This window comes from Sphaerisporangium sp. NPDC049002 (genome assembly GCF_040649355.1).
Lineage (GTDB): Bacteria > Actinomycetota > Actinomycetes > Streptosporangiales > Streptosporangiaceae > Sphaerisporangium.
This window is the reverse complement of sequence record NZ_JBEZFH010000002.1, coordinates 57,524-106,566: the sequence shown is the minus strand read 5'-3', so window position 1 is coordinate 106,566 and position 49,043 is coordinate 57,524. Positions and strand designations below refer to the sequence as shown.

Sequence of the window (49,043 nt, the reverse complement as noted above, 5' to 3'; positions counted from 1 at the left end):
GGTCCAGAGCGCTGATCGCGCGTGTCATCCGCCTCGGACACCGAAGTGGAGTGCCTGCCAGGTGACGTTCTCGCCGATTCTCACGCGACCGGCGGGGCGCACGCCTGCACGGCCTCGGCGGGATCCACGTGGGAGACGTGCATGAACCAGCGCGGCTCGTACGCGCCCACCGGCATCAGCGCGAGGTCGATGCCCGGGTAGCGATCACCGATGAGCTTGAAGCGGTCGCCGTAGGCGGTGTCCCCGGCGAAGTAGATCCTCTGGTTCGCCGAGGTGAGCACCCAGCCGCCCCACAGCGACTTGCAGGTGTCGAAGAGCGTCCTGCGGCTCCAGTGGTGGGCGGGCACGAAGTCGAAGGTCACCTCGCCGATCTGGGCGCTCTCCCACCAGTCGAGCTCGGTGACGTTCGTGAAGCCCCTCTTGGTGAACCAGCTCGCCAGGTTGGCCGGGACGAAGACCGGAGTGTGCCTCGGCAGGCGGCGCATCGTCGGCGCGTCAAGATGGTCGTAGTGGTTGTGGCTGATCACGACGGCGTCCACCGGGGGCAGGTCGGTCCAGGCCACGCCGGGCGGCGTCAGCCGCTGCCGTACCCCGGGGATCTTCCGTGACCAGACAGGGTCCGTCAGCACCGTCAGGCCCCCGATGCGCAGCACGTACGTGGCGTGGCCGACCCACGTGACCGCGGCGTCCGTCGCGGCGACGGAGGGCAGACCGGCCCGGAGCACCGGGATCTGGTCGGCGTCTCCGATGTCGGGGCGGAACCCTCCATGCCAGGCGACGCTCATGACCTCGCGGAAGTCGGGCAGCGGGCAGGTCAGTCGGTCCTTGAAGTCGGTGGGAAAGGTCCGCTCACGCGGCGTGACCGGGGAGAACTCAGGGCTGACGGTTTGCGACATGCGACCCCTCCTGTTCGTCGCCGAGTGGGGGGCGGGCTGTTCCTCGGGAACAATCACCACTCTGCACTGATCATCCCCCGTGGGCGAAAAACATGCCTCAGTCGTACGAGGTATCCGTCATGTCCTCCCTGATGTGGATCGGATGGCGTTCATCCGCGTTTACTCCAGGGTGCGCCTCCCCCATCGGGAGGGATGCCTCGGGTAGCCCCCCTCGTCCAGGTCGGCCAGGCGTTCGAAGACGTTCCAGGAGGCGGGATGGCCGCACACGGCCACCGAGACCAGCAGGGCGAGGACGTACAGCGGCAGCAGGGGCAGGCCGACGCAGAAGGCGTACTGGGTGGCGTGCCGGGCCTCGTGCCTGAGCAGGGCGCCGGTCAGGTAGCCCTCCCGCTGGGCCGTCAGGACCACGTTGCCGACCGTGAAGGCGCCGGCGACCGGGAAGGGGATGCGGTATCCGTGGGCGTACAGCAGGCCGTGCTCGCCCCGCCGCACCTCCGCACGCCCGGCCACCGCGATGAGCAGTCCCAGCGGCGTCGAGAGGTTGACGTAGTTGAGCACCTGCCTTGCCCGGTGCCGTCCGCGCATGTCTCTGATTGTGACTCACGGGCCCCGGCGGCCGGTAGGGCGGCCTACCGGCCCGGCGTGCGCAGGCGGCGGTAGCGGCCCTCGTAGTAGATGAGCGGAGGGACGTCCCTCGGGGTTTCCGCCGACACGACGCTCCCGACCACGATCGAGTGGTCGCCCCCGTCGTGGACGACGGTCGTACGGCACTCCAGCGTCGCGATGGCGGCGTCGAACAGCGCGAGCCCCAGCCCGCCCCGGCGATGCGCCCAGCGGTCGAGCTGTCCTTCGAGCGCACGGCCGCGCGTGGCGAAGGCCTGGGAGGCCTCCTCGCCGTCCTCCCCGAGGACCGAGACCCCCCACACCCCGGCGTCGATCACGGCGTCGTGGAACCGGGCGATCTTCTCCACGCAGACCAGCACCAGGAGCGGATCGAGGGAGACCGAGGCGAAGGAGTTGACCGTCATCGCGTGGTCGACGCCGTCGGCGAGGGTGGTGACGACGGCGACACCGGTGGCGAAGCGGCCCGTCACCCTGCGGAAGACCGTCTGATCAACCTGGCTCTCGACAGATCCCTGATACACGCGGCCAGCTTATGCGGACATTCCATCCGAAATGTTCATGCGGCGCCGCTTGCCATACGAACCCTGGTGCATCAGCCACGAACCGGACGACGGGATGAGCAGGACCGCGATCACCAGGGCCAGGGCCCCGCAACCGAGATACCAGTAGCCGGGGACGTTGCCGGCGACGACCAGATCGCCTTCGGGCCTCTTGACCGAGAACAGCAGCGCGGCCAGCATCCACCCCATGCCGGGGACGAAGGCGCCCATCTTGCTGTCCATGAGCCGCCCCGCCCCGTACAGCAGACCGAACAGCACCAGGGAGAGGGCGATCGGAATGGGCGGGACGACGTCGCCCACATCCCACGAATGCTCCAGCCCCGCCACGACGCCGTAGACGACGCCGAGGACGAAGAGCATGCCGTAGGCGGCGCCCGTGATCACGGCGTCGGACCCCCGCCGCGTCGCGGTCTCGCTCTCGACCTGCTCTTCCTCCATGGCTGAAAGGCTAGCCGATGCCCGCGAACAGATCGTCTTCGCGGACGTAGGGCTCGCCGAGACCGCCGGCCTCCTGCGGCAGGCCCCTTCCCGCGGGCCCGCGCTCACCGGCCTTGAGGATGAAGTGCTCGATGCCGAGCGAATCTTGGCCCATGCTGCTGGAGATCACGAACCACGGCGCGCCGAGGTCGATCTGCGAGCGATGGGCCCGCATGGCGTCGAGCTTGGCGGCGGCGTGGGCGCGGGCGTCGATCTCGGTGGTGACCTCCTCGTCGGCTGCCCCGAAGGGCAGGTCGTCGAGGGTCTCCTCGGTGAAGAAGTCGAAGTCGGTGTCGCGCATCGCCTCGGCGACCCGCCGCATCCCCGACTTGGGCATGGTCGTGAAGTAGAACTTGGCGATCTGCCAGGGCTCGCCCTCGCCGAAGGAGGGATCGGAGGCCAGCTCGAAGGCCCGCCAGGCGACGCGGTGCGCCTGGATGTGGTCGGGGTGGCCATAGAAGCCGTTCTCGTCGTAGGTGACCAGCACCTGGGGCCTGACCTCGCGGATGATCTCGACCAGCTCGCCGGCGGCCTCGTCGAGGTCGGCGCGCCAGAAGCACCGGGGGTTGTCGTTGGTGGCGACGCCCATCATGCCGGAGTCGCGCCAGCGGCCGGGGCCGCCGAGGAACCGGTGGTCGTCGACGCCCAGCGCCTTGCAGGCCGCTTCGAGCTCTCCGATGCGATGCTCGCCGAGCCTGTCTTCCTGGTCGGCGGCGAGGTGGGCCAGGTCGGGCACCACGATCTCGCCCTCCTCGCCGAGGGTGCAGGTGACGAGCGTGACCTGGGCGCCCTCCGCGGCGTATTTGGCCATCGTGGCGCCCGTGCCGCTCGTCTCGTCGTCGGGGTGGGCGTGGACGAGCAGCAAACGACGTTCAGTCATGCGGTCGAGGGTATCCCCAGGCTCCGACAGGAAGCATCTCCCTGCGTGTTGGCCTGGCACTATGAACGACATGAGTGAGAGCTTCCCGCGTCTTTACGCCAGGACCCGCCGTTTCACCCTCGGAGTGCCCCGTGGCTTCGTGATCGCTCCCGACGGCGACCGCGTCGTCTTCTTGCGCAGCAGGTCGGGCACCGACGCGGTGACCTGCCTGTGGGAGCTCGACCTGGCCTCGGGCGCGGAGCACCTGCTGGTCGACCCCGCCGACCTCGGCGCGGCCGACGAGGATCTGCCCGCCGAGGAGCGGGCCCGCCGCGAGCGCGCCAGGGAGCAGGCCGGCGGCGTGGTGGCCTTCGGCGCCGACTCCGCGCTCACCTCGGCGGCCTTCGCGCTGTCCGGCGGGCTTTACCTGGCCGACCTGAGGTCGGGCGCCGTGCGGCGGCTCGACACCCCCGGCCCGGTGATCGACCCCCGCCTGTCCCCCGACGGCTCCCGCGTGGCCTACGTCACCGGAGGCGCCCTCCACGTCCAGGAGGTCGCCACGGGCGACGACCGCGCGCCCGCGACCCCTGAGAAGGCCGGCGTGACGTACGGCCTGGCGGAGTTCATCGCCGCCGAGGAGCTCGACCGCATGCGCGGCTACTGGTGGTCCCCCGACGGCACGGCGCTGCTCGCCGAGCGGGCCGACGAGTCGCCGGTCCAGACCTGGCACATCGCCGACCCGGCCAATCCGTCCAGCACGCCGGTGCCGGTGGCCTATCCCTCCGCGGGCACGGCCAACGCCACCGTCGAGCTGTTCGTCCTCGGTCTCGACGGTTCCCGCACGGCGGTCCCGTTCGACGACGAGTACCTGGTGGCGGCCTCCTGGGACCGTCACGGCCTGTCCATCGTCACGATGCCCCGCGACCAGAAGGCCGTCCGCGTCCTCACCGTCGACCCCGCCACCGGCGCGACCGAGCTCGTGCGCGAGGACACCGACCCCGCGTGGGTCGACGTCGTCGGCGGGGTCCCCGCGCGCCTGTCCGACGGCACGCTGGTGTGGGTGGCCGACGCCGACGGCGGCCGGCGCCTGATCATCGGCGACGCACCGGTCACCCCTCCCACCCTGCAGGTCCGCGACGTGCTCGGCGTCTCGGGCGACACCGTGCTGTTCCGCGCGAGCGCCGAGCCCACCGAGATCCACCTGTGGACCTGGTCCGGGTCCGGCGGGGCCATCTCCCCGGTCACCAGCGAGCCGGGCGTCCACAACGGCCGCCTGTCCGGCGACACCCTGCTGGTCATCAGCCAGACCCTCGACAGCCCTGGCACCACGGTTCGGGTCGAGAACGGCCACAAGCGCCTGCACATCGCCTCGCTCGCCGAGCGCCCGAAGCTGGAGCCCCGCGTCTCGCTGGTCCGTACGGGTGAGCGCGAGCTGGCCACCGCCGTGCTGCTGCCGAGCGGGCACGTGCCCGGTTCCAGGCGTCTGCCCGTCCTCATGGACCCCTACGGAGGGCCCCACGCCCAGCGTGTGCTGGCCTCGGGCCGTGGCTTCCTTGAGTCCCAGTGGTTCGCCGACCAGGGCTTCGCGGTGATCGTGGCCGATGGCCGGGGCACCCCGGGCCGGGGCCCGGCCTTCGAGCGCGAGGTGCTGCACGATCTCGCGACCCCCGCGCTCGAAGACCAGGTGGACGCCCTGAAGGGCGCCGCCCAGCTCTACCCCGGCGACCTCGACCTGTCGCGGGTGGCCATCAAGGGCTGGTCGTTCGGCGGCTTCCTTTCGGCACTGGCCGTCCTGCGCAGGCCCGACGTCTTCCACGCGGCCATCGCCGGGGCGCCGGTCACCGACTGGCGGCTCTACGACACCGCCTACACCGAGCGTTACCTCGGCCACCCCGGCGAGCTTCCCGACGTGTACGACCGGTCGTCGCTCATGGCCGACGCCGAGAAGCTGGAGCGGCCCCTGCTGCTCATCCACGGCCTGGCCGACGACAACGTGGTGGCGGCCCACACGCTGCGCCTGTCGTCGTCCCTCGTCGCCGCGGGCCGTCCCCACACCGTGCTGCCGCTGTCGGGCGTGACCCACATGACCCCGCAGGAGGTCGTCGCGGAGAACCTTCTGCTTCTCCAGGTGGAGTTCCTCAAGAAGTCCCTGGGCGCCTGACCCCGGGAAGTCCCTGGACGCCGACCCGGCGCCCGTTCACCGAGCGGGCCCTCTCCTGGCCGACTTCCCGGCGAGAGGGCCCGCCCGGACCCGTTCCGGTGACGGCCGATGACGCGTTCGACGTTTCCGCTGTGAACGTTTCGCACGCTGCCGGGATGGCCGCCCGCACGCCTCTTTCTCGAAGCCGCAGGTAGAACGCCAAAAGTTTCCGTCCTGCCGCGCGAGGACGTCGAGGGTTTGTTGACTAGCCCAATTTAATCGGATTAGCTCCGTGGGCGCCCGTGGCCGCACCTCCGTGCGCCCGACCGGCGGCCCGAGCGGAGCGCGGCGGCCCGATCACCGCGGCCCGCACCGCGGCGGGCAAGATGTACGGCTTCCTGATCTACAATCCAGGCGGCCGGCTACACCCCGCAGAAGTATCTCGCCGGATCCGACGGCTGGAACCCCGTCGGCTGAGCGGAGGACCGTCATGGCGAGGACTCGCACGGTCGCGCTCTCGGTCGTGGCACTACGGCGCGCTAGCGGCTGGTGCCGTGCCAGCTGTCCCACAGGGCGGCGTAGGCGCCTCCCGCGGCGACCAGTTCCTCGTGCGAGCCCAGCTCGCTGATGCGGCCGTCCTCGACGACGGCGACCCGGTCGGCGTCGTGCGCGGTGTACAGCCGGTGCGCGATGGCGATGACGGTCCGCCCGTCGAGCACGGCCGCCAGCGACCGCTCCAGATGCCGGGCGGCGCGCGGGTCGATCAGCGAGGTGGCCTCGTCCAGCACCAGCGTGTGCGGGTCGGCGAGCACCAGGCGGGCGAGCGCCACCTGCTGGGCCTGCGCGGGCGAGACCGCGAGGCCGCCCGAGCCCACGACCGTGCCGAGACCGCCGGGGAGCGCGCCGACCCACTCCCACGCGTCGACGGCCTCCAGCGCCTCCTTGACGGCGGCGTCGTCGGCCTCGGGCCGCGCGATGAGCACGTTGTCACGCAACGTCCCCCGGAACACGTGGTGTTCCTGCGTGACGAGCGCGACGTGGCCGCGCAGCTCGTCCAGGGGCAGGTCGACCAGCGGGACGCCGCCGACCGTCACCGAGCCGGTGCGCGGGCCGTGGATGCCCGCGAGCAGGCGGCCCAGCGTCGACTTACCGGCCCCCGAGGGGCCGACCATCGCGAGCCGCTCCCCTGGGGCGATCTTCAGCGAGACGCCGTGCAGCACGTCGTGGCCCTCCCGGTAGGAGTACCTGACGTCGTCGGCGACCATCGTCTCGCCGGCGGGACGCTCAGCGCCCGCGTTGCGGTCGTCGGGCACGTTGGCCACGCCGAGGAGCCTGGCCATGGACGCGCCGCCGACCTGGAGCTCGTCCACCCACGACAGCAGCCGGTCGAGCGGGTCGATGAGCTGCTGGACGTACAGCGTGGCCGCGGTCACCTGGGCCAGCGACACCCATCCGTTCAGGTAGAACAGGCCGCCGATCAGCAGCGTCGCCACGACGGGGATCACGTAGCCGAACTCCACCGAGGGGAACCACACCGTGCGCAGGCCCAGGGTGTAGCGCTCGGCCGCCCACGACCGCGCGATGTCCCTGTCCGTGCGCTCGTGCCGGCGGCGCTGCAGGCCGAACGCCTCGACGGTCCTCGCGCCCTCCACGGTCTCGGTGAGGCCCTCGGTCATGTCCGCGTACGCGGCGTTCTCGCGCAGGTAGCCGTCCCTGGCCCGCTTGAGGTACCACCGGGTGGCGAACCACAGCAGGGGCACCGCGAGGAGCGTCGGCAGCACCAGCAGCGGCCCCACCAGGGCGAGCGCCCCCAGCACGAACACGCCCGCCACCACGGCGATCAGGGTCTCCGGCACGGCGTGCCGCACCGTGCGCGACAGCGAGTCGACGTCCCGCGAGGTGCGCGTGACCAGGTCGCCCGAGCCCGCGCGCTCGACGGTCGACAGTGGCAGGGAGAGCACGCGGTCGACGAACTCCTCCCGCAGCTCGGCGAGGACCTTCTCACCGAGCTTGGCCGAGACGTAGACGGCGTACCTGATCAGCACGGCCTGCACGACGACGAAGCCGGCGATCGTCAGCGCCACGGCGTCGACGCTGACGCCCGTGCCGTCGCGCACTCCTTCGACCAGCTCGCCGAGCAGGCGCGGCCCGGTGAGGCCCGCGACGGCGGCCAGGCCGTGCAGGCTCAGGGCCGCCGCGAGCCTGCGGGGGTACTTCAGCGTCAGCCGCCTGGCGTACGCCCGCACCTGCGCCTGGTCGGCGACCGGCAGGATGCGCCTCTGGTCGCCGCCCGTCACCGGTGCGCCGTGGGGACGTTCGGCGGCCTCGCCGTCGTCCGCACGGCCCTCGTCCCGCACGCTCGTACGGCCTTCGGCGGCGCGGACCTCGCCTGCCGGGCCCTCCGTCAGTTCGTTCTCACTGGCCTGGCCCACACTCACGATCAGACCTCCCCTCGGGTCACGGTCGCGGTGTAGTCGGGGTCGGTGGCGAGCAGCGAGCGGTGGGAACCCTCCGCGCGCGCCTTGCCGTCCCGCATGAAGATCACGGTGTCCGCCCGGTCGAGCACGAGCGGGCTGGTGGTGCAGACCAGCGTCGTGCGCCCGAGACGGGCCTCGCCGAGCCGCTCGGCGATGCGCGCCTCGGTGTGGGCGTCGACCGCACTGGTCGGCTCTACCAGGACGAGGACCTCGGGGTCGGCGAGCAGCGCGCGTACGAGCCGCAGGCGCTGCTGCTGGCCGCCGGAGAACTCCCTGCCGGACTCGGCCACGTGCGAATCGATGCCGCCGGGGAGCGCCTCGACGACGTCCTCCGCGCAGGCGGTGCGCAGGGCGCGCCGCAGGTCGTCCTCGGAGGCGGAGCCGGTGACGTCGAGCTGGTCGCGCAGGCGCCCGCTGAACAGCCTGGCGCCGTTGTCGGCCACCAGGATGCGGCGCCTGACCTCGGCGAGCGGCAGGTCGGCCAGCGGCACACCGCCGAAGGTGGCCTCGGCCGCCACGTAGCGGCCGAGGCGGTCGGCGACGGCGATGGCGTCCTCGGGCACCGAGCCGGCCAGGGCGGTGAACCGTCCCTCCCGCACGGTCACGCCGGACTCCGCGTCCACCAGGTCGCCCCCAGCCGTCACGGCCGTACCCGTGCTGCCGATCTCGGGATCGAGCGACAGGATGCGGATGACCCTGCGGGCCGCCACGTGGCCCTTGGTGAGCTTGTCGGCCGCCTCGGTCAGCGTGCGCAGCGGGCCGACCAGGAACAGGGCGTACCCGTAGAAGGCGACGAGCTGGCCGACCGTGATCGTTCCGTCCATCGCGTAGTGCGCGCCCCGCCAGGTGACGAAGGCGATCAGCATGCCCGGCAGCAGGAGCTGGGCGCCTTCCAGGGCGGCGTCCATCGACGCCACCCGCACTCCGGCGCCCCGCACCCTCTGGGACTCCTCGCGGTAGCGGTCGGCGAAGACCTGCTCGCCGCCGATGCCGCGCAGCACCCGGAGGCCGGAGACGATGTCGGAGGCCCGGGTGGCGAGATCGCCCTGAAGGTCGCGCTGCTCGTGCTGCCGGCGGTGCAGCGGCCTCAGCAGAGGGCCGACGGCCAGCGCCATCAGCGGCACACCCAGCAGCACCATCAGGCCGAGCGGGGGTGAGGTCGTGATGAGGATCACCGTGACGGCGATGATGGCGACGACCGAGCCGACGCCGCGCAGCAGGATGTCCATGGCGTTGCCAATGTGGGCGATGTCGGAGTTGCCGACGCTGATCACCTCGCCGGTCGACAGCAGCTTCGGCAGCGTCGCTCCGAGCCTGGTGGCCTGGCGCGCGGTGACCTGCACCGTGCGGTAGGCGGCGCACAGCCAGCTGAAGACCGCCAGCCGGTGGCGCATCACACCGCCGAACGCGGTCAGGACGCCGAGGCCGAGCAGCACCCCTGACCAGCGCATCAGCCCCTCGGTGTCGCGCATGGTGAGGCTGTCGACGGCCTTGCCCAGCGCCGACGGCACGAGCGCCTGAGCCAGCCACCACAGGATGGCGAACCCGATGCCGACGAGCAGGGGGCCCGCCTGGCCACGGGCCACCCACCACAGGTACCGGAGCGGGCTGCGGGCATCGGGAATGCCGGGATCGGCAAGAGGCAGGGAGCGCATAGCCCCTCCAGGCTGGCAAACCCGACGGTGGCCCGGCAAACGATTTTTCCGGCCTCATGAGGCCATACCAGCGAAAACATCCGGACTAGAACGGGGTTCGCGTAGATCGTCCGCGTTAGTTCGTCAACTATGGTTGACACTATCGCGGTGTCAACCTATATTGACACTCATGAGCGACACGGCACAGTTGGCCTCCGACGCGGGCAGCCGCGATCCGGCCGTCGGCCTCCGGGCCGTACGGGCGCTGCGGACGCTGGTCGAGCGGCTGGAGGCACTCCAGGTGGACAACGCCCGCGAACAGGGCTGGTCCTGGCAGGAGATCGCGGTTCTGCTCGGCGTGAGCAGGCAGGCGGTCCACAAGAAGTACGCAGGCGGGCGAGGACTACTGAGGCGGGAGAAGTAGGCATGTTCGAGCGGTTTCACGAGGACGCACGCCAGACGGTCGTGCTCGCCCAGGACGAGGCCCGGCTGTTCAACCACGGCCTAATAGGGACCGAGCACATGCTGCTCGCCCTCCTCCGGCAGCCCGACACGGTGGCGGCGCGGGTCCTGGCGCGGCACGGGCTCGACCATGACCAGATGGGTGACGCCGTGGCACGACTGCTGGTGGCGCCACCGGCCGACGATCTCGACGCGGGCGCGCTCGAGTCGATCGGCATCGACCTCGACGCGATACGCGAGAAGGTGGAGGCCGCTTTCGGGCCGGGCGCCCTCGACCGGGAGCCCCGGCCGCGCCGTAGCCGTCCGTGGCGCCTCGGCGGTCACCTCCCCTTTTCGGGGCGGGCCAAGAAGGTGCTGGAGCTCTCGCTGCGCGAGGCCATCTTGCTCAAGCACAACTACATCGGCAACGGCCACATCCTGCTCGCCCTGCTGCGAGAGGGCGAGGGGCTGGGCGCCCGGGTCCTCGCCGACGCGGGCGTCGACTTCGAGGCCCTCCGCCGAGAGGTCCGCGTCGAATTGCGGTGACCTGGCCATGACCGTCCCGTCCGGCACACGCGGCGCATGCAGGACCTGCGGGGCGGGAGACGCCTAATCTCGAACCCATACGACCACGGATTCGCGCGGTCACGCCTCCGTACAGCGGCGCATCCGTACGGCCACGGATCGGCGTGATCGCGGATCCGTACGCGGGGAGGGAGGCGGATGGACGAGCCCAGACCGGTCGCCACGATCGTCGAGGTGGAGGACAGCCTGTGGCAGGCCTCGCTCCCCGGCATCGGCACCGTCACGGTGGACGACCCGCGCATGGCGGCCTGGCAGCTCCAGGAGCTGATCGCGGAGCAGCGGGTCATCAACGTGCTCGACGTCTCCCCGCCCGCACTGGCCGGCGTCGGCGGGGAACCGGTGTTCGCCTTCCTGCTGCAGTTCACCGCCTGCGGGGCCGAAAGGGACGACCTCGATGTCTACGCCCAGGTCAAGGCCGGTCCGCCCTCGGGATGCCGGTGGTCTCCCGACGTCGACCACCCGGGGCTGCTCTGCCTGCGCCCGGGGTCCTCGCCGCTGGATGCCATCGCGGGAGTGGTGGCGGAGGTCAGAGACCGGTACGGCCTCGGCGCCGAGCTGACCGATCTCGGCTTCGACCGGTTGTGGGAATGGTTCGGCGACCACGAACGCCGCACCGAACTGGTCGCCCACCTGCTGCTCATGGCCGCCCACCGCGCCGGCCTCCTCGGGCTGGACCCGGACGACCTGGTGAAGTTCCTTCGCGAGGTCATGCCACGTCAGTCACCGGCATGAACACAGACCCAGCGCGCTGACGGACGACCACCGGCACGAACACAGCTCTACTGCGCTGATCGTGCCTCGGCCGGGAGGCCGTGCAGCGCCTCCACCAGAGGCGCGAGCTCGGGTGTCCGCTCCGCCTCGGCCAACGCGCCGGCGAGGACCGCGTCGTGGGTCGGCCTGGCCTTGCTCAGCAGCTCCCACCCCTGGCCGGTGAGCTCGGTGTAGATGCCGCGCCGGTCGTCCTGGCACAGGACGCGGTTCAGCAGGCCCCGGTCTTCGAGCCGGTTCACCAGCCGCGTGGTCGCGCTGCTGGAGAGCGCCGCGGCCCGGGCGAGCTGCTGCATGCGCATGTGCCAGCCGTCCTGCCGTGACAGCGCGTCCAGCACCGTGTACTCCACGACCGACAGGACGCACTCGGACTGCAGCTCGCGCTCCAGCGCGGCCTCGATCAGGCCGTGGAGCGTCGCCAGCGTGCGCCAACCCTGGGCGCGGACCTCCACCGCGTCGTCCCCGATTCCCATGACGGCCTCCTGAGGGCCCTGGGCCATCCACCTGGGACGGCCGTTCACCTTCTGATCGCATTTTACACGCCTGTGACGATTAAGCGCGCGTGCAAGTATTTGGTCGCCACAGGGGAACGGACGTCGCGGCAAGGCGACGGGGGGTCGCTGGGGGGATGCCTGGGCGATCGGGCCTGGAGAGGAATGTCTCGGCGTCGCCCTGACTGTCACTACGTGGTTCGATGTGCGGCCGATCGATGTCTGGCCGATCGATGTGGCCGTATGTGGCCGTTTGATGCTTGGCGCTTCGATGTCTGGCCGTTTGATGTCTGCCGATGCCATCGGTTCGGATCCGGATGACGATGGTCTCAGTCGGCTCGGCCTGGCCTTTCCACATGCTCTTTGGTTTGTAGCTGCTTCAGTGTTTCAAGAGGACTGATCAGGCTTTCAATTTTCTAATTTCCGTACTGGCCGGGTGGTTTGCTTTTCTCAGTCCCAGGTGGTGCCGGGGGTGCGGCCGTAGCTGTCCCAGGTGGTGCCCGCGGTGCGCGAGTACGAGTCCCAGGTGGTGCCGGCGGTGCGCGTGGAGTTCGTGGAGTTCGTCATTTCTTCGTCTCTTTCCTTGAGGGCTGTGTATTTGTTCTCGCACAAACAACTCTGCGGGAATCGCAACCCACAAACCAGACGAACCGGCGGCAGCAAGCTGCACCATGCTGACCGCTTCCTGCCACCCCCACGAACGGCGGCGCTAGCCCAAGTCCTGGTCCAGACTGAAGGACGAGCTAGCGCAAGGTCTGGCCCGGGTGGGGGCAGGCGCTAGCCGAGGGCCTGGTCGAGGTTGAAGGCGGCGCTGATCAGGGCCAGGTGGGTGAAGGCCTGGGGGAAGTTGCCGAGTTGCTCCCCTGTGTGTCCGATCTGTTCGGCGTACAGGCCAAGGTGGTTGGCGTAGGTCAGCATCTTCTCGAAGGCCAGCCGGGCCTCGTCCACGCGCCCGGCGCGCGCCAGTGCCTCCACGTACCAGAACGAGCAGATCGAGAACGTGCCTTCGACCCCCCGCAGTCCATCCGGGCTCACGGCGGGGTCATAACGGTAGACCAGCGAGTCGGAGACCAGCTGCTCACCGAGCGCGTCGAGGGTGGACAGCCATTTCGGGTCGGTGGGCGAGACGAACTTGGCCATCGGCATCATCAGGACGGAGGCGTCCAGCACCTCGTCGTCGAAATGCTGGACGAACGCGTGCAGCCTGGACGACCAGCCATCCCGCATGATCTGCCTGTAGATCGTGTCACGGGCGTGCCGCCAGCGGGGTACCTCGGCTGGGAGCCCGCGATGGATGGCCACGCGCATGGCCCGTTCGATCGCCACCCAGCACATCAGCCGCGAGTACACGAAGTTCTTGCGCCCGCCCCGGGTCTCCCAGATTCCTTCGTCAGGCTTGTCCCAGTTCTCGCAGACCCAGTCCACCAGCGTGCAGACCTCGTCCCAGCGGCCACTGGAGATCGGCTTGCCCCATTTGTCGTAAAGGTAGATGGAGTCGATGAGCGCTCCGTAGATGTCGAGCTGAAGTTGGCCGACGGCCGCGTTCCCGACGCGTACCGGAGCGGATCCCTGGTAGCCCTCCAGGTGACCGAGCTCGCGTTCAGGCAGTTCGGTGGCTCCGTCGATGCCGTACATGATCTGCAGCGGCCCCGAGAGGCCGTCACCGCTGAGGGTGACGTGCTCGGACAGGAAGCCCATGAAGGCCTCCGCCTCCTCGGTGAACCCGAGCCTGAGCAGCGCGTACACGCAGAATGCCGCGTCGCGGACCCACACGTAGCGGTAGTCCCAGTTGCGCTCGCCGCCGAGTTGCTCGGGGAGGCTGGTCGTGGGCGCGGCGACGATCCCCCCGGTCGGAGCGTAGGTCAGCAGCTTCAGCGTGAGCGCGGAGCGATGCACCACTTCCCGCCACCGGCCGCGATATCGGGAGGCGGACAGCCACCGACGCCAGTACTTCACCGTGGCGGCGAACTCCGCTTCGGCCTCGACGACCGCACACGACCGCGCCGGCAGGTCGCATGCTTGGTCGAGCGCGAACACCGCCTGCTCGCCTTCGTGAAGCTTGAACTCCGAGCGCACATCCTGTCCGTCGCAGTCGACCGGCACGCTGGTGGTCAGTATCAGCGAGAGCCCCTCCGACTCGAAGATCGTACGACCGTCCTGTACGCGCGCGGTGTGCGGTTGGCTCGCGTAGCCGAACCGCGGCGCCACGAGGACCCGGAACGGCAGCGTTCCGCGCACGCACACCACCCGGCGGATCAGCCGGTGACGATCGACCTCGCGCGAGTCGTCCGCGATCGGCATGAAGTCCTGGATCTCGGCCACTCCGTCGGCGGCGAAGAACCGGGTGATCAGGACGTTGGTGTCGGGGAAGTAGAACTGCTTGGTCCTGGCCGGTACGTCGGCGGCCAGTTCGAATGATCCGCCGCGATCGGCGTCGAGTATGGAGGCGAACACGCTCGGCGCGTCGAAGCGCGGGCAGCAGTACCAGTCGATGGTGCCGTTCGTGCCCACCAGAGCCACGGTACGAAGGTCGCCGATCAACCCGTGATCGGCGATCGGAAGATAACCGGCGCCACCAGACCTGCAGAACCCCCCAGCCGCCATGTCGCCCTCTCCCCCATGAGACCCTCCCCAAGTTACGCATTTGAGGCATTTGTCCAGGTATGTTCCGCGCCAAATGGTCGCCAGGTTTGGCCCGGCAGTACGCCCTGAGGGCCGTACGGCCTTGGCGCCGCCTCCCGATCCACCTGGTGCTCCACACGCGACAGGCAGGCTGACCTCTGCCGGTTCCGCCGAGAGCCGTACCCGTCGGGGGGTACGGCTCTCGGTGTCGGAAGGGCTACTTGGCGGCCTTGAGGTAGTCGCGGTTCATTTGGGCGATCACGTCCAGCGAGATGCCCTTGGGGCAGACGGCGGTGCATTCGCCGGTGTTGGTGCAGCCGCCGAAGCCTTCGAGGTCCATCTGTTCCACCATCGCGATGGCGCGGGAGTCGCGCTCGGGCTGGCCCTGCGGCAGCAGGCCCAGGTGGGTGATCTTCGCGGCGGTGAACAGCGAGGCCGAGCCGTTCGGGCAGGCGGCCACGCAGGCGCCGCACCCGATGCACGTGGCGGCGTCGAACGCGTCGTCGGCGTCGTCCTTCTTCACCGGGACGCTGTGCGCGTCCGGTGCCGAGCCCGCGGGGACGGAGACGAAGCCGCCGGCCTGGATGATGCGGTCGAAGGAGCTCCGGTCGACGACCAGGTCCTTGACCACGGGGAACGGCGCGGCCCGCCACGGCTCGATGGTGATCGTGGCGCCGTCCTCGAAGTGGCGCATGTGCAGCTGGCACGTCGTCGTGGCCCGCTGCTCGCCGTGGGCGACGCCGTTGATGACCATGCCGCACATGCCGCAGATGCCCTCGCGGCAGTCGTGGTCGAAGGCGACCGGGTCATCGCCTTCCAGGATGAGCCGCTCGTTCAGCACATCGAGCATCTCCAGGAAGGACATGTCCGGCGACACGTCCTTAACCTGATAAGTCGTCATCCGTCCGCTGTCGGTGGGGCCGTTCTGCCGCCAGACCTTCAGCGTGAGGCTCATGCCCCGACGCTCCTGATCCGCCGCGCGGACCGGGCTCACCGTGTTCTCCGAAGCGCTCACTTGTAGCTCCGCTGGCTCATCTTGACGTACTGGTAGTCGAGCTCTTCCTTGTGCAGCACCGGGACGCCCTCGGGGCCGTGCTCCCAGGCCGCGACGTACGCGAAGTTCTCGTCGTCGCGCAGTGCCTCGCCGTCCTCGGTCTGGGACTCGGCGCGGAAGTGGCCGCCGCAGGACTCGGTGCGGTGCAGCGCGTCGAGGCACATCAGCTCGGCGAGGTCGAAGAAGTCCGCGACCCGCCCGGCCCGCTCCAGCGCCTGGTTGAGGCCCTCCTCGTCACCGGGCACCTTGACGTTGTTCCAGAACTCCTCGCGCAGCTCCGGGATGCGGGAGAGGGCCTTGCGCAGGCTCTCCTCGGTGCGCTCCATGCCGCAGTACTCCCACATGAGCTTGCCCAGCTCACGGTGGTAGGAGTCGGCGGTACGGGTGCCGTCGACCGACAGCAGGCGTCCGATCTTGCCGGTGACCTGGCCGAGCGCCTCGTCCACGGCGCCCTGGTCGACCTCCCCGAAGGGCCCGTCCGCCAGGTAGTCGCCGATCGTGGTCGGCAGGACGAAGTACCCGTCGGCCAGCCCCTGCATCAGCGCGGAGGCGCCCAGGCGGTTGGCGCCGTGGTCGGAGAAGTTGGCCTCGCCGATCACGAACAGGCCCGGGATCGTCGACTGCAGGTCGTAGTCGACCCACAGGCCGCCCATCGTGTAGTGGACGGCCGGGTAGATGCGCATGGGCCGGATGTAGGGGTCCTCGCCGGTGATGCGCTCGTACATCTCGAAGAGGTTGCCGTACTTCTCCTCGACCGCGTCCCTGCCGAGGCGGGCGATCGCGTCGGCGAAGTCCAGGTAGACGCCCAGCCCGCCCGGTCCGACGCCGCGACCCTCGTCGCACACGTTCTTGGCGGCCCGGGAGGCGATGTCGCGCGGAACCAGGTTCCCGAAGGCCGGGTAGATCCGCTCAAGGTAGTAGTCGCGCTCGGCCTCGGGGATGTCCCCGGGAAGCCGGTCGTCGCCCTTGAGCAGCGGCACCCACACCCTGCCGTCGTTGCGCAGCGACTCCGACATCAGGGTCAGCTTCGACTGGTACTCGCCGCTGACCGGGATGCAGGTCGGGTGGATCTGCGTGTAGCAGGGGTTGCCGAAGTAGGCCCCGCGCCGGTGCGCCCGCCAGATCGCCGTGGTGTTGCAGCCCTTGGCGTTGGTGGACAGGAAGAACACGTTCCCGTACCCGCCCGTGGCCAGCACGACCGCGTCGGCGAGGTGGGTCTCGATCTCACCGGTCACCAGGTCGCGGACGATGACGCCGCGCGCCCGGCCTTCGCTGATGACGAGGTCGAGCATCTCGTGGCGCGTGTGCATCTCCACGGTCCCGGCCGCGATCTGGCGCTCCAGGGCCTGGTACGCGCCCAGCAGGAGCTGCTGACCCGTCTGCCCGCGCGCGTAGAACGTACGGGAGACCTGGGCGCCGCCGAAGGAGCGGGTGTCGAGCAGGCCGCCGTACTCGCGGGCGAACGGGACGCCCTGGGCCACCGCCTGGTCGATGATGTTGGCGCTCACCTGGGCGAGCCGGTAGACGTTCGACTCGCGGGCGCGGAAGTCGCCGCCCTTGACGGTGTCGTAGAACAGCCGGTGGACCGAGTCGCCGTCGCCCCGGTAGTTCTTGGCCGCGTTGATCCCGCCCTGCGCGGCGATCGAGTGCGCGCGCCTGGGCGAGTCCTGGTAGCAGAACGACTTGACCTTGTAACCCAGCTCGCCGAGGGTCGCCGCGGCCGATCCTCCGGCGAGGCCGGTACCCACCACGATGACGTTGAGCTTGCGCTTGTTGGCCGGGTTGACCAGCCTGGCCGAGAAGCGGCGCTTGTCCCACCGCTCCTCGATGGGCCCCTCGGGGGCCTTCGTGTCGCGGATCGGCTCGCCGGTCGTGTAGTTCACTTCACAGCTCCGATCATCACGGCGACGGGGACGGCGACGAAGCCGAGAACGAGCACGGCGGAGAACACGGCGGAGAAGGCGTTGAGGACGTGCCGCCTGCGGCCGGTGGCCAGGCCGAGCGTCTGGAACGCGCTCCACAGGCCGTGACGCAGGTGCAGACCCACCATGGCCAGCGCCACGATGTAGAAGGCCGTCACCCACCAGCGTGAGAGGGCGAAGCCGGCCACGACACGGTCGTACGGAGTGGCGTCGAAGCCCTTGGGGTTGACCGCCCCGAGGGTCAGGTCGAGCAGGTGCCAGACCACGAACAGCAGGATGATGACGCCGCCGTACCGCATCGTGTGGACCACGTAGCCGCCGGACTGCGACTTGCGCTTGGCGACGTACTTCACGGGCCGGGCCTTGGAGGCGCGGCGGGCCAGCGAGACCGCCGACCACATGTGGAGCACCACCGCGAGGGCGAGGACGATCTCGGTGACGGTCAGCAGGCTCCTGCCGGGCACCGCGGGCTCGCCGACGGTGCGCAGCCACTCCGCGTAGGAGTTGAAGGACTCGGCGCCAAGGAAGATCTTGAGGTTGCCCAGCATGTGACCGATGAGGAAGAGCACCAGCACGGCGCCGGTCACCGCCATGACGGCCTTCTTGCCGTTGGACGACCTGAAGAGACCCCGGAACCCCGGAGACCTCCCCGGCGTTTTGGGGGGTGTGGCGCGGGGCGTCACCCTTGCGGTGGCCGCACCGCGTTCGATCGTCGATGTCACGTTTTTCGACGCTAGATAAGGCATCCATAAGCGTCCAAGTCATGAAATGCCTGGTCCCGATAGCCAGAAGCTATGCCCCGTGGCTCCGTGCGCGTGGCGCGCGTGCCCGGGGACTCGGATGCGAGCAATCTCACAGAGCGAACTCACAGAGCGAACTTACGGAGCGAACTCACGGAGCGAACTCACGGAGCGAACTCACGGAGCGAACTCACGGAGCGAACTCACGGAGCGAACTCACGGAGCGAACTCACGGAGCGAACTCACAAGGCCGAGATCTCGCAGCGGCCGAACCCAGAGCCGAGCCGCCGAGCTCCCCCAAAGGCCGAGCTTCACAAGGCCTTGCCCCCAGCGAGCCGTCCGGAGCCGCACCCGTACGCTGTGAGACGTGCAGCTACAGCAACTCGCCTCGTTCGTCGCTGTGGCCGAGACCTCGCATTTCACGCACGCGGCGGAGCGGATGCGGGTCGCCCAGCCGTCGCTGAGCAAGCAGATCAAGACCCTGGAGACCGAGCTGGGCGCGCCGCTGTTCAGCCGCGCGCGGGGCAACGTGACCCTCACGCCCGCCGGTGAGGCGCTGCTCCCACTCGCCCGCCGCATGCTCGCCGACGCCGAGACCGCACGCCGCGAGGTCGCCGAGCTGGCCGGGCTGCGCCGGGGCCGGGTACGGCTCGGCGCCACGCCTTCCCTGTGCGCGGGCCTGCTGGCCGAGGCGCTGGCCCGGTTCCACGGCGACTACCCCGGCATCGACCTGCTGGTGGAGGAGGGCGGATCGCGGGACCTCGTCCGCGACCTGGCGCGGGGCCAGCTCGACCTGGCGCTGATCATCCTCCCTCTTCACAGCAGTGATCCTTCGCTGGTCACCGAGGAGATCCTGAAGGAGAACCTCGTCGTCGCGTGCCCCGCCGCGACCCGGGGGCGCAAGCCGTACATCCGCATCGACGAGCTGCGCGGACGGCCGCTGGTGATGTTCCGCCGGGGGTACGACCTTCGTGAGGCGACGCTCAGCGCCTGCCGGCAGGCCGGGTTCGAGCCGCGCTTCGCCGTGGAGGGCGGGGAAATGGACGCCGTGCTGCGCTTCGTGGAGGCGGGGCTCGGGGTCGCGGTGGTGCCGTCGATGGTCCTCGACGGGCGGCCGGGCCTCGCGGGCACTCCACTCGCCCCCCCGGGGCTTCGGCGAACGATAGCTCTCGCTCACCGCAAGGACGTCGAACCTACCCGGGCGGCGCAGGCCTTCCGCGCTACGCTGCTTTCCTATCTGTCGGAAGCCGCCGAGGAGGGATCGTTGCCACAAGGTGTCGGGTTGGCCTCGCCGCCGGCCGAGTAGTCTTACCGGGTTACCCATCGGTAGCGCAGTGGCATTTCACATGCTTCATACCCCTAAATCACGGTTTCGTACTTTCATGCGTCTGGACGACTTTCGCTATATGGTGCAGGGCAACAGCCAAGGTCAACCATCACTTCACAAGAGGCACCAGTGACCGCGCTCTCGCCCGGCATGCCGGAGGCGCCGACCGAGATGCAGACGATCCTCCTCATCGAGGACGACGCGGGTGACGCGTTTCTGGTCGAGGAGCTGCTGGCCTCGGCCCCGACTCCCCCAAAGATCATCTGGGCGCGCAGTCTCGCCGAGAGCCGCGACCGGCTGACCGCCGAGGTCCAATGCGTGGTGGTCGACCTCTCCCTTCCGGACGCCACCGGCCTTGAGGCCCTGCGCCAGGTGCTCTCGATGGCCCCCGACACCGCCGTGCTGGTGCTCACCGGCCTCAACGACGCCCACGTGGGGGTCGAGGCCGTCGCCGCGGGCGCGCAGGACTACCTGGTCAAGCAGGACGTCGACGAGCGGCTGCTCGCCCGCGCCATCAGCTACGCCATCGAGCGCAAGCGCGCCGACCTCACCCAGCGCAAGCTGGCCGACGCCCAGCACCTCAGCCGCGAGAACGCCCGCCTCGAACACGGCCTGCTGCCCGTCCCCATGCTGAAGAAGGAGCTTGAGAGGGACGGCCTGCAGCACCAGGCCCGCTACCTGCCCGGACGCAGGCAGGCGCTCCTCGCGGGCGACTTCTGGGACACGGTCCAGACCCCCGACGGCGCCGTGCACGTGGTCATCGGCGACGTCTGCGGCCACGGCCCCGACGAGGCCGCCCTGGGCGTGGCCCTCCGCATCGCCTGGCGCACGCTGGTGCTGGCCGGCCACACGGGGAACGAGCTCCTCGCCACCCTCGACAGGGTGCTGCGCAACGAGCGCAAGTCGCCTGAGATCTTCACGACCATGTGCATGGTCGCGATCGATCCCGACCTGAGCCACGCCCGGCTCCACGTGGTCGGCCACCCGCCGCCCCTGTTCGTGCGGGGCGGGGTCCACCACGGCGTCCTCGACGTCGTGGCCGAGGCGCCTTCCGGACCGCCGCTGGGCATCTTCAGCGACGTCGAATGGACCACGATCGAGCTGGAGCTCGGCGACGACTGGTCGATGCTCCTCTACACCGACGGGCTGATCGAGGCCACGGTGGGCGGCGGGCCCGACCTGCTCGGCACCGAAGGGCTCATCGGGCTCATCCGCGAGCAGGGCGAGATCGACCTCGACAGGATCATCACCGCCGTCCAGGAGATGCACAGGGACGCCCTCAGCGACGACCTCGCCGCCGTACTGGTCGGCAGAGGCCCGCTGTGACCGGCTGACTCGGAGGCCACCGTGACCGACCTCGCCCCTCTGCCCCCGCCCGCGCCGCCGAGCGGCTTCGGGCGGCTCCCCCTCGGACGGTGGTTTCTCATCGCCGGGATGCTCGTCGCGCTCGCCTTCGTCGTCGGCACCGGCCTCACCATCGCGACGATCAACGACATGCGCGTCGCCCGCGAGGCCGTCGTCGACGTGATCGACCCGGCCGTCCTCCGCACCCTGGAGATCGCGAACGCGCTGTCCGCCGAGGAAGGCTCCATCCGCACCTACGGGCGCACGAACGAGGACCAGTATCTCCAGGACTACAAGACCGGTCTCGCGGAGGAGGCGACCGCGACGGCCAAGCTCACCGCGCTGATGTCCCGCGTGCCCGAGGGGACGGCCAGGGCCGACCTCGCTCGCCTGGTCGACGCCTCGGCCGCCTGGCGCCGCGACTACGCCGACGTCGTGATCGCCAAGGTGCCGGAGCTGAAGAAGCAGACCGCCACCACCTACGCCCAGGTGAACAGCCTGCGTTTCACCGCCGTACGGGACGCGCTCGACGCGCAGCAGCAGAACCTCGGGCGGCTGCACGATCAGGGCAGCGCCCGCATCGAAGCGGGCTGGCGGACCTTCTACCTCGTGCTGATCCTGCTGGCGGTCGTGGCCCTGGGCGCCGCGGTGACCTTCACGCTCATCGTCAGGTACATCGTGCTCCGGCCGATCTCCCAGCTCACCCAGCAGGTGAGGGCCGTGGCAATGGGCGACTTCGACCGCACGCTGCAGGTCGAGCGGCCGGCCGAGCTGGCGGAACTGTCCGGCCGCGTCGACGCCATGCGCGGGCGCATCGTGCGCGAGTGGCGCCGCGCCGCCGAGGCCCAGCGGCAGCTGTCCGACCAGACCGCCGAGCTGCGCCGCTCCAACGCCGAGCTGGAGCAGTTCGCCTACGTCGCGAGCCACGACCTGCAGGAGCCGCTGCGCAAGGTCGCGAGCTTCACGCAGATGCTGGAGCAGCGGTACGGGGACCAGCTCGACGACCGCGCGAAGCAGTACGTCACCTTCGCGGTGGACGGCGCCAAGCGCATGCAGCTACTGATCAACGATCTCCTCGACCTCTCCCGCGTCGGCCGCGTGGGCGGCGAGAAGGCCCCCACGGACGTACAGAAGGTGCTGGACACCGCGGTGGGGAACCTTTCAGCGCAGATCGAGGACACCGACGCCACCGTGACCCACGACGAGCTCCCGGCGGTCTTCGGCAACCGCGTGCTGCTCACCCAGCTCTTCCAGAACCTCATCGGCAACGCTCTGAAGTTCCGCTCCGGAGAGCCGCCCCACGTCCACATCTCCGCCAGGGAGCAGGGGGACATGTGGGAGTTCGCGTGCGCGGACAACGGCATCGGTGTCGACAGCAAGTACGCTGACCGAATCTTCCTGATATTTCAGCGTCTGCACCCACGGGACGTGTACCCGGGGACAGGCATCGGCCTGGCGCTGTGCAAGAAGATCGTCGAATTCCACGGCGGGAAGATCTGGCTGGAAGACTCGGTCGCCGGCCGGTCAGGCACGACGTTCCGCTGGACCCTGCCCGCGATTCCTGGAGAACTGCATGGATGACTACCGCTTCATCGACGTCCTGCTCGTGGAGGACGACCCAGGAGACGTCCTGCTCACGCAGGAGGCGTTCGAGCACAACAAGGTCCAGAACACGCTGCACGTGGTGAGCGACGGCGAGCAGGCCATGGCGTTCCTGCGCCGCGAGGGCCAGTACGCGGAGGTGCCCCGGCCCGACCTGATCCTCCTCGACCTCAACCTGCCCCGCAAGGACGGCAGGGAGGTCCTGGAGGACATCAAGGCCGACGCCGACCTCAGGAGCATCCCCGTGGTCGTCCTGACCACCTCGGAGGCCGAAGAGGACATCCTGCGGAGCTATCATTTGCACGCGAACGCGTACGTCGCCAAGCCGGTGGACTTCGACCAGTTCATCCGGGTGGTACGGCAGATCGATGATTTCTTCGTGACAGTCGTGAAACTGCCAAGAACCGGTCAACGTTCCTGAGCCTGACTGCGACGTGACGGGAATCACACCAGGTCAGTCGAAAAAGTGAGTGACCCTTCTCACACAGAGGGATCCCACCGCCGTAACGTAGGGCCCCACCGGCACGCGCGCGGCTGTGTGACCGGCGCGACACCACAGCGCGCGCGGCACCCAGCCAAATGTGAAAGCCCGGACCCCGCACCCATGAGGCGAGGGGGGTCCGCGGGAGGTGGAGAGTTCTCCGATGACCCAGACAACGGCCGGTCGGCCGACCAATGAGCCGGCGCAGAGGAAGCAGCGGGCCCAGATCAAGGCCCGCACGCTGCGCACGGACCGATGGTGGTTGGCCCCGGCTATCACATTCGCGGCGCTCGCGTCGTTCCTTGTCTACGGCCTGTGGGCGATCTTCGACAAGAGCTACTTCGTCGAACCCTACATCGCCCCTTTCTCGTCGCCCTGTCTCGCGACGTCCTGCCCCGAGGGCGCGCGGTTCCTCGGGCTCGCGCCCTTCGGCGACTGGTGGAAGCTTCCGCCCGGCATTCTGATCCTCGGCCTGCCGGCCGGGTTCCGCTTCACCTGTTACTACTACCGCAAGGGCTACTACCGCGCCTTCTGGCTCTCGCCGCCGGCCTGTTCCGTGGCCGAGCCGCACAAGAAGTACACCGGTGAGACGCGCCTGCCGCTGATCATCCAGAACGTCCACCGCTACTTCTTCTACGGCGCCATCCTCATCGCCGCGGTGCTGACCTGGGACGCGGTCCTCGCGCTGCGCGACGCGCACGGCAACTGGGGTCACTTCGGCCTCGGGACGGCCATCCTGTGGATCAACGTGGTGCTGATCTGGGCGTACACGTTGAGCTGCCACTCCTGCCGCCACATCACGGCCGGACGGCTCAACCACTTCTCCAAGCACCCCGTGCGCTACAAGGCGTGGACCTTCGTCTCGAAGCTCAACTCCAGGCACATGCTCCTGGCCTGGCTGTCCATGTACTCCGTCATGCTGGCGGACCTCTACGTGCGGCTCGTCGCCAAGGGCATCATCAACTTCCCGTTCGCTTAAGGATCACAGTGGAAATCGAGCGTCACGAATACGACGTCGTCGTCATCGGAGCGGGCGGCGCCGGACTCCGGGCGGCAATCGAGGCCCGGCAGCAGGGGAAGCGCACCGCCATCGTCTGCAAGTCCTTGTTCGGCAAGGCCCACACGGTCATGGCCGAGGGCGGGGCCGCCGCGGCCATGGGCAACGTCAATCCCGCCGACAACTGGATGGTGCACTTCCGTGACACCATGCGCGGCGGGAAGTTCCTCAACAACTGGCGGATGGCCGAGTTGCACGCCAAGGAGGCCCCGGACCGCGTCTGGGAGCTGGAGGCCTGGGGCGCGCTGTTCGACCGCACCAAGGACGGCAAGATCAGCCAGCGCAACTTCGGCGGCCACGAGTACCCCCGGCTCGCCCACGTCGGCGACCGTACGGGCCTGGAGCTGATCCGCACGCTCCAGCAGCGGGTCGTCGCCCTCCAGCAGGAGGACGAGAAACTGCACGGCGACCCCGAGGCGTACATCAAGGTCTTCGCCGAGTGCACGATCACCCAGCTGCTGAAGACTGCTCCCACCGAGGACGCCCCTATCAGCGGCGCCTTCGGCTACTGGCGCGAGACCGGCCGTCTCATCTGCTTCGACGCGCCCGCGGTCGTCCTCGCCACCGGCGGCATCGGCAAGTCCTACACCGTGACCTCCAACTCCTGGGAGTACACCGGTGACGGGCACGCGCTCGCGCTGCTCGCCGGGGCGAAGCTGATCAACATGGAGTTCATCCAGTTCCACCCGACGGGCATGGTCTGGCCGCCGTCCGTGCGCGGCATCCTGGTCACCGAATCCGTACGCGGTGACGGCGGGGTGCTGCGCAACTCCGAGGGCAAGCGGTTCATGTTCGACTACATCCCCGAGGTGTTCAAGGACAAGTACGCCACCACGGAGGAGGAGGGCGACCGCTGGTACAACGACCAGGCCAACAACCGCCGCCCTCCGGAGCTGCTGCCGCGCGACGAGGTCGCGCGGGCGATCAACTCCGAGGTGAAGGCCGGGCGCAACTCCCCGCACGGCGGCGTCTTCCTGGACGTGTCGAGCCGGCTTCCCGCCGCCGAGATCGTCAAGCGGCTGCCCTCGATGCACCACCAGTTCAAGGAACTGGCCGACGTCGACATCACGGCCGAACCTATGGAGGTCGGCCCGACCTGCCACTACATCATGGGCGGCGTGGAGGTGGACGCCGACACAGGCGCCTCGTCGGTGCCGGGCCTGTTCGCGGCCGGTGAGGTCTCGGGCGGCATGCACGGCTCCAACCGCCTCGGCGGCAACTCGCTCTCCGACCTGCTGGTCTTCGGCCGCCGCGCGGGCGCCGGGGCCGCCGAGTACGTCGACGGCCTCGCGGCCAGGCCCGTCACGGCGGAGGAGACGCTGAAGAACGCCGAGATCGAGGCCATGGCCCCCCTCTCGCGGACGGGCGGGGAGAACCCGTACGAGGTGCACCACGAGCTCCAGCGCACGATGAACGAGCTCGTCGGCATCATCCGCAAGGCCGAGGAGGTCAAGGAGGCCCTGGAGGTCGTCGAGAAGCTCAAGGAGCGGGCGGCCAACGCCGGGGCTCCGGGCGGGCGCATCTACAACCCGGGCTGGCACCTCGCGATCGACCTTCGCAACATGCTGCTCGTCTCCGAGTGCGTCGCCCGCGCGGCGCTGATCCGCGAGGAGAGCCGCGGCGGGCACACCCGCGACGACTTCCCCGGCATGTCGGCCGAGTGGCGGCGCAAGCTGCTGGCCTGCGGGGTCACCCCGGACGGCGCGGTCACGATCGAGGAGAAGCCCCAGCCTCCCATGCGGGAGGACCTGATCACGTTGTTCGACCGGGCGGAGCTCAGCAAGTACGTCACAGCCGACGAGCTGGCGGACTTCGACGCGCTCGTTAAGGAGTCCTGATGGGTTACAAGGCCAAGTTCCGCATCTGGCGCGGCGAGGGCGGCGAGGGCAGGCTTGAGGACTTCGTCGTCGAGGTGAACGAGGGCGAGGTCGTCCTCGACGCCATCCACAGGCTGCAGGCCACGCAGACCCCCGACCTCGCGGTCCGGTGGAACTGCAAGGCCGGCAAGTGCGGCTCCTGCTCGATGGAGATCAACGGCAAGCCCCGGCTCGGCTGCATGACGCGCATGTCGACGTTCGAGGAGGACGAGACGATCACCGTGACCCCGATGCGGACTTTTCCCGTCATCAAGGACCTGGTCACGGACGTGTCGTTCAACTACCAGAAGGCCAGGGAGATCCCGTCCTTCACCCCGCCGGACAACGTGGAGCCCGGCGAGTACCGCATGCAGCAGATCGACGTCGAGCGGTCGCAGGAGTTCCGCAAGTGCATCGAGTGCTTCATGTGCAACAACGTCTGCCACGTGATCCGCGACCACGAGGAGAACAAGGCGGCCTTCGCCGGCCCGCGCTTCCTCATGCGCATCGCCGAGCTGGACATGCACCCGTACGACGTGGCCGACCGCAAGGACTCCGCGCAGGAGGAACACGGTCTCGGCTACTGCAACATCACCAAGTGCTGCACCGAGGTCTGTCCCGAGCACATCAAGATCACTGACAACGCGCTGATTCCGATGAAGGAGCGCGTGGTCGACCGGAGGTACGACCCGCTGGTCTGGCTCGGCAACAAGATCTTCAAGCGCTCGTCGAGCTCGTCGGGCTCCAAGGCCGGCTAGAACCGGCCGTACGTGGCGACGGGCCGCTGACCGTGATGGTCAGCGGCCCGTGCGCGTTTGAGCGGCCGTACAGCGCCCGTGGGCTGCCTGGAACGGAGAGGGTCGTCGTACGGGGCTGTGAGCGCCGTACGGCAGCGGCTGTGCGACGCCTCAGGAGGAGCCGCGGCGGAAGCGGCCCAGGAGGCCCCGGCTGGGCTTGCCGTCCGGCAGAGGGGCCTGCAACGTGGCCTGCTGCCCACCCGGCGGTGGCGGGTTCACCCCACCCGACGCTGGCGGGTTCACCCCACCCGGCGGTGGCGGGTTCACCCCGGCCGGCGGCTCGCCGGGGAGCGGCTGGGGCCCTGCGGCCGGGAAGGTCGGCGTGGACTCGGGGCCCTGCCCGGGGTGCGGGTGGTCCTCCCTGCGAGGCCACGGCTCGGAGGGGCCCACTGCGAGCGGGAGCGGCCCGCTCAGGCCCTGCTCGTACGCGATGCCGTACCCCTGCGGGTCGTACGGGACGCCCGGCCCGCCGGGATACCCCTGGACCGGCACGAAGCTGATGATGGGCGCGTACGCCGTGCCCCCGTGGTAGATCGGGTAGCCCGGCATGGGATAGGCGCCGGGGACGTCGTCACGGTGCCGGCCCGGCGAGCGGGGCCCGGCCCTGCGTACGGCCGCCGCGTGCGCCGTGCGGCGGATACGGCCCTCGAAGATCAGCACGCCCAGCATCACGAGGACGGCCAGCAGGACCCCCGGGATGGCGAGCTTCTTGCTCAGCTCCATCTGGTTGTACTCGGGGGACGCGTTGCGGATCTCGATGGCCACCGAGTCGGGCGTCGGCTCGTCGAAGGACGGACTCGGCTCGGAGGTCTCGGACGGCGTGGAGGTCGGGCTGACCAGGGCGAGTGACACCTGGGGCTCGGGGGCCACGCTCTCGGCCGGAGGCTGGGTCGTAGGCACGAGAGGCTCGCTGGTGGGAATGGCCGGCGGACTCACCGGCGGGGGCTCCAGCGTCGGCGTCGGCGGCTCGATCGGGGAGGTCTGCGTCGCCGTCGGCTTGGGCGTCTTCGTCGCCTTCGCGGTCGGCTTCGGGTCCACCGTCTTCGTGCGGGTGACCGTGGGATCGGGGCTCTCGGTGATGGTCACCGTGACGGTCGGCTCGGGCTCCGGCGACTGGTCGGCCGGACTATCTGTGATGTCAGGATTCCCGGGCTCGACCCACGTGGGATCGACCAGGGCGACCTGCGCCGCGTTCGCCCTGGGAGCCGTCATCGGCGCCGTCACGAGCAGGACGGCGCCGGTGAGGCCGATCGATGCCGCCACCGCGGACACGGCCGTCATACGCGCGCGTCCGCTCACCGCTGCCCTCCGCCTCGCCACTCTTGCCGATCAAACTAGAGAACATCCTAGTTGGGCAAAAGTAACAGGAAAGGGCGTTCAGCGACACCGATCCATTCAGAGTCCCAATTTCCTGGAAGCCCGCCTGCGCCGGAGCCTCATCTGCAATGCCAGTGCTCCCAGCAGCAGCCCGACTGCGGCGACGGCGGCGGGGAGCCCGCGCACCATTTCGAGGTCATCTTCCTCGGTCCCTGCCACCAGGTTCGGGGTCGCGGGGCGCATCTCCTGGGGGAGCGGCGCTCCCATCGCCGGAACCTGCGGCGCGCCCGCCCCGGGAACCTGACCGGGCGCCGCCATCTGGCCAGGCGCCGCCATCTGGCCGGGGAAGGGCGCCTGGCCGGGGATCGGCATCTGACCGGGGACTGGCCGCTGACCCGGGATCGCGCCCTGCGCGCCTCCCGGCAAGGACGGCTGGATGCCCGGAGCCAGTACGGTGCCCGGCGCCGGGTTGGGCACCGGGGTCGGGACCGGCGCGGGCGGCATCGCGACCGCCGGCGGCATCTGGATCCCCGCGCCGTTCAGAGGCATCATCCGCGGACCCTGGACGGGCGCGGGCATGGGCGCCTGGAGCGGCATCGGTGCGGGAACCGGGATCATGGGCGCCGGGTGCGCGACGGCCTTTCCGGGCCTGGCGGGAGCGCCGGGCGCCGGGTGCGGGATCGCGGACGGCGCCTTGAGCTTGGCCCCCGGCCGCCGCGACGCACCGGTGATCGGCTGCGCGTCGTCCGGCGTCATCCGGGAGCCCGGACGCGACTTCGGCGTGGCCTCCTGGTCGCCGTCGGCCTGGGACTCCGGGCCGGTCAGGTCGACGGCCCTCTCGGCCGGTCGCGGAGTGCGCTCTGCCGGGATCTGGCCCTCAGCGGGCGTCGCGGCCTCCACCGGCTGGGCGGCTCCCTCGGGGTCGCCCACGCCCGCGGATCCGGTCAGGCCCTTGGCGCTCTCGGTTTCCTTGGGGTTCGCGGTGTCCTTGGCGCTCTCGGTTTCCTTGGGGTTCGCGGTGTCCTTGGCGCTCTCGGTTTCCTTCAGGTTCGCGGTGTCCTTGGCGTTCAGAGTGTCCTTGGCGCTGCCGATGTTCTCTGCGCTCTTGACGGGCGTCTCGGCCGTGCCGACGGTCTTCGGCAAAGGGCCGCTCAGGCCCAAGGTCAGGGGGTACTCGCCGACCGGCTCCTTGGGGGCCCCGCCCTTCGCGACGTCCCCCTTGAGGGCGTCTTCCCCGCCGGCGAGCGGGCCTGCGGCCGTACCGAGACCGGCCTCCCCCGGCTGCTGTCCCTGCGGGATCGATCCGGGGCCGAGCCCCTGGATCTCGCCTTCGTTCCTGGACTTGGGGGCAGGCACACCCGACTCCGGCTCCGGGCCCCGCGGGCCGGACAGCCCTGATGGGCCGTCCAGCTTGATGTTGACGTCCGCCATGCGGCGGATCCACTGCACGCCTCCCGGGTCGCGCATCTGGGCGACGGCGAGGACGCCGACCTCGCCCGCCCGGCGCGGAACCCTCAGCGCGACGTCCACGGTCCTCGGACCCGAGATGTCGCCGAAGTCGCACAACTGCGGGCGCGAGGCCGGTTTCACGGGCAGGCCGGCGGGGGTGTCGCAGCCGACCGAGGAGAATGCCTCCCTCGGAGTGGCGGCCACGGCCAGGAGGCCGCCCTCGGCCGGGCCATCCAGCCTGACGCGGAAGTGCAGGAGATCGCCCTCACGGATCGGCCTGTCGTGCCGGCCATGCTCGCCCACGCCCACCAGGCGCACGCTGAGCTGGGCGCCGTCGGCCGCGTCCGGCGGCTCCACGGAGCCGTATTCCGATCCCGTCGCGGCGAGAGACACCCCCCCGCCTCCCAGCGTCAGCGCCCCAACGCCGACCACGGACACCACATGGGCACGTCGCCACCAACCGGCCACCGCAGATCCCCGTCCCCCGATACGATGCGCGACAAACTAGTCACGCTGTGTAACTGTTATCTCACACCGTACTGGGGATCACGCCTCAGGGATCAGATTCTGTACAGCCCGCACAATGGGCAGGTCAGCGGGAAGCCAAGGGATGTCGAAGAGCTCGTCAGGACCGAGCCAACGCAACGCCAAGTGCTCATGGGGGTGCGGAATGCCCGAGATGAGCCGTGCGAGCCAGACGCGCATCACGTACCCAGGGCTGAGCGGCCAGTCGCCGCCGATCCTGTCGCCCACCGTGATGTCGACGCCGAGCTCCTCCTGACACTCCCGGACCAGCGCCTCGTGGTCGCTCTCGCCCGGGTCGACCTTGCCGCCGGGGAACTCCCACCCCCCGGCCACCTCCGGAGGCGCGGCGCGCTGGGCGGCCAGCAGCCTGCCCCCCTCGACGATGGCCGCCGCGACAACAATCTTCTCCATGTGGGTAAAGACTAAGGAGTCTGCCCCGGGTCTGGCTCCTCCCCATATCGAGAATGCGGCAAGTGGGCGGAATGACCCGTTCTAAGTGAGGCCCAGCCGCTTGAGTTGCCCGACAACGGCCGGATTCTGGAGCGGGCGAGTGTAGCCGACGATGTTGGGGCGGTCGCGGTACGTCGTCATCTTGATCGGTCCGCAGAGCGTGCACCGGGCCTCCACCATCTTGCCGGGCGAGACGATCAGGCCGACGTGCCCCGGACTGTTGGAGGAGGTGCCGGGCCCGGCGTTGAAGAAGACCAGGTCTCCCGGCTGCTCGGAGCCCTTGGCGACCTTCGCGCCGAACGGCCACTGGCCGAAGGTCGTACGCGGGATCGACAGCCCGGCCGCGCGGTAGGCCATGTAGATGATTCCCGAGCAGTCGAAGGCGTCCGGCCCCGTGCCGCCCCAGCGGTACGGCTTGCCTCGCTGGGCCAGGGCGTACTCAAGGATCTTGCGGACGATGTCGGTCGGAGCCGCCTCCACGATGGGCGAGTCGCATTCCGGGTTCGCGTCCGGGGGCAGCTCCAGCGTCCCGTCGGAGGCGTACCGCCTGGCGATCACCAGCACCTGCTCCACGTACCACATCGCGTGGTTGTAGACGAAGAGCGCCCGCTTGAGGTCGTCGGGCGCTCCGTTGCGCTTGAGCATCTTGGCCGCGCCGAGGATCGCGTCGGCCGGGTTGTACACGTCGGCCCAGCCGTCGTCGTCGCCGTCCGAGGCGTACCCGCTGAACTTCGACGGGATCTTGATCTTGGCCTTGCCGCCCCACGTGCTGATCAGGAACTGCATGGGACCGGCGGCGCCCGCGTAGTTCGTGCCGCTCTTCACTCCGGCGAGGTTGGACCGGCCGTGGTCGGTCTCACGCTTGCCCACGGCGGCGAGCACGGTCCACTGGACCCCGGTCTTCTTGCCCCACTTCTTGTACAGCTCCAGGTAGTTCGCCGGGATGTCCGACTGAGCGGTGGTGGAGACGTTCGTGACCTTCGTGACCGTGTCCGTGCAGTCACCGCCGGCCGTGCCGCCGCCACTGAGGAACGAGGGGAACGTGCTCATGAGCATCGGCGCCATGATCAGCGTGACCAGCACGACCCCGGCGAGCCCGATGAGCAGCGCTATGCGCACACGGGAGGTCACTGCGTGGTCCCGTCGCCGGTGTCCCCGTCCTGGCCCGCGTCGGCGCGCTGCATGTCGAACACCCGCCACTCGGTCCCGACCTGGGTGAGGGTGATCGCGTAGTCGGTGCCGCGCTCCTGCGGCCCGCTCTTGGCGGTGATGTTCTGCACGACGGTGACCACGAACACGATCGAGCCGTCGGAGATGTTCCTTATGGTCCTCAACCGCGCCGATCCCTGGGAGACCACCTCGTCGGCGCGGTCCTGGTCCACCTTGGCCGGCGTGGTGACGTCCCGCGCGAGGACCGCACCCATCTCGGCCGTGGTGAACCCCTTCAGCCGCTCAGCGTAGGACGCGGGGTCCTCGTCGTACCGGTACGTCGCGTAGGAGGTCGCGAACCGCTGGGCCGCGTCCGCCGCCAGGGCGATCTGCTCCTTGGGGATGGGCAGGAACCTGTAGATGTCGAACGAGCCGGGACTGACCGCCGGAGCGGGAGACGCACCCGACTGCGGAGCGGCGAGGGTCGAGACCACCGCCGCCCTGCCGGAAGGGTCGCCGTCCTGCGAGCCACCGGAGGCGGGCCGCATGGACAGATAGATGCCTACGGCCGCCAGTGCGACGACCACACCGGCGAAGACGAGCCCTCGCCGGTCGTTGACCTGCACCATCGTCAGTCCTTGTCGCGATCGGCCGGGCGCAGCCAGAAGGGCGCCTGCTCGGCCTCACCGCGTCCGGAATCGGAGCGTGGCGGCAGCCAGAGCGGTGGAGCCTCACCGGAGGACCCCGACCGCCCGTTCCCGGACAGCCAGCCGGACGACCCGCCCGACGACCTGCCCGACGAACCCGAGGACCTGCCCGGCGAGCCGCCCGATGACCTGCCCGACGAACCGTTCGACCTGCCGGACGAGCCGCCGAACAGGCTGCCCGACGACCCGCCGGACGAACGGCCGGACGAGCCCGAGGATCCGCCGGACGACCCGCCCGACGAACGCGGCGCGGAACCACCGGAGGAACGTCCAGACGACCCGCCGCCGCCCGAAAGGCCACGGGGCCCGCCGGCCGTGGAGCGCGGAGCCTTCGGCGCCGCCCCCTCGGAGCGGCGGGAACCCCCGGAGGACCCGCCGGACGAGCCGCCCGAGGAGCCGGACCGTGAGGCCCACCCGCCACCGGACCTGCCGCCGAACCAGCTACCCGTCGACCCTCCGCCTCCCGTGCCCGTAGTGCCGCCGCCGGTGCGGGTCGCGGGGCGCGGGCTCGGGACGTTGGTGGCTCCCCCGCCGGGCCCCGCGCCGCCCGGACGGCCGGAGCCGCCCATGCGCCCGGACAGGTTGAGCGGCGGAGCCGCCCCGGGACGCGGGACGGCGGTGCCGCGCCCGGTCGCCTTGCGGCGCAGGCCCGCCTGCCCGTCGGCGTCCAGCGGGGCCGGCTGGGCGCCAACCGGGACGCGCGTGCCGGACTGCTGTGTGGCCCCCGGGGTGACCTCCTCGCCCCTGACGCGGCCCTGGGCGACCGTGGAGGCCGTCGCCGCCGCCGCGCCTCCGGCCGCCATGGCCGCCGCGTTGATGACCGGCTCGGCCTTGCGCAGGCCCCAGCGGCCCATGCGCGCCGCGGCCACCGGCGGCAGCGCGTTCGCGGCCCGGGACAGGGTCGGCGCCGAGGCCGCCTCTCCCAGCATCCGCGTGGCGAGCGTGTGCCCGTCCATGGAGGAGAACAGGTGCTGGAACGGACGGCGGTAGAAGAACACCGCGATCGTCAGCAGCGCGATGAACATGATCTGCATACCCCACGGGAGGTTCGTGGAGATGATCAGCGCGTAGCCGTACACGAGCACGCCGAGCACCAGCGCCAGCACCGCCTGGCGGAGCAGCGTGCCGACCAGCATCTCGACCCAGCGCATGGCGATGATGCGCCCGGAGCCGGGATGGACGCCGATCAGCAGGAACACCGGCCCGAGGATGAGCAGCAGCAGGAAGCCGATCTTGAGCGCGATGAGCGACACCGCCACGAGGAAGATCAGCACGCCCGTGACCATGGCCGCCATGAGCGCGCCGATCGCGATGCCGAGCCTGCTCGTCCAGTCCTTGCCCTGGAAGAGGAAGAACATCGGGGTGCTCTCCAGCGGCTTGGCGACCTCCTCCTCGAACCTCGCCTGGTGGGAGCCGGAGCTCGGCTTCTGGCCCGAGGTCTGCTCCTGGACGTCGGTGGCCTGGATGTCGAGCGTCTTGGCGCCGAAATCGCGCACGATGTGGGCGGAGGGGTCGGCGGTGCCGAACTCGCCCATGAGCCACGGCTTGCAGACGAGCGTGGACCACAGCGCGTCGGCGTTCTGGGCGACGCCCGGGGTGCCGCTCTGACCGTAGCCGCCGGGTCCAGCCTTGGCGTTCGTCTCGCCCTTGGTGGGCAGGCAGGACGCGCCCCCGGCCCCTGGCAGCCCGCTGAACGCCGAGTTGACGATCTCGCCGGTCTTGTCGGTCACCGTCTTGCCCAGGCCGGTGAAGTCGCCCGGGCGGCTGAAGAACCACACGGCGACCGTGACGGCCAGGATCATCCAGATCACGCCCTCGGCCGTCGTGCTGGCACGCTTGCGGATCAGGCCGTACCACGCCAGCCACACCGCGCCGAGCAGGATGACCACCCGCAGGTACGGCCAGTACATGGCGTTGGCGAGGTTCGTGACGATGTCGTCGACCATGTCCTTGATCGACTGGAGCGGTCCCTCGGTGGCCGCCGCCTGGTAGGTCGTGATGGTCATCCGGTCGATGGCCTTGGCCCAGGAGAAGACCGTGTTGGCCCACGCGTTGCCGAGGACCGCGGCCACGTCGTTGCAGCCGAGGCCGTAGGTGTGCCAGAACTGCCCGGCCATGCCGTACCGGTCGTAGTTGGTCAGCGGCTCCGCCACCTTGCCGGCCGTCGCGGTGCCGGTGGCCGGCGAGTACGCGTCCGGCGACCCGGCACCGCCCGTGCCCCCCGTGCCGCCCGCGCCCGTCGCGCCCGTACCGGGCGCGGGGTCGGGCGGGGGTGGCTTGACGAGCCCGTCGACGCCACCGCCGACGATCTCGGGCGCGAGGTCCGGTGACAGGTCACACGGCCCGGCCGCGCCGGCCACGGTCGGAGAGAACGCGATCGGCACCACAAGGACGCTCGCGAGGATTGCGAGGACCAAAACGATCTTGTGCCGCAACCGTCTCATGCGCTCGCTCCACTCGCGCGCCCCAATGGCGCCCTCGGTCCACGGTGCTTGTGACGTCTCATGACCGCACCTCCTGCGCAGCCCCCGGCCTACTCGCCCGCCCACGAGGATCATGCACGCTCTCGTCGGGTTTGTCGTGGGTCGGATTGGTGTCCAGCCAACGCAGCAGGTCCTCGGAGATGAGGTCCACCCCTATACGGCCCGCGCGGCCGTCCAGATCACGGAAGATGCACTCACCGTTGCCCAGGGCCCGCAGCGCCCCCTTGTGCTCCTCGGACGGCTCCACGCCGAGCAGTGCCATCACGTGGTCCACCTCGACACGCTCGGTCGAGCGGAAGGCGAACACCGAGGAGAGACAGTTGGTGACCTGCTCGTTCAGCAGGTCGCCCGCGTTCTGGGAGACCAGAACCAGCGCGGTGTTCCTCGAACGGCCCATGCGCGAGACCTCTGGCACGAGCTTGGCGCCCTCGGGCGTCGAGGTGATCGCCCAGGCCTCGTCGAGGAAGATGGCCTTGGGCGCGCGACGGTCGAGGCCGTTCATGAGCCGCCGGGCGAACTGCGACACCAGGTACAGCAGCGCGACCGACAGGCGCTGCTCGTAGGAGTAGTCGTCCCGAGCCGTGGCGACGTCGGGCAGGGTCAGCCCTCCGAGGGTGAAGACCGTGGTCCAGCCCTCGGTGTCGATCTGATCGCCGCCGGAGGGGTCGAAGCAGAGCCGGGCCAGGTGCATCTCGGCCATCGAGCGCAGCACCGCGCCGAGGTTCCTGGAAGCGGGGTCCTCGGCCTCCTCCAGGTGGTCGACGACCTTGCCGAGCGACGGATCGGGCGCGTTGGACACCGTGGACACGGCCTGGATCATCGCCGACTCGCGCTCCTCCGACATGCGCGGAAGCAGCAGCCGCAGGGTCTCGGTCGCCATGGTCTTCTTGGCCGCGATGTCGTCGCCGAAGGAGAACGGATCGAGCAGGCCGGGGGCCGCCGAGCCCAGCGGGATGATGCGCGCCTTGCGCCCGCGGTTCTGCAGGAGCTGGACCAGGGACTCGGCGTCGCCCTTGGGGTCGATGACCGCGACCGTGACCCCGCGCAGCGCCATCTGGTAGATGAGCAGCAGCGCGAGCGTGGTCTTGCCCCCACCGGGCTCTCCGGTGATGGCGATGGCGGTCGGCCGGTTGCGGGTGGCGGCCACCAGCGGGTCGAAGTGCACGATCGAACGGGCGCGCCCGAGGGTCTCCCCGATGTACGGCCCGGCCCACCCGGCCCCGCTCTCGTCGATGCGGTCGCCGAGGTCGACCGTGGCCGTGGCCATGCCCCCCGCGATCGTCCGCAGCGGCTGCCGCTGGGCGTAGGCGTTGACGCGCACGCGCTCACCCGGCAGCGCCTCGCAGAACAGCGAGAACTGGTCGCCCGTGGAGTTGACGATGTCGATGCCCATGTCGCGGTAGTGCTCCACGACGGCCTCGACGCGCTGCACGCACATCTCCTCGGTGGGCGCGGCCACGATCAGCCGGTGCCAGCCGTACACGAAGGGCAGCCGCTCCTTCGTGATGCCGTGCTCCAGCATGCGTGCCGCGTCGATCTGCTCGGCCAGCGCGATGGGCGCTTCCGCGCCGGCCTCACGGATGTGGATGTCCATGTCACGGGCGTGCGCGAGCTTGCGCGCGACGTCCTTGCTCGCCTTGACCGGGGGGATCAAGCGCATCCGCGAGCTGACTTCCACCGGAAACGGTAACTGGTCGATGAAGTGCAGCCACGGCTCCCCGTCGGGGAACGGCATCAGGTCGGGGAACCTGGCGAACGACAGGTGCGCGACATAGGAGTCGCCCGCGGGCTGCTGGATGCGCAGCAGCGACCTGCCGTTGTGGATCTGACCCTCGACCAGCGACTCGACCTCGCCCTTGCCCCACCGCCTGGACGGGGTCGCCGACGACGGCGGGTCGCCGAGCGAGCCCGACGCCGCGTGCCGGAACAGCCAGGCGACCTCACCGGACGAGGCATGGCGCGCGTACAGGGCGCTGGAGCCGAGGGCCCGGCCGAGGCGCTCCGCCTGGTCGGTCCACTTGTTGATCTCGTTGTCGGGGACGTGGTCGTCCTCCAGGCCCAGGGTCTTCTCGCTGCGCTGGTAGAAGCCGAACAGCTGGGCGAGCACCCCGGTGCCGAGCTGCGCGCCTCGCGGCCCGAGCCGCACCCCGAGGTAGACCTCCTTCGACCAGAAGTCCTTGGCCCAGACGTGCCGGTACATGTCCTCCAGGTAGTCGCGCCAGCCGTCGCCCTCGTCGGAGGTGGAGTTGAGCGCCATCGCCCAGTCGGCCGCGGGATAGGCCCGGTGGGCCACCCGCAGGTGTACCTCGGCGTCGGTCATGCGGATCGCGGCGAGGGCGATGGTGATGTTGGTGGCCAGGGCCTCCCGCTCCTCCGCGGTGACGAATTCATAGCTCACCGTCGGAAGCCGGAAATATGCCCATGCCGATGAGTCGGTGAGGAGGATCCGGTCGTCGAAATAACGGACGGCCAGCCTGCTCCTCGACCGCGACGATCTCGCCATCAGCCGGCCCGCTCCCCGCGCTGGGCACGCTCCCTGGTCACTGGGCCACTTCCTCCTCGCTCGGGCGGCTCGCCGCCGCCAGGCCGCTTGCCACAACTCCCGCGAGGGCGACGTACGCCCTGCGGCCTCCGGCCCGGAGATGGGTCAGCTCGGCGGGGCCGGGATGTCCGGGGGCGAGCTCGTCCTCCCAGGGGACGCGGACGATCGCGCGGCACCGGCCCCGGGCCACGGCCTCCGCCTGCTCCACACCGCCCATGCTCCGGCGGCTCACACCGTTGATCACCATGATCGCCCGCCGCCGGAGCTCGGTCGACCCGTGCCCGTCGAGCCAGTCGAAGGTCATGGCCACCGCGTCGGGCGCGTCCTCGCTGGCCGGGGCCACCAGGATCAGCTGGTCGGCGTACGGCAGCATGCGCGCGGCGACGGCCGCGGCGGGGTCGACCAGGATCAGCCTGTAGTGGCGGTCGAGCACCCGCATGGCCTGCGCCAACCGCTGGTCGGAGAACAGGCCCTGGTCGGCGAGCCTGCGGGCCGCCGCGGTGTCGGAGTCGGAGGCGATGACCTCAAGGCCCGACTCGCAGCGGGTGGTGTACGCCCGCATGCTGAGGTAGCCGCTCACGCCGTCGAGCCCCGCCAGCAGGGAGGTCAGCGTCTCGGGCGAGTCCGCCGGGATCCGGCCGGTCAGCGTGTGGTCCCCGGTGTTCGCGTCGACCGCGACGACGCGGTCCTCGCGGTAGCGGGCCAGGGTGTGACCGAGCATCAGCGTGGTCGTGGTCTGCCCCGCGCCGCCGGTGCAGCCGAGCACGACGACTCGGCGGCTGCCGGTGAGCACCGTGCGGGCCCTCGCCTCGTCGGTCTCGATGCCGTCGTTGCGGCTGGGACCACCGCCTCCGACCACCACCTGGGCAAGGCGCCGCCAGCCTCCGGACTGGTCACGGCCGACGACGGACTCGACGCGCCGCACGCGCGGCTCGTCGCCCGTACGGGGAACCGGCACGGGAACGGACGGCGCGGCCGGATCGGCGGTCGTGCCCGGCCCCGGCACCGCCCGGATGGACAGCGGCGGAGGCGCCTGCTCACGCGCCGCCGGTCGCACCGGACTCCTCGGCGACACAGGCTCGGACACGCCGGGCCTGACCGTCTCCGGCCTGACCGTCTCGGACCTGACCGTCTCCGGCCTAACCGTCTCGGGCGTGCGCGACCGGGAGACCGGCCAGACCGTACGGGCCTCCGGCAGCCGCGTGTAGGCGGCGGGGCGCGGCGGCTGTCCCTTGCGGTGCTGCTCGCGAACCTCCGTCTCCGCATCGGGATCGACAGAGGCGGAAACGCCCCCGGCCGCCGCGTGCTCCAGCGTGCCGCCCTGAGGCTCGGGTGCGGCCATCTCACGCTCGGAAGCGGCAACCCGGGGCTCGGAGACGGCCGGCTCACGCTCAGAGATGGCCACCCGGGGCTCGGAGACGGCCACCTGGGGCTCGGAGACGGCGAGCTCACGCTCGGAGACGGCCGGCTCGGGCTCAGGGGCGGCCACCTCGGGCTCGGAGGGGGTCAGGTGGGGCTCGGGCGCGGCGGGACGGCGTTCGGAGGAAACGGCCTGGGGCCTGGGCGTCGCCGGACCACGGCTCTCCGCGGACGCCGCGAGCCTGCGCAGGCGGCGCAGCGCCTCGGTGCCGATCGGAGCGGTGGCCGGAGCGGCGCCGCCGGTCTCCGCGGTCGCGGGTTCCTGGACGGGCCGGTCCGCCTGCGGGGAAGCGGGGGGCATCGCCAGACCCTCGACCGGCGCGACCCACTTGGGCACCGGCACGTCGGCGACCCGATCACCCTTCGGCGTCGCGACACCGGCGACCCGATCACCCTTCCGGACCGGAACGTCGATGACCCGGTCGGGCTTCGACACCTCGGCGGTGCGGTCGGGCCCCGGCTTCGGCGGGATCTCGGTGACGCGGTCGGAGGTGGGCCTTGGGGGTTCGAGGGCCAGGGGCGACATGGTGGCGTCGGGCGAGGTGACGGGAGGAAGGCCGGGAGCGGACTGGCCAGGGACGGACGGGGTGGCCACGGCGCCCCAGGTGAGGCGGGGCCGCTCGGACAGCCGGACCGGGGCCTCCGCCGCGGGCAGCGTGTGCACGGCCGCCGCGGCGGCGGCCACGGCGGGACGTACCTCGCCCGGGACGGCCGCGCCCCTGCGGGAGCCCGCCTTGACGGACGGGAGCTGGCGTGAGGGGCTCCAGACCTCCAGCCCCTTTCGGCGGGGCGCCGTGTGCCGGGGCTTCGCCCTGGCGCCGCGCCGCGCCCTCGCGGCGGACTTCGCGGTGTCGGCGGACGCGAGAAGCGCGACCTGCGGGGCCGACCGCCACACCCGCGCGGAGAACGTGATCTCGTCGGGCTCGTCGACCGGCGCCAGGCGGCACCAGGCCTTCGGCTCGCCGAGGTAGCGGATCTGGGACTGGAGCAGCTCGTTGAGCCGCTTGCTCTCGATCACCGGACGCGTCGACAGCCACGTCACGACACCCGGCGGCACGAGGTAGAGCACGTGCCACGGCGCGTCGAAGGGAATCCTGACGAGCCACAGAAGGATCGACCATGGGACCAGAACGCCCACGAACACACCGATCCAGACGATCGGAAGCGGCATCGGCAGCCGGAGGTCGTACAGCTTGTAGAGCCGCTTCTCAATCCGCCAGATATTGGTATAGGTAGGCAGGTCCACCCGATCCTCCTCTCCCTCTCACGGCCTTCCGGGTGCGCTCACTTGATGCCGAGCGCCCCCGCGATCGCCCTGGCCGTCACCTCGATGACGTTGGGCACATAGAAGATCACACCGATCGCGACCGCCAGGATGATGAACTGCACGAATCTGGTGATCTCCCGCGTGAAGAGGAAGAAGATCGCGACGACGGAGACCACGACGAGGAACAACGGCGCGAAGAACTTGCGCAGGAAGTCCGCGAGGCCCGCGGTGTTCACCCCGCCGGACGGTGGCGCCGACGGCGTCACCAGCGCCAGCGAGTGCTCCACGATGGTATTCAGAATCAACTTTCGTCCTCCTGCTCATGGTCGCGCTGGCCGGTCGTCGAACCGGTCCGGGTTGTCGCGCTCCCTTTGCCGCTCCCTCGCTCCCATCGCCGGCCGGCCTCACTCCGCGGACCGGGTCGCACCGCGGATGCTCTTGATGTACCAGTTGTCACCCTGCTTCTCCACGAGGAGCCGGTAAGCCTGCTCCAGCCCGGCCGCCTGCGCGCCGGGATCGGTGTTCGTGGCGGCGGGAGACGGAGTGGCGCCCGTGGAGACGGCCCACACGACCACGGCGGTGATCTCCCGGCTGGTGCCGCCGGGGGGAGCGCTGACGCTCTTGAGCTGGGCCAGCGTGACGGTGCCGTCGAAGCCGTCGAGCGTCACGCCTTGGGCGACATAACGCTGCAACTGCGTGGCGTCCCCGGCGGCGTACGCCTTGAAGAAGCCTTCGAGCTGCGGTCGCAGCTCGCCCTCGGCGGTGTCGTCGTGCTCCACCTGTGCGGGCTGGGGCAGGCCCGCGGGCCCTCCGGCCGGCAGCAGGGCGGGCTGGCCGGAGACCACGAACTTGCCATCGGAGTAGTAAACCGGCACGGAAAGCTTCCAGCGCTGCGCACCGGATTGGGCAAAAACGGTCACAATGGCATTTTGGGAGTCAATGATCTCGATACCGGAGAACTGGTAAGCACCCGATGACATGCGGCCGAAGCCATTCCAGCCGAACTGGCGCTCGGCGCCCACGGGAAGAAATGGCTTCAGACGCTCGGCCCTGTCGTCGGGCTTCGCACCGTCGAAACTCAAATAGGCCGCCGCGAACTGGCCCGCGAACGCCGCGGCGTCGGCCTGGGGGAACCCGGTCACCGTGGGGCTCGCGGTAGCGCCCGTGGGCTCGCTTCCCTGGGCCATGCGCTCGATCGGGGCGCGGACGCCGTTGACCACGATCACGATGATCACGGCCCAGAGCACGGCCCTGCCCGTCCAAACCAGCCAACGCCCGCCCCCACCGGACCATCCGCCGCGGCGGGGCGCGTTACGTCCCCGTGCCGGCATGAGCTCAGGGCCTGGATCGTAGGGCGACGGAGGGTACGCTGAACGCTCGGGTTCGCCAGAGGTCCGCAGACCGTGCTGGACGTTTGACCTGCGAGCCATCACGCCTCCGCTCGCGCCGATCCCCCCGGCTGACGCGCTGTCGTCTTACTGTCGATCCTGTTATCCATGGTGAAGTATTCACTTTAGCCGCCTCACCAATTGTTCCAGGAAAGCCACGCCCATGCTGCAGGCATCCACGTAGCAGACCAAGTCGGTCTTCCTCCGGTTTCGGGAACGCGCCCGCCGAGTTCACCCAGGACACGGGGCCCTTGTTCACCGGTGAGCCATCAGCCAAATTCGCGACAAAGCACGCATTAGGGACAAAGCTCGCACCAGGCAGAAACCGCTTGCGCAGGAGGCATGATCCCTGCTCACGCAGGTAAACGGACCGCGCGCGCCGATCCGCGAAGACCTCTCGATGGAGACGATGGAGACGATGGAGACGAAGGCGGCAGGCTCGGCCGGGAGGCAGCGAACCGTCCGCACGCACCGGCCTCCCTTCCGCCAGGCTGCTCGTGCGGGTCGGCGCACGGCGGCCATGTCACGGCCGTCAGACCCCGGCGGGGCACACAACCGACCCAAACACTGGAGATTACGCGCGGCGGGAAGCCGTGCTCGATTACCTGACAGCCAGGCATTGCTATCCGCGGGTCACAAGGTCACGCGCCGGCCGGCCCGTTTCGGGACAGCGGGCCCGGCGCGGCCGTGGCGTGTCGTCGCGTGGCGTTGCCTGGCGTGGCGTGGACGGTCACACGTTGAAGCGGAACTCCACGACGTCGCCGTCGCGCATCACGTAGTCCTTGCCCTCGATGCGGGCCTTGCCGGCCGACCGCGCCGCCGCCAGCGACCCCGCCTCCACCAGGTCGTGGAAGGAGGTCACCTCCGCCTTGATGAAGCCGCGCTGGAAGTCGGTGTGGATGACCCCCGCCGCCTCCGGGGCGGTGGCGCCCTTGCGGATGGTCCAGGCCCTGCTCTCCTTGGGCCCGGCGGTGAGGTAGGTCTGCAGGCCGAGGGTCTCGAAGCCCACGCGGGCGAGCTGGGTCAGGCCCGACTCCTCCTGGCCGACCGACTGGAGCAGCTCCAGCGCCTCGTCGTCCGGCAGCTCGACCAGCTCCGACTCGATCTTGGCGTCCAGGAACACGGCCTCGGCCGGGGCGACCAGCTCGGAGAGCCGGGCGCGCAGGGCCTCGTCGGTGAGCTCGTCCGCGTCGAGGTTGAAGACGTACAGGAACGGCTTGGCCGTCAGGAGGTGCAGCTCGCGCAGGTCGGCGAGGTCGAGGCCCGAGGCGTAGAGCGTCGTGCCGCCGTCGAGCACCTTGGAGGCGGCCTCCGCCGCTTCGAGCGCGACCTTGCGGTCCTTGTTGAACTTCGCCTCCTTGGCGAGCCGGGGCAGCGCCTTCTCGATCGTCTGGAGGTCGGCGAGGATGAGCTCGGTGTTGATCGTCTCGATGTCGCGCCGGGGGGAGATCTCACCGTCGACGTGGGTGACGTCGGGGTCGGTGAAGACCCGGATCACCTGGCAGATCGCGTCGGTCTCACGGATGTTGGCGAGGAACTGGTTGCCCCGCCCCTGCCCCTCGGAGGCGCCCTTGACCAGGCCCGCGATGTCGACGAACTCGACCTTCGCCGGAAGGATCTTGGCGGAGCCGAAGATCTCGGCCAGCTTGCCCAGCCGGGAGTCGGGCACGCCGACGATCCCCACGTTGGGCTCGATGGTGGCGAACGGGTAGTTCGCCGCTAGAGCGTTGCCGCTCTTGGTCAACGCGTTGAATAGCGTGGACTTGCCGACGTTGGGCAGGCCGACGATGCCGATGCTCAGGCTCACGTTCGCCGAGTTTACGGTGCCCCAGCCGTACGGCGGACACGCGCGGGGGCCGTCCGACTGGAATCATGCGGGAGGTGGACGTCATGGCACTCGCCTTCCAACTCGCTGTCGGACTGGCCGCGGGCCTGGTCATCGGCTTCTTCCTCGGCCGGGCGCGCGCGATGGCCAGGGCCTCGGAGGCCGAGGGCAGGGTCGCGCTGGCCGAGGCCCGGGTCCAGGCCGCCGAGGACAAGGTCGCCTACGTCGAGGAGCAGATGACCCAGCGCTTCCAGTCCCTGTCCACGCGGGCTCTGGACGTCAACAACCTGCGCTTCCTCGAACTGGCCGAGAGCAGGCTCTCGGCGTCCCGCGCCGACGCCGCGGGCGACCTGGAGCAGCGCAGGCAGGCCGTGGAGAACCTCGTCGCCCCGCTGAGAGAGACCCTGGCCAAGGTGCAGGACCAGCTCCGCGACAGCGAGACGGGCAACCGCGTCGCCCAGGCCGAGCTGGGCAAGCAGATGGAGTTCGTGCGGCACAGCTCCGAGCAGCTCAAGACGCAAACGACGGCCCTGGTCAGGGCGCTGCGGCGGCCGGAGGCACGCGGGCGCTGGGGAGAGCTCCAGCTCCGCAGGGTCGCCGAGATCGCCGGCATGGCGAGGTTCTGCGACTTCGACGAGCAGGCGAGCGCGATGACCCCCGATGGGGTCGTACGGCCCGACATGGTGGTCCGCCTCGCGGGCGGCAAGAACATCATCGTGGACTCCAAGGTGTCGCTCGCGGCCTACCTGGAGGCCGCCGAGGCCGGTGAGAGCGACATGCAGGAGGCGCGGCTCGACGCCCACGCCCGCCACGTGCGCGACCACGTCGACAGGCTGGCCGCCAAGGCCTACTGGCAGGCGTTCACCCCGGCGCCCGAGTTCGTCGTGCTGTTCATCCCCGGCGAGGCGTTCCTCGCCCCCGCGCTGGAGCGCGACCCGGGCCTGCTGGAGTACGCCATGAACAAGCGGGTCCACATCGCCACCCCCACCACGCTGATCACCATGCTGCGCACGGCCCAGTACGCCTGGCAGCAGGAGGCGCTGAGCGAGAACGCCCGCGCGGTCTTCGACCTCGGCAAGGAGCTCTACGAGCGGCTCGGCGCCATGGGACGCAACGTCGACGCGGTGGGCAAGGCGCTGAGCCGGGCGGTCATGGCCTACAACAAGACGGTCGGCTCGCTGGAGAGCCGCGTGCTCGTGAGCGCGCGCAAGCTGAACGACCTCGGCCTGGTGGACGGCGCGCTCCCCCAGCCTGAGCTCGTCGAGGAACTGCCCAGGCGGCCCTCCATGCCCGAACTGGTCGGCGAGGACCCCGGGGAGCCGCAGCCGCCCGGCGACGCCGGGGAGCCCCATCGGGAGCCGCAGGGACCGCCGGGGGCAGAGACCCCGCAACCGCAGGGTGAAGAGACGGCAAGCCCGTTCCCGGCCCCGCCTCCGAACGGTAAGTTGGCGCGAGACTTGTCGTAGGGCCAGCCTGCCGGCCGTGAGGCCGCCGACCAGGCTCGGAGGGGGCGACAGTGGTAGCAAAGGAGCAGGCGCGACCGGGAGTCAGGCTGACCGCCCGGGGTGCCATGGCGCTCATTTTCGTGATCACGCTCCTGTCCGAGGTGACCGGGTCGACGACGATCATCGGTCTCGTCTTCTCCGCCGCCTGCCTGGCCGCCGTCTTCCTCGTACAACCACGCGACCTGCTGTCCCTTGTGGTGACGCCGCCTCTGATCTTCTTCGCCGCGACCCTCATCAGCGCCGTCGCCGGCGCGCTGGGAGCGCCGTCGATCGTCCAGGCGCTGGGCCTCGGCCTGGTCACGAAGCTGTCGGCGGCGGCGCCCTGGCTGTTCGGAGGCGCCGCGCTCGTGCTCGCCGCCGCCTGGTTCCGCGGCCTGCCCGCGAACGTCAGCGATCTCCGCGCCGACCTGCGCGCGAGCCGCCCCGCGCCCAAGCGCAGGCAGCCGGGCGACGACCAGCCCTTCGCTCCGGAGCCCGAGGGCTATTTCGAGCCCCGCGTGTACGGGTCCCCGAGGGAGCAGCACGACTGACTCCCCGGCTAGGCCGCCCGTAGACCTGCCGAGCCGAGCGTGGATCCGAAGATGGAGTCGCTGAGCGTGCCGGAGCTCGCCGTACGGCTGCGCGCGGCGCGGGCCGGGGTGGTCGCCGTGGACGGACCGTCCGGGTCGGGCAAGACGACGCTGGGCACTGCGCTCGCGGGGGAGCTGGGGGCGGCGCTGGTCCACATGGACGACCTGTACCCCGGCTGGGACGGCCTGCGGGACGGCGTCGACCGGCTCGTGGAGTGGGTCCTGCGCCCGCTCTCCGAGGGAAGGCCCGCCCGCTGGCGCCGCTACGACTGGGCGCTCGGGGCTTACGCCGAGTGGCGCGAGACGGCCCCCACGGAGGTCGTGGTCGTCGAGGGTGTCGGGACCGGGGCTTTGGCCGCGGCGCCGTACGTGTCGTTCCTCGTCTGGACCGAGGCGCCGCTCGCCGTACGGAAGGCACGGGCGCTGCGCCGGGACGGCGAGGCCTACCGCCCGCACTGGGAGCGGTGGGCACGCCAGGAGCGTGCCTACTTCGCCGCCGACGGCGTACGGGCGCGCGCCGACGCGGTCGTCGGCACCGCCCCCGAGGCGGACCCGCGGTACGCGGAAGGCTGACCGCCGCCGGCTGGGCGGGTGCGACCACCCGCCTTCAGGCCCGAACGGCGGCCGGTGGGTCAGCGGGTGGTGGCGCGAAGGTCGCGGCGGAGCTCGTGGGGCAGGGCGAAGCGCACGCTCTCGGCAACCGACTCGACCTCCTCGACGTCGCCGAAGCCGTGCCCGGCCAGGTGGGCCAGCACCGCCTCGACGAGCTCCTCGGGGACCGAGGCGCCGCTGGTGACGCCCACCGTGGTGACGCCGTCGAGCCACGCGTCCTGGATGAAGGAGGCGTTGTCCACGAGGTAGGAGGCGTCGGCCCCGGCGTCCTTCGCGACCTCGACCAGGCGCTTGGAGTTGGAGGAGTTGGTCGAGCCGACGACGATGACGAGCTGCGACTCGCGGGCGATCTCCTTGACGGCGATCTGGCGGTTCTGCGTGGCGTAGCAGATGTCGTCGCTCGGCGGGTCGATGAGGTTGGGGAAGCGCTCCCTGAGCCGTGTGACCGTCTCGTTGGTCTCGTCGACCGACAGCGTGGTCTGGGAGAGCCAGACGAGCCGCTCGGGGTCGCGCACCTGGACGGCGCCGACTCCGTCGAGGCCGTCGACGAGCTGGATGTTGTCGGGGGCCTCGCCCGCGGTGCCCTCGACCTCCTCGTGGCCCTCGTGGCCGATGAGCAGGATGTCGTAGTCGTTGGCGGCGAACCGCTTGGCCTCGTTGTGCACCTTGGTGACCAGCGGGCAGGTGGCGTCGATGGTCTTCAGGGACCGCCGTGCGGCCTCGTCGTGGACGGCCGGGGCGACGCCGTGCGCGGAGAAGACGACGATCGCGCCCTCGGGCACCTCGTCGGTCTCCTCGACGAAGATCGCGCCACGCTCCTCAAGGGTCTTGACCACGTGGGTGTTGTGGACGATCTGCTTGCGGACGTAGATCGGCGCGCCGTAACGCTCCAGAGCCTTCTCGACCGCCTGGACTGCTCGGTCGACACCCGCGCAGTAACCGCGCGGCTTGGCCACCAGGACACGACGGGGTGTGGAGGTCTCCGGAATCATGTCCTCAATGCTATGCGCTCGCGGATTCCTTGCCAGCCTCATGCTCGGCATCCGTAAACACGCACTGTTTATCTGCTTTCCTATGCTTGAGGGAGTGTGCGACCGCCCTGTCCGTCCTCTCCTTGTCCTCATGCGGCACAGTCTGGCGAGGCTGGTCGTCCGATATCAGACCCTCTAGGGAGCCGGTATGTCAGTGACCGACATCGTCCGCACCATAGCCAAGACCGTCACCCATCCGAGCGAGCTGAAGGAGAAGGCCAAGGAGCTGCCCCTCAACGTGCTGCAGACCGCGCTCACCGGGGTGGGTCAGGCTCTGATGCTGGGCGACCGCATCCGTACGGGCCTCAAGCGGCTGCTGAGCGAGGACGAGAGGGCGGCCTCCGAGGTGCGGGCGGCCGGTGCCCCGGCGGCGGCGCCGGTCGTGGCCGAAGACCGGGAGGAGAAGCCGGCGAGGCGCGAGCCGGTCATCTTCGCCCCCCGTCCGAGCACGCCGAGTGACAGCCTCAACGGGTCCACGCCGAAGACCGAGCCGGCCGTGACCGTCCCGCCCACGCCGCCGGCCCCCCAGATGAGGCCCGCACCGGTCACGCCCGAAGCCACCGCCACCAAGCCGGAGGCCGCGCCCGCCGGATCGAAGGCCAAGGCGGGCACCGCGGAGCCCAAGCCCCGCACGCGGAAGCCCAGGGCCGAGGCGGGCAAGCTGGCCGAGGCCGTCCAGAACGGCGTCGCGCCCGAAGCGACGACCCCCGCGAGCGCGCCGTCCGCGGCCCCCTCCCCGGGCGACGCACCCGCGGCCTCCCCCGCCGGCACGACCTCGACGCTCGCCGAGCCCCTTCCCGGCTACTCAAGCCTCACCATGGCGTCCCTGCGCGCCCGGCTGCGCGGCAAGTCCGCCGAGCAGATCCGGTCGCTGATCGAGTACGAGCGGCAGACCTCGGCCAGGGGCGACATCGTCCAGATGTACGCCAAGCGCCTCGCCAAGCTCGAAGCAGGGGAATAGCCGCGGATGGTTTGTAGGCTGCCCGCATGACGGCCAAGACCTCACCGGAGCAGCCACTGCCCATCCGCTCGGTGTTGCAGATGGTGGCGCAGTGGATCGGCAAGCTCGGCACCGTCTGGGCCGAGGGGCAGATCACCGACCTGTCCTCGCGGGGCGGCACGGTGTTCCTCACGCTGCGCGATCCGGTCGCCAACGTGTCCGCCCGCGTCACCTGCCCGCGCAACGTGTACGAGGCGACGGTGCCCCGGCCGGTGGACGGCGCGCGAGTGGTCGTGCTGGTCAAGCCGGACTTCTGGGTGAACAGGGGCTCGTTCGCGTTCACCGCCCTGGAGATCCGCCCGGTGGGCATCGGCGAGCTGCTGGCCAGGCTGGAGCGGCTCCGGCAGATCATCGTCGCCGAGGGCCTCGCCAACACCGATCGCAAGCGCCGCCTGCCGTTCCTGCCGGGCACGATCGGCCTCATCTGCGGGCGCGACTCGGCCGCGGAGCGTGACGTCCTGGAGAACGCCCGCCGCCGCTGGCCCGCCGTGCGCTTCAAGGTCGAGACCGTCGCCGTCCAGGGCCCGTACGCCGTGGGCGAGGTCACCGACGCTCTCCACAGGCTCGACACCGACCGCGAGGTCGACGTGATCGTCATCGCCCGGGGCGGCGGCTCCCTGGAGGACCTGCTGCCGTTCTCGGACGAGTCGCTGGTGCGCGCCGTCTCGGCCTGCCGTACGCCGGTGGTCAGCGCCATCGGCCACGAGCAGGACAACCCGCTGATCGACCTGGTGGCCGACGTCCGCGCCTCGACGCCGACGGACGCGGCCAAGAAGGTCGTCCCCGACGTCGGCGAGCAGCTCGCCCTGGTCGGCCAGCTGCGCGACCGGGGGCGGCGCGTGGTGGTCGGCCGGCTCGACCGCGAGGCGTCCTGGGTCGCGGCCGTACGCTCCCGGCCCTCGCTGGCGGACCCCGTCCGCGAGATCGAGCGGCGGGCGGAGCAGGCCGAGAGCCTTCGCGACAGGGCACGCCGCTGCCTGACCTCGTCCCTGGACCGCGCCGAGGACTCCCTGGCGCACGTGCGCGCCCGCCTGGTCACGCTCTCGCCCGC

40 protein-coding genes (1 of these 40 cut by a window edge) are annotated in these 49,043 nt (G+C 70.4%); 16 read left to right on the top strand and 24 right to left on the bottom strand.

The genetic code is table 11. From position 1 onward, the window contains the following. Positions 1-80: 80 nt before the first annotated feature. The 5 genes from AB0B89_RS01140 to mshB all read right to left on the bottom strand — a co-directional run bounded on the left by AB0B89_RS01140 (position 81) and on the right by mshB (position 3,437). Positions 81-896 (bottom strand): MBL fold metallo-hydrolase, encoded by an 816-nt coding sequence (locus AB0B89_RS01140; protein ID WP_358546267.1) that lies wholly within the window; start codon positions 894-896, stop codon positions 81-83. Positions 897-1,055: 159 nt separating this feature from the next. Next, complete coding sequence (locus AB0B89_RS01135; protein ID WP_358546264.1) at positions 1,056-1,481, bottom strand: hypothetical protein; 426 nt, start codon at positions 1,479-1,481, stop codon at positions 1,056-1,058. A 44-nt stretch (positions 1,482-1,525) separates the two neighbouring features. Beyond that, positions 1,526-2,041 (bottom strand): flavin reductase family protein, encoded by a 516-nt coding sequence (locus tag AB0B89_RS01130; protein ID WP_358546261.1) that lies wholly within the window; start codon positions 2,039-2,041, stop codon positions 1,526-1,528. A gap of 9 nt (positions 2,042-2,050) precedes the next feature. Beyond that, on the bottom strand, positions 2,051-2,518 hold the full coding sequence (locus AB0B89_RS01125; RefSeq protein WP_358546258.1) for a DUF6113 family protein: 468 nt from the start codon (positions 2,516-2,518) through the stop codon (positions 2,051-2,053). Positions 2,519-2,528: 10 nt separating this feature from the next. Beyond that, positions 2,529-3,437 (bottom strand): N-acetyl-1-D-myo-inositol-2-amino-2-deoxy-alpha-D-glucopyranoside deacetylase, encoded by a 909-nt coding sequence (mshB, locus tag AB0B89_RS01120; protein WP_358546255.1) that lies wholly within the window; start codon positions 3,435-3,437, stop codon positions 2,529-2,531. Between the two features lie 70 nt (positions 3,438-3,507). Here mshB and AB0B89_RS01115 point away from each other — a divergent pair, with 70 nt between their 5' ends. Further along, positions 3,508-5,577, top strand: a complete 2,070-nt coding sequence (locus AB0B89_RS01115; protein WP_358546252.1) for an LpqB family beta-propeller domain-containing protein — start codon at positions 3,508-3,510, stop codon at positions 5,575-5,577. Between the two features lie 518 nt (positions 5,578-6,095). On the opposite strand, the gene AB0B89_RS01110 is transcribed toward AB0B89_RS01115, so the two are convergent. After that, complete coding sequence (locus AB0B89_RS01110; protein ID WP_358546282.1) at positions 6,096-7,853, bottom strand: ABC transporter ATP-binding protein; 1,758 nt, start codon at positions 7,851-7,853, stop codon at positions 6,096-6,098. A 143-nt stretch (positions 7,854-7,996) separates the two neighbouring features. Beyond that, the gene (locus AB0B89_RS01105; protein ID WP_358546249.1) at positions 7,997-9,688 is read right to left on the bottom strand and encodes an ABC transporter ATP-binding protein; all 1,692 of its coding nucleotides are present in this window, start codon (positions 9,686-9,688) and stop codon (positions 7,997-7,999) included. 169 nt (positions 9,689-9,857) lie between these two features. On the opposite strand from AB0B89_RS01105, the gene AB0B89_RS01100 reads away from it, so the two are divergent. From AB0B89_RS01100 to AB0B89_RS01090, 3 genes are all read left to right on the top strand, one after another. Next, positions 9,858-10,091, top strand: a complete 234-nt coding sequence (locus AB0B89_RS01100; RefSeq protein ID WP_114028781.1) for a helix-turn-helix domain-containing protein — start codon at positions 9,858-9,860, stop codon at positions 10,089-10,091. Between the two features lie 2 nt (positions 10,092-10,093). Next, complete coding sequence (locus tag AB0B89_RS01095; protein ID WP_358546246.1) at positions 10,094-10,654, top strand: Clp protease N-terminal domain-containing protein; 561 nt, start codon at positions 10,094-10,096, stop codon at positions 10,652-10,654. Positions 10,655-10,831: 177 nt separating this feature from the next. Then, on the top strand, positions 10,832-11,425 hold the full coding sequence (locus AB0B89_RS01090; protein ID WP_358546243.1) for a hypothetical protein: 594 nt from the start codon (positions 10,832-10,834) through the stop codon (positions 11,423-11,425). A 47-nt stretch (positions 11,426-11,472) separates the two neighbouring features. Here the strand turns inward: AB0B89_RS01090 and AB0B89_RS01085 are convergent, their stop codons facing one another. The 5 genes from AB0B89_RS01085 to AB0B89_RS01065 all read right to left on the bottom strand — a co-directional run bounded on the left by AB0B89_RS01085 (position 11,473) and on the right by AB0B89_RS01065 (position 18,296). Next, a complete protein-coding gene (locus AB0B89_RS01085) occupies positions 11,473-11,934 on the bottom strand; it encodes a MarR family transcriptional regulator (protein WP_358546240.1) in 462 nt (153 codons plus the stop codon). A 795-nt stretch (positions 11,935-12,729) separates the two neighbouring features. Further along, positions 12,730-14,556 carry a glycoside hydrolase family 15 protein gene (locus tag AB0B89_RS01080; protein WP_358546238.1) on the bottom strand — a complete coding sequence of 609 codons (1,827 nt, stop codon included), beginning with the start codon at positions 14,554-14,556 and terminating at the stop codon, positions 12,730-12,732. Between the two features lie 235 nt (positions 14,557-14,791). Beyond that, a complete protein-coding gene (locus AB0B89_RS01075; protein WP_358546235.1) occupies positions 14,792-15,529 on the bottom strand; it encodes a succinate dehydrogenase/fumarate reductase iron-sulfur subunit in 738 nt (245 codons plus the stop codon). A gap of 56 nt (positions 15,530-15,585) precedes the next feature. Next, complete coding sequence (locus AB0B89_RS01070) at positions 15,586-17,511, bottom strand: fumarate reductase/succinate dehydrogenase flavoprotein subunit (protein ID WP_358546232.1); 1,926 nt, start codon at positions 17,509-17,511, stop codon at positions 15,586-15,588. Then, a complete protein-coding gene (locus tag AB0B89_RS01065) occupies positions 17,508-18,296 on the bottom strand; it encodes a succinate dehydrogenase cytochrome b subunit (protein WP_358546229.1) in 789 nt (262 codons plus the stop codon). Before AB0B89_RS01065 ends, AB0B89_RS01070 begins: the two co-directional genes overlap by 4 nt. Before the next feature lie 361 nt (positions 18,297-18,657). Here AB0B89_RS01065 and AB0B89_RS01060 point away from each other — a divergent pair, with 361 nt between their 5' ends. From AB0B89_RS01060 to AB0B89_RS01030, 7 genes are all read left to right on the top strand, one after another. Continuing rightward, positions 18,658-19,596, top strand: coding sequence for a LysR substrate-binding domain-containing protein (locus AB0B89_RS01060; protein WP_358546226.1), 939 nt, complete (start codon positions 18,658-18,660; stop codon positions 19,594-19,596). Positions 19,597-19,746: 150 nt separating this feature from the next. Further along, a complete protein-coding gene (locus AB0B89_RS01055; RefSeq protein ID WP_358546223.1) occupies positions 19,747-20,943 on the top strand; it encodes a SpoIIE family protein phosphatase in 1,197 nt (398 codons plus the stop codon). 21 nt (positions 20,944-20,964) lie between these two features. Beyond that, positions 20,965-22,542, top strand: a complete 1,578-nt coding sequence (locus tag AB0B89_RS01050; RefSeq protein ID WP_358546221.1) for an ATP-binding protein — start codon at positions 20,965-20,967, stop codon at positions 22,540-22,542. Then, the gene (locus AB0B89_RS01045; RefSeq protein ID WP_358546218.1) at positions 22,535-22,984 is read left to right on the top strand and encodes a response regulator; all 450 of its coding nucleotides are present in this window, start codon (positions 22,535-22,537) and stop codon (positions 22,982-22,984) included. Before AB0B89_RS01050 ends, AB0B89_RS01045 begins: the two co-directional genes overlap by 8 nt. A gap of 223 nt (positions 22,985-23,207) precedes the next feature. Continuing rightward, positions 23,208-24,023 (top strand): hypothetical protein, encoded by an 816-nt coding sequence (locus AB0B89_RS01040; protein WP_358546215.1) that lies wholly within the window; start codon positions 23,208-23,210, stop codon positions 24,021-24,023. An 8-nt stretch (positions 24,024-24,031) separates the two neighbouring features. Next, a complete protein-coding gene (locus AB0B89_RS01035; protein WP_358546212.1) occupies positions 24,032-25,939 on the top strand; it encodes a fumarate reductase/succinate dehydrogenase flavoprotein subunit in 1,908 nt (635 codons plus the stop codon). Continuing rightward, positions 25,939-26,715, top strand: coding sequence for a succinate dehydrogenase/fumarate reductase iron-sulfur subunit (locus AB0B89_RS01030; RefSeq protein WP_358546209.1), 777 nt, complete (start codon positions 25,939-25,941; stop codon positions 26,713-26,715). The genes AB0B89_RS01035 and AB0B89_RS01030 overlap by 1 nt, the downstream gene beginning before the upstream one ends. A gap of 150 nt (positions 26,716-26,865) precedes the next feature. Here AB0B89_RS01030 and AB0B89_RS01025 read toward each other — a convergent pair whose 3' ends face one another. The 11 genes from AB0B89_RS01025 to ychF all read right to left on the bottom strand — a co-directional run bounded on the left by AB0B89_RS01025 (position 26,866) and on the right by ychF (position 43,257). After that, entirely contained in the window at positions 26,866-28,053 is a 1,188-nt protein-coding gene (locus tag AB0B89_RS01025; RefSeq protein WP_358546206.1) for a hypothetical protein, read from the bottom strand. Between the two features lie 96 nt (positions 28,054-28,149). Then, the gene (locus tag AB0B89_RS01020; RefSeq protein ID WP_358546203.1) at positions 28,150-29,913 is read right to left on the bottom strand and encodes a hypothetical protein; all 1,764 of its coding nucleotides are present in this window, start codon (positions 29,911-29,913) and stop codon (positions 28,150-28,152) included. Between the two features lie 153 nt (positions 29,914-30,066). Next, on the bottom strand, positions 30,067-30,456 hold the full coding sequence (locus AB0B89_RS01015) for a (deoxy)nucleoside triphosphate pyrophosphohydrolase (protein ID WP_358546200.1): 390 nt from the start codon (positions 30,454-30,456) through the stop codon (positions 30,067-30,069). A gap of 81 nt (positions 30,457-30,537) precedes the next feature. Beyond that, positions 30,538-31,626: a bifunctional lytic transglycosylase/C40 family peptidase gene (locus AB0B89_RS01010; RefSeq protein ID WP_358546197.1), complete on the bottom strand. Its 1,089-nt coding sequence runs from the start codon at positions 31,624-31,626 to the stop codon at positions 30,538-30,540. Then, positions 31,623-32,273: a hypothetical protein gene (locus AB0B89_RS01005; protein WP_358546194.1), complete on the bottom strand. Its 651-nt coding sequence runs from the start codon at positions 32,271-32,273 to the stop codon at positions 31,623-31,625. Before AB0B89_RS01005 ends, AB0B89_RS01010 begins: the two co-directional genes overlap by 4 nt. A 2-nt stretch (positions 32,274-32,275) precedes the next feature. Further along, on the bottom strand, positions 32,276-34,795 hold the full coding sequence (locus AB0B89_RS01000; RefSeq protein ID WP_358546191.1) for a hypothetical protein: 2,520 nt from the start codon (positions 34,793-34,795) through the stop codon (positions 32,276-32,278). A 58-nt stretch (positions 34,796-34,853) separates the two neighbouring features. Continuing rightward, the gene (locus tag AB0B89_RS00995) at positions 34,854-37,337 is read right to left on the bottom strand and encodes an ATP-binding protein (protein ID WP_358546188.1); all 2,484 of its coding nucleotides are present in this window, start codon (positions 37,335-37,337) and stop codon (positions 34,854-34,856) included. Positions 37,338-37,374: 37 nt separating this feature from the next. Continuing rightward, positions 37,375-40,041 (bottom strand): TcpE family conjugal transfer membrane protein, encoded by a 2,667-nt coding sequence (locus tag AB0B89_RS00990; RefSeq protein WP_358546185.1) that lies wholly within the window; start codon positions 40,039-40,041, stop codon positions 37,375-37,377. A 38-nt stretch (positions 40,042-40,079) separates the two neighbouring features. Then, the gene (locus AB0B89_RS00985) at positions 40,080-40,337 is read right to left on the bottom strand and encodes a hypothetical protein (protein ID WP_358546280.1); all 258 of its coding nucleotides are present in this window, start codon (positions 40,335-40,337) and stop codon (positions 40,080-40,082) included. A 129-nt stretch (positions 40,338-40,466) separates the two neighbouring features. Next, positions 40,467-41,297, bottom strand: coding sequence for a conjugal transfer protein (locus AB0B89_RS00980; RefSeq protein WP_358546182.1), 831 nt, complete (start codon positions 41,295-41,297; stop codon positions 40,467-40,469). Positions 41,298-42,180: 883 nt separating this feature from the next. Continuing rightward, positions 42,181-43,257: a redox-regulated ATPase YchF gene (ychF, locus tag AB0B89_RS00975; RefSeq protein ID WP_358546179.1), complete on the bottom strand. Its 1,077-nt coding sequence runs from the start codon at positions 43,255-43,257 to the stop codon at positions 42,181-42,183. A gap of 83 nt (positions 43,258-43,340) precedes the next feature. Between ychF and rmuC the strand changes: the two genes are divergently transcribed. The 3 genes from rmuC to AB0B89_RS00960 are packed head-to-tail and all read left to right on the top strand — an operon-like array spanning position 43,341 to position 45,922. Beyond that, complete coding sequence (rmuC, locus tag AB0B89_RS00970) at positions 43,341-44,741, top strand: DNA recombination protein RmuC (protein WP_358546176.1); 1,401 nt, start codon at positions 43,341-43,343, stop codon at positions 44,739-44,741. 50 nt (positions 44,742-44,791) lie between these two features. Continuing rightward, complete coding sequence (locus AB0B89_RS00965) at positions 44,792-45,310, top strand: DUF6542 domain-containing protein (protein WP_358546174.1); 519 nt, start codon at positions 44,792-44,794, stop codon at positions 45,308-45,310. Positions 45,311-45,361: 51 nt separating this feature from the next. Continuing rightward, the gene (locus AB0B89_RS00960) at positions 45,362-45,922 is read left to right on the top strand and encodes a hypothetical protein (RefSeq protein ID WP_358546171.1); all 561 of its coding nucleotides are present in this window, start codon (positions 45,362-45,364) and stop codon (positions 45,920-45,922) included. A gap of 59 nt (positions 45,923-45,981) precedes the next feature. On the opposite strand, the gene AB0B89_RS00955 is transcribed toward AB0B89_RS00960, so the two are convergent. Beyond that, positions 45,982-46,953: a 4-hydroxy-3-methylbut-2-enyl diphosphate reductase gene (locus AB0B89_RS00955; protein ID WP_358546168.1), complete on the bottom strand. Its 972-nt coding sequence runs from the start codon at positions 46,951-46,953 to the stop codon at positions 45,982-45,984. Positions 46,954-47,140: 187 nt separating this feature from the next. On the opposite strand from AB0B89_RS00955, the gene AB0B89_RS00950 reads away from it, so the two are divergent. Continuing rightward, entirely contained in the window at positions 47,141-47,953 is an 813-nt protein-coding gene (locus AB0B89_RS00950; RefSeq protein WP_358546165.1) for a hypothetical protein, read from the top strand. 26 nt (positions 47,954-47,979) lie between these two features. Then, positions 47,980-49,043, top strand: the 5' portion of a protein-coding gene (xseA, locus tag AB0B89_RS00945) for an exodeoxyribonuclease VII large subunit (RefSeq protein WP_358546163.1). Its footprint extends 148 nt past the window's final position; only the first 1,064 of its 1,212 coding nucleotides appear in the window; it begins with the start codon at positions 47,980-47,982; its stop codon lies off the right edge, out of view.

Bases quoted from the DNA above. Each gene is read 5' to 3' on its own strand.
- AB0B89_RS01140 (WP_358546267.1), bottom strand. From the start codon at position 896: ATGTCGCAAACCGTCAGCCCTGAGTTCTCCCCGGTCACGCCGCGTGAG.
- AB0B89_RS01135 (WP_358546264.1), bottom strand. From the start codon at position 1,481: ATGCGCGGACGGCACCGGGCAAGGCAGGTGCTCAACTACGTCAACCTC.
- AB0B89_RS01125 (WP_358546258.1), bottom strand. From the start codon at position 2,518: ATGGAGGAAGAGCAGGTCGAGAGCGAGACCGCGACGCGGCGGGGGTCC.
- mshB (WP_358546255.1), bottom strand. From the start codon at position 3,437: ATGACTGAACGTCGTTTGCTGCTCGTCCACGCCCACCCCGACGACGAG.
- AB0B89_RS01115 (WP_358546252.1), top strand. From the start codon at position 3,508: ATGAGTGAGAGCTTCCCGCGTCTTTACGCCAGGACCCGCCGTTTCACC.
- AB0B89_RS01105 (WP_358546249.1), bottom strand. From the start codon at position 9,688: ATGCGCTCCCTGCCTCTTGCCGATCCCGGCATTCCCGATGCCCGCAGC.
- AB0B89_RS01100 (WP_114028781.1), top strand. From the start codon at position 9,858: ATGAGCGACACGGCACAGTTGGCCTCCGACGCGGGCAGCCGCGATCCG.
- AB0B89_RS01095 (WP_358546246.1), top strand. From the start codon at position 10,094: ATGTTCGAGCGGTTTCACGAGGACGCACGCCAGACGGTCGTGCTCGCC.
- AB0B89_RS01090 (WP_358546243.1), top strand. From the start codon at position 10,832: ATGGACGAGCCCAGACCGGTCGCCACGATCGTCGAGGTGGAGGACAGC.
- AB0B89_RS01085 (WP_358546240.1), bottom strand. From the start codon at position 11,934: ATGGGAATCGGGGACGACGCGGTGGAGGTCCGCGCCCAGGGTTGGCGC.
- AB0B89_RS01080 (WP_358546238.1), bottom strand. From the start codon at position 14,556: ATGGCGGCTGGGGGGTTCTGCAGGTCTGGTGGCGCCGGTTATCTTCCG.
- AB0B89_RS01075 (WP_358546235.1), bottom strand. From the start codon at position 15,529: ATGAGCCTCACGCTGAAGGTCTGGCGGCAGAACGGCCCCACCGACAGC.
- AB0B89_RS01065 (WP_358546229.1), bottom strand. From the start codon at position 18,296: ATGCCTTATCTAGCGTCGAAAAACGTGACATCGACGATCGAACGCGGT.
- AB0B89_RS01045 (WP_358546218.1), top strand. From the start codon at position 22,535: ATGGATGACTACCGCTTCATCGACGTCCTGCTCGTGGAGGACGACCCA.
- AB0B89_RS01040 (WP_358546215.1), top strand. From the start codon at position 23,208: ATGACCCAGACAACGGCCGGTCGGCCGACCAATGAGCCGGCGCAGAGG.
- AB0B89_RS01030 (WP_358546209.1), top strand. From the start codon at position 25,939: ATGGGTTACAAGGCCAAGTTCCGCATCTGGCGCGGCGAGGGCGGCGAG.
- AB0B89_RS01015 (WP_358546200.1), bottom strand. From the start codon at position 30,456: ATGGAGAAGATTGTTGTCGCGGCGGCCATCGTCGAGGGGGGCAGGCTG.
- AB0B89_RS01005 (WP_358546194.1), bottom strand. From the start codon at position 32,273: ATGGTGCAGGTCAACGACCGGCGAGGGCTCGTCTTCGCCGGTGTGGTC.
- AB0B89_RS01000 (WP_358546191.1), bottom strand. From the start codon at position 34,795: ATGAGACGGTTGCGGCACAAGATCGTTTTGGTCCTCGCAATCCTCGCG.
- AB0B89_RS00995 (WP_358546188.1), bottom strand. From the start codon at position 37,337: ATGGCGAGATCGTCGCGGTCGAGGAGCAGGCTGGCCGTCCGTTATTTC.
- rmuC (WP_358546176.1), top strand. From the start codon at position 43,341: ATGGCACTCGCCTTCCAACTCGCTGTCGGACTGGCCGCGGGCCTGGTC.
- AB0B89_RS00960 (WP_358546171.1), top strand. From the start codon at position 45,362: ATGGAGTCGCTGAGCGTGCCGGAGCTCGCCGTACGGCTGCGCGCGGCG.
- AB0B89_RS00955 (WP_358546168.1), bottom strand. From the start codon at position 46,953: ATGATTCCGGAGACCTCCACACCCCGTCGTGTCCTGGTGGCCAAGCCG.
- AB0B89_RS00950 (WP_358546165.1), top strand. From the start codon at position 47,141: ATGTCAGTGACCGACATCGTCCGCACCATAGCCAAGACCGTCACCCAT.